Raw genomic sequence first — 57,671 nt, 5'->3', positions numbered from 1 at the left:
CTATAACCAACACCGACCACTGGTGGTGGTAATTTGCCGGCTTTACGCACCAAGACCAAACCTTTGCCAGTACGTTGAGCAAGTAAACTTGCCAAAACAAAACCACGTGCTTCAACCGCAATAAAGCTATCTACTTCTGCCAATTGCTCGGCTGGAATACTTGCAATTAGGGCATCAGTTAACGATTCGATGTTATTCATAAATAACGGCGTAAGGTCAAAGAAACAAATTCCTGGTTTTGGAAAATCTTGGACAGTACGAATGTTAGACCACAATGCCGCAGCAGTAGAATTACTCATAATAGGAGAAAATAAATTAAGGAAGGAATGTGTGAATTTTAACGCGATTTGTGAGAAAAGAACAGCTAAAGCACGTCCAAAATGCATATTTAAAATACAGCAAATTTACATAAGTTATTGATTAATAATACCGTATTTATTTAAAAAATATTAAATATATATTCCCCTGATCATAAAATAAAAGATTTTAGAGATTTTTTCTGCAAGACTTTAGTCTATGAGGATAGAAAAAGCGGTCATTAGAACCCAATTCACGGAAATGAATTCAAATATACCAATTTATACATGTAAATATTGTCAGACAATTTTTACCAGATCTGGAGTTTTTATGATATTTATTGTCCCTCACTGCCATTCTGCTTTTAATTTCACTCATTAAACTCTTAGCCACTTTACTTTATCGTTAGAACTGCGTAAAAATTTAACATAAGAGTCTACTGTATAAGGCTAATTAACCTTAAGGTATAAACTTATACAGTTATGAAGTATTTACTGACTTAATTTTGTGTCAGTTTTTGGAGAATGGAATGAAAAAGTATCAGTGCATCGTTTGTGGATGGATTTATGACGAAGCAGAAGGCTGGCCACAAGACGGTATCGTGGCAGGGACTAAATGGGAAGATATCCCAGATGATTGGACTTGCCCAGACTGTGGCGTCTCAAAAGTAGATTTTGAAATGGTTGAAATCTAATAAATAGAATCTAAGGCCATCATCGTTATGGTCTTTTTTTTGTCTTTAAAAAATATGAAATGTGTTTGGAGTTGAGTATGCACCCTATTGTCATTATTGGTTCTGGTATGGCGGGATATGCCGTTGCACGTGAATTTCGAAAGTTAAATACTGAACTAGAACTTATTATGATCTGTGCGGATGATGCCATTAACTACGCTAAACCGACATTATCCAATGCGCTCGTTGGTAATAAAGCTCCTGAGCAAATCCCTCTAGGGGATGCCGAAAAAATGTCGGCTCAACTCAATATGCAAATCATCAATAAGAGTTGGGTTAAATCCATTGACGCAGCAAAACATGAGCTCACTATTGAAAGTCAAAACGAAACTCAAACACAACTATATTCAAAACTCGTTTTAGCAGTCGGCGCAAATCCAATTCGCTTAGCTATTTCGGGTGATGGCAGTGAAGACATTCATGTCGTCAACAATTTAGATCACTATAAAGCATTCCGTAAACAGCTTGCAGCACGTGAAGATAAACGTGTGGTGATTTTAGGTGCAGGCTTGATTGGCTGTGAATTTGCCAATGACCTCCAAAATACTGGGGCAAAAGTATCGGTGGTCGATTTAGCTCCGCAACCTTTAGGTCGCCTCCTGCCGTCTCATGTGGCCGCTAAATTCCAAAGTAATTTAGAAGAAACGGGCATTCAATTCGTTTTAGGCACAACAGTCGAAAAAGTGTCACGCATTGAAAATGGTGACTATCAAGTAAGCCTTGCCAATGGTCAAAGCTTAGTGGCAGATGTTGTGTTGTCTGCGATTGGCTTACAACCTGAAATTAACTTGGCAAAACAAGCCGGTATTCACACCAGTCGCGGTGTATTAACCAATAAGGGCTTAGAAACCAACTTGGCAGATATCTATGCTGTCGGTGACTGTGCTGAAGTCAATGGTACCCTTCTGCCATACGTGATGCCGATCATGCAACAAGCACGTGCTTTGGCAAAAACCCTCAATGGTGAACATACCGCAGTGCATTATCCAGCCATGCCTGTAGCCGTTAAAACACCTGCTGCGCCATTAACTGTCCTTCCTGCACCTATTGATGTTGAAACCCAATGGGAAACAGAAGAGCTTGAAGATGGCATGATTGCCCGTGCGATCGATCAAGATGGCGTATTACGTGGATTTGTACTGCTCGGTGCAACTGCTGGGAAGCAACGCTTAACTTTGACTAAGCAGGTTCCGGACTTGATTCCTGCTTCAGTTTAGGGTTTAAATACAAGGACGTCCTGATAATAATAGACGTCCTTTTTAAAGGAAAATAAAAATGAATAGTGCCCTTCAGTTTAATATTTCACCTTATGCCTCTTTTATGCATGAAACTCGCGTAGAGTTAGGCAATGGCATTGAACTTCATGTCGAGGTGGGTGGTCATCCTGAAGATCCTGCAATCTTATTGATTATGGGACTCGGCGCACAAATGTTGTATTGGCCCGATTTCTTTTGTAAGTCCCTAATAGATCAAGGTTACCGAGTTATTCGCTTTGATAATCGTGATATTGGTCTGTCGAGTAAAATTCGTAACCCAGGCCCACGTCTTAACACCTTTAAATTGATGGGACGTTTTGCCTTAGGTCTAGAGAATCAGGGTGCGCCCTATGATCTATACGATATGGCAGACGATGTTGCACTATTAATTGATCGTATGGGACTCGATAAAGTCCATATTTTAGGCGCTTCAATGGGCGGCATGATCGCTCAAATCGTGGCAGCACGCTATCCAGACAAAGTGCACAACTTAAGCTTACTTTTTACCAGTAACATCCAACCCTTACTTCCACCGCCATTTCCAAAGCAATTATTTAGTCTAATTGAAAAACCTGAATATAACGATGAAGATGGCATTATTAACCATAGCCTGAAAGTTTTTAATATTATAGGCTCTCCAGGCTATATTAATCAGCTTGAAGTGATACAAACTGCACGTAAACTCTATAAGCGGAGTTATTACCCAGCGGGTGTACTTCAACAGTTTTTAGCAATATTATGTACAGGTTCCCTGCTGCAGTTAGATAAACAAATTCAGCATAAAACCATTGTGGTTCATGGAGCTCGTGACCGTTTGCTGCCGCCAAGCCATGGTAAGGCCGTTGCAAAGGCTATTTCAGGTGCTAAATTTGAATTAATTGATGGAATGGGGCATGATATCCCACCGCATTTTATTCCATATCTTAGCGGTTTGTTTGCTGATCACTTTAAATCATAAATTAGGACACTATGGCTGCATTACCATCCTTAAGACAGCTGTCATATCTAGTAACACTGTCAGAAACGCTACACTTTACTGAAGCTGCGCGTCGTTCTTTTGTCACCCAGTCTACTTTGTCTGGCGGGATCATGGAACTTGAGCGTTTACTAGGTGGCGTATTGGTAGAACGCGACCGTCAAAACGTGCGTTTAACTCCTCTTGGTGAACAAGTTGTCGGAAGAGCTCGAGTTCTATTGGCAGATGCGCAAGACCTAATGCGTTTAAGTCGTGAAATGAGCGAACCTCTAACGGGTGATTTACATCTAGGGGTCATTCCTACTATTGCGCCATTTTTACTTGCACCATTATTAGAAGAAGTGCATAAGCAACTACCAAAAATTCAATTGCATTTACATGAAGCACAAAGTGAAAAAATTGTTGAGAAACTCGAGCACGGTAATCTAGATATCGTATTACTTGCTCTTCCTTTCGATACACGTAGCTTGAAAGTTGCAGAAGTAAACAAAGAAAAATTGTTCTTGGTGTACAACAAAGCTGACCAAAATGCAACTCAAGCGAAATCTTTAGACGACCTAGATTTATCTCGTTTAATGTTGCTTGAAGAAGGCCATTGCTTACGTGATCATGCTTTGAGTGCTTGCCCGATTGGTGAACGTAAAAACGACCATCGTTTAAAAGCAAGCTCATTGCCAACTTTGGTTGAAATGGTTTCCGCAGATTTAGGCTTTACCTTATTGCCTGAAATTGCAGTTCATACCAATATGATCAAAGCCAATGAAGATTTGGCTGTGAAAGAAATTGAAGCAAGCCCTACACGCACATTAGCATTGGTGACGCGTAAAAGTACGCCGCTTCAAAGTGAATTTGATGTATTGCTTCAAATCTTGCAGAAAATCACTAACAATCTGCACTAACTAATCAGTGTGAAAATTAAAGAGAGCCCTGTGCTCTCTTTTTTATTTTGCAGAAATGAATAATCCAGAAATAATAATATTGAGATGAATTTAAAATTTAAAATAAAAATATAGTATCTAGAAAAAAGAAAAGGCTAACCCAAATAGGTAGCCTGATAAGGTAATATATGACTTGATGTATATCTCAATTCATCGCCTCGATAATATCTTCACACTAGCCAGATAAGTAAGAAGATTAATACATCTTAGTAAAATATAACTTTCGTTAAAATCACTAGTTTCAGGTATTTTAGATAAAGTACGTCTGATTCATTTTCAAAGGGCTTTTTTCATAATTATGTTTTGTGCTATAAAATAACCATAATGAGAAATAAATCACATTATTTTAAATAGTCACTAATATTCATGTTTAAAATAACTAAGCAATAGGTGAATATTAACTCACATCAGAAACAGTTCAATTTATTAGTTGTCAAAATACTGCTTTCACATTTCATTTATTATTTTCAATTCGAATCGAAATCTGATGATTATTTAATCAATATTCTAAAAATAAAAACGAAAAAACTATAAATCTTTGCATTCAACATAATGAAAAACACAAAAAACCATACATTAATTAAATTATATTATATCACAATAACTTAATTATACTTTGATGTATAAATCACTACTTCTAGGTATATTTTTCTAATTCACTTCCATGCACATTATGGAAATGCAATTTGATTAAAAATAATAAATGAGCGAAATGTATGATGAGTGAATTTTTATTACCAGTACCCGTTTTGATCATTGATCATCAATCAATGACTTCAAAAACAGTGCTGTTTAACATCTTAGGAGACCTCGGTTATCCTGAAGACCTCATTACATTTTCAGAAAATTTAGCAGATGCAGAACAACAAATTTTCAATCAATTGCCAAATTTAATCTTTTTAGTGGTCACGCAACAGTCTGATATCTCATTCATACATAAAATTAAGAAAATCTATCCTTCAAGTAATCTCATCATTTTAGTCAATGAACAATCTGCTGATTTAACCTTACATGCGATTCAGATCGGTGCAACCGCCTATATGCTGATTCAACAACCGATTGAAGACACTTATAACCAACTGAAAACCATTTTAAGAGGTGGGGCTGCCCTGCACCCAACTTTTGCTAAATTTTTATTGAGTGAAACTTTTAGTCCGCAAAATGCAGCGCCGAAACAACTCAGTCTAAATCCAGCTGAATATCAAATTTTGGATATGGTCAGCCATAGTGCGACTCAAGAGCAGATGGTCAATGAATTAAAACTTTCAACGTATCAAATTGATGGTTTTGTCAAAAATATCTATAGAAAAATTTGTAGCTACAGCTAAATTTAGCTGAGATAAAGTATTCAAAAATAAATCTATACTTAAAAAATACCAAAGGGAGCATCTGCTCCCTTTATTTATAACCCACATCTATTTAAATGTATCTAAAAGCACATGCTGTGAATTATGTGCCTCCTCTCCCTCTTGAACATGGGTACGAATCCAACGACCATCACTTTGGAGCAACCAAGCTTGCTGATTATCTTTTAGATAATTCACTAAACCTAATTGATAAATACGCTTTTTCAAGGCGGGATCCTCAATTGGGAAACAAGCTTCCACACGGTTAAATAAATTACGATCCATCCAGTCTGCACTTGAACAGTAAATCCGAGCATCGCCATTATTACTGAAATAATAAACTCGGGTATGTTCTAAGAAACGGCCAACAATAGAACGTACGCGAATATTTTCAGACAGCCCCGGTAAACCTGGACGCAAACAACAAATAGAACGAATAATTAAATCAATCTGCACACCCGCTTGTGACGCTTCATACAGTTTATTGATCAACTGAACTTCAGTTAATGCATTGACCTTGACAATGATTTGCGCAGGCTTACCTGCTTTAGCATTGGCAATTTCATTATCAATATAATTAATCAGTTGAGCATGTAAGGTAAATGGCGCATGCAGCAGTTTTTTCAACTTCGCCATTTTACCCATACCAGTCAGTTCTTGGAAAATGCGATGTACATCCTCACAGAGTTCTTTATCGGTGGTTAATAGGCCATAATCGGTGTAAATACGCGCATTGCCCGCGTGATAGTTCCCCGTACCTAAATGCACATAACGCACCAATTTATTATTTTCACGGCGTACCACCAAAATCATTTTGGCATGGGTCTTATAGCCCACGATGCCATACACCACCACTGCACCCGCTTCTTGTAATACATTGGCTACAGCAATATTTGATTCTTCATCAAATCGTGCACGAAGCTCAATTACTGCGGTAACCTCTTTACCATTACGTGCTGCTTCCGCTAAAACTTGCACAATTTCAGAGTCTGCGCCACTTCGATAAAGCGTTTGTTTAATGGCCAAAACTTGTGGATCACGTGCAGCTTCGCGCAGTAGGTTAATTACTGGTGCGAATGATTCAAAGGGATGGTGCAGCAAAATATCTTGTTTTTGCATCGCACTAAAAATGTTTTCAGATTTTTTGAGTACTTTCGGTATAACAGGAATATGTGCGTCATAACGTAGATGTGGACGTTTAAAGTTTGACAGTAAACGTGCAAGGTTAACTGGTCCATCTACTTTATAGAGTTGCTCTTCTTCTAAATCGAACTCATCAAGCAAATATTCATAAATATGCTGCGGACAATTTTCTGTCACTTCCAAGCGAACGGCGCGACCAAAACGACGTGAATTCAACTCACCTTTGAGGGCTTTAGCCAAATCTTCAACATCTTCATTTAAAGCCAAATCGGCATTACGCGTCACACGGAATTGGTAGCAACCCGTCGCCGTCATGCCGGGAAACAAATCAGAGACATGTTCATGAATAATTGCCGATAGCATCACATGATGCTCTTTGCCACCGGTTAATTCATCAGGAAGCCGAACGACACGTGGCAGCGAACGTGGTGCAGGTACAACGGCTAAGTCAATCTGACGGCCAAACGCATCCTTCCCTTCTAAAGTCACAATAAAATTCAACGACTTGTTGACCAAGCGAGGGAATGGATGTGCGGGATCTAAGCTAATTGGCGTTAAGACTGGAGCAACTTGCTCTTGAAAATATTTTTTCACCCATGCCGACTGTGCAGGGGTTAACTCACCACGACGTAAGAAGCAAATATCTTCTTCACGCAGTTTGGGTAAAATTTCTTGATTTAAAATACGATACTGGCGCTCAATTGCCGCATGCGCTGTCGCAGAAATTTCATCTAATACTTGTTTTGGTGTTAAGCCATCTGGACTGCGGCTTTCATTACCTAAGTCTAGCTGTTCCATCATTCCCGCAACACGAATTTCAAAAAATTCGTCTAAGTTACGTGAAAAGATCAGCAAGAAATTCATGCGTTCAAGTAATGGATGTATCGGATCAACCGCTTGTTCGAGCACACGCAGATGAAAGTCGAGAATCGATAACTCTCGATTAATATAACGATCATTATAAGTATATTCAGTAGGTACTTGCGCGACTTCAGCTGCGGTATTCATTTCAAACCCATATTAAAAAATGTGTGCTGTACTCAGTTTAGTATGCTTCAAATTTGTGACAATTTCATAAAAAAAGCCCATTAATATGAGCTTTTTGTTGTAATTCAAATCACTGCCATGCCATTTGACGAGTGTTTAGATCGTTCTTAATCTGGGATATGGCTATAACGCATATATTTTTGGATCATGCGCTTACGATAATTTAGCTTACGATCTTGTCGATTTTCATCATAATATTTTGGATTGGGTAAAATAGCCGCAATAAACGCTGCTTGCTCTCGACTCAAACTCCTTGAACTTTTACCAAAGTAGTGCTGTGTTGCAGCTTCTACGCCGTAAATGTTATCCCCAAACTCAACCGAGTTGAGATATACCTCTAAAATGCGTTGCTTCGTCCACATGCGCTCCATCATCCATGTTGCAACGGCTTCCTGCCCTTTTCGGATAAATGAACGCTTATTATATAAAAATAAGTTTTTTGCCAATTGCTGAGAAATGGTAGATCCACCTGCAACCACTTTGCCTTTATCTTTATTGCGTTCTAAAGCATTTTGCATGCCTTCCCAATCAAAACCTTTGTGTTGTAAAAACTTGCCATCTTCCGCGGCAACAACAGCATGTTTGACATAATCACTGATTTGGTCGTAATCACGCCATTCGTGTTTAATCGGTTTTGATGGCTCAGACCAATAATCTAAACGCATCATCATCGTCGATTCCACAGGATGTGTACGCCACCACACCAGACTACCAAAGATCCAAAGCTGTACCAAAAGCACAAGACTGACAAGAATTAACAATGTACGAACAATAAAGGCTTTCATGTCAGTGTGTTACTCCAGAAATTCTGTTTTTTCATGTTAAGCTTATTTTTAAATATTTTGACACAGTACAAGAATAGCATGTCTGAACTCAGCCCTCCTGCTGTATCAACCCGTAAGCTGCAAATCCAACTGTGGTGGATCACGGCACTCTTAATTACCATCAATGTTGGACTCTTTGGCTGGCAAGTGTTGCATGGAATGAACGTTAGCCAACCCGACACACTGGATGCTTTGCGTTGGGGTGCTGATTATGCACCTTTAACCTTTTTAGAGGAACCCATCCGCTTATTCAGCAGTATGTTTTTTCATTTTGGCCTGATTCACCTGATGTTGAATATGTGGGCTTTGTATATTTTTGGCAGTGTTGCCGAGCAAATGTTAGGTCGTTTCTACTTCCTCGGCCTGTATGTTTTAGCCGGACTCATGGGAAGTTTATTGAGTGGTTATTTAACCATTCAAGATAGCTATGCATTATTGGCCGAAGGTGCAGCCAATCAGCAACTTTTTCCGAGTATTGGTGCAGGCGCATCGGGTGCAGTGATGGGACTGGGTGCAGCGCTGACGATTATTTCGCTGCTCCCCATGTTACCTCAACAGCAATTTTATCTGGATAAAAAAACCTTATTGATGGTGATGGGGATTAACCTAGCGATGGGCTTTATGATTAGTGGGATTAACAATGCCGCGCATATTGGCGGCATGTTGATGGGCGCTGCCTTGGCTTTCATTTGGTATGTGGGACAAAAATTACATCAATCCCTAATCATTCAAATGATCGGTCTAATCACCGCAGCTGTCGGATGCTACCTGTTTTATCTGCATTGCCAACAATTAATCCAACCGATTTTACCGCTTTGGGAACACTTTATCCTGCTGATGAAGCAATCTCTCGCAGCACGTTAAACAGTGGAATGAACCCTGTGGCTATCAACACAGATATGTTGAAAACACATCAAATCATGTCTAAACCTGGACTGCGCACTGGGTTCCTGCTCCACTCTTAACTTGCTCGGCTGTTAACCATCTCCCCCCTTAACTATTTAGTTCACGTAAGCTTTCTAAGGGTGGGATGTCGCAAAGATAACTTAAGCGATAACGTCCGATCAATGTACAGACTAAGGTCATGACCAGTGGGAGGATCAACCAAATCTCTGCATGTAGCTGGATGGTCAGTTCCATTTTATAACTGACAATCGCACTGATCACTTCAGCAAAAATACATGCCACAACACCCGAAATTAGCCCCATCAAACCAACTTCCAAACTGAGCATCGACTTTAACTTTTGCTTGGAACTGCCGAAGGACCGCAGTAATGCCACTTCTTTTTTGCGTTCATCCATAAATAAGTTCAAACATGCGACCAAAACTAAAATGCCTGAAATACTGACCAACAGCGCCAAGATGGTAATAATCTGAACCAATACACTGACGATGCGTTTGATCTCATCCAAAATTAGACTGACATCAATAAACACGGTATTCGAAAACTGCTGAATTAGACCAATTAACTGATTTTTATCTTGCGGTGGAACATAGAAGCTCCCCAAGTAACTACCGGCATTTTCATCCATGGTTTGGGGAGAAAAAATAAAGAAAAAGTTTGGACTAAAGCTTTCCCACTCCACACTACGAAGGTTGATCACCTTGGCTTGTAAAATCCCTTCAGGAAGGCTAAAACTCAGTCGATCTCCAATTTGAATACCCAGCTCTTGTGCGGTTTTCACCTCTACCGATACTTCATTAACCTGTTGAAACTGCTGACTGCCCGCGATGATTTGATTATCTTTCGGAAAAGTTGCAGCCTGCGTAAGATTCAATTCACGGCGTAATGAATTATTGCTTTTAATTAAGGCATCCGAAAAAGGGAGATCATTTTTGGCAACTAATCGTCCACGAATATTCGGGTACATCGGCGTCCCTTGCCAGCCATGCTGCTTGAGTTGTTGATTAAAATCCTGCAACTCAAATGGCGGTAATCCATAGACAAATTGGTTAGGTGTCCCTTGTGGTAATTGTTGTTGCCAACGTTCCAGCAAATCTGTACGTAATACCGCTAAAACCGTAATCAGACTTAGACCCAATGCTAATGCGGTAATTTGAAATGCCGTTTGATACGGTGTGCGTATATACGCTGAGATTTTCGTCCCCCAACTTTTCAAAGCCTTTAAACTGAGCCAGACCATCATATATAGGCCAACACACAGGAAGATGATGGCGCAAATCAGCCACAGGGTGAGTTGTAAATTTTCAGTTAATACCCCACAAAACACCACCAAACTGAGTGTGCCGAAACTGAGCATCCAAAGTATGGAACGTACAGAACGCTCTTGTTGTCGTATCACCCGTGCTGGCGGTGTCCCTAATAATTGCCAAAGACTTGGAAGAACAAATCCTAATAGCACAATCGCACTGGTGAATATTGCAATTGGAAGCGGGCCAAGCAGCATAGACAGGGCTGAAAACTCTAATTGTAAATTTGGAATCAGCTGTAGCATCAGTTGCAATAAGCCAAACCCAAATCCCAGACCAATCAAACTTCCAAACAGGATTGAAAGCCCGAGTACAACCAACAGTAAAGCCAAATAAGCACTTAATATTTGCTGTTTGGTCGACCCAATACAGCGCATCAGTGCAATGGCATCCTGATTTTGTTGGACATAGCGCTGACTGGTTAATGCGATGGCGATACCACAAAGTAGAATGGTTAAAATATTCGCAAGTTGTAAAAACGTTTCTAGGTTGGCAATCGGCTTCATCAAGCGGGTATTGCCTTCACTGGCATTTCTCATTTTTAAACTGCTTTGAGCTGCATCCTGAACCTGCGCATGATCTGATTTAGCAGTACGGTTTTCGCTTTGATCACCAAATTTTTGCTTATACAGTTTTTCAAAGCGCTGGGTATTTTGTGCATCTCCAGCCATTAACAGGCGATATTCAATCCGACTCCCGACTTGGATGGCATTGGTTCTCGCCACCTCAGACTGCGCAATCATAACCGTCGGTGAAAAACCACTGAAGCCAAGCTCTTGATTGGTATCATGAATGATTTTGGCACTGACTTGAAAAGCAGCATCGGCAATATTGATCTGATCTCCAACCTTTACACCCAATAAATCCATGGCACGAGGACTTAACCAGACCTCACCTGCTTGTATGGAACGGTTTAGTTTCGGTTCTGTTTCGAGTTCACCTCTTAATGGAAATGCAGCATCAACGGCTTTGACATTGACCATGACAAATTGCTGATCAGTATGCGCCATGCTGCTAAATAGCGTGACATTGGATTGTTTTAATTGCTGTGTTTTGGCTTGTTGTTGCCACTCTTGTGGAATTGGTTCATTGGCTGTCAGCACCAAATCTGCTGCCAACATTTCAGCAGCTTGTAGCGCTACAGCATTTTGAATTTGTACATTACTAAACTTTAAAGCCGTGGTGGCACTGATCGCCAAGGTCAGTGTGATCAATAATAAATACACACCCGTGGTTTTAAAACTCAGTTGTAAGAGTGGTCGAAACAGTGCCAAAAGATTCATGTAGCATCTCCTGTTCGATGCTCAATCAATTGACCATTGACCAATTCAAAATGGCGCTGACATTGACGGGCCAAATCGGCATCATGCGTCACCAATACCAAAGTGGTTCCCATTTCACGATTTAACTGAAATAACAGTTGTTCAATTTCCTGTGCCGTTGCACTGTCTAAATTACCTGTTGGTTCATCTGCAAAGATCAGATCGGGTTCACTCACCAAAGCACGGGCAATCGCAACCCGTTGCTGCTCACCACCGGATAAAACTTTGGGAGCTTGATGCGCTTGTCGTTCTAGTCCGACCTTTGCTAACAGTTTTAATGCTTTTTCTTCTGCGGCTTTGACCTGAAAATTTGCTTGTAGCCGTAGCGGCAGCATGACATTTTCCAGAGCCGTTAAATGTGGCAACAACTGGAAAGACTGAAAGACAAATCCAATATGAGCCAAACGGACTTGAGCACGCTGTTCTTCATTTAATAAATGAATATCTTGACCACAGACCCGTAATTGTCCCGAACTGGCCTGATCTAGTGTTGCCAAAATACCCAACAAGGTGGATTTACCTGAACCAGAACGACCAGTAATCGCAACTTGTTCCCCTGCAAAGATTTCAAGATCGAGTTGTTCAAAGATCGATAACTGTTTTTGTGGAAGTTGTATCTTTTGTGTCAATTGCTGTGCAGAAATAATCGCCTGTGGCATGATGTCAACATCTGTCGTGAGTTGGGTCATATCTTCCCTATATGCAAAATCGCATTCAAAATAATCGTCTATTGAGTTACTTGCTGGCTATTGCACTGATGTTCTGCCCGATGCTGCTCTCTGCCAAAACCATTATGATTTTGGGCGATAGCTTAAGTGCGGGTTATGGTGTTTCAGTGCAGCAAGGCTGGGTTCACTTATTACAAAAACGTCTAGACCAACAGTATCCGAAACAACATAAAGTGGTCAATGCAAGTGTCAGCGGTGAAACCACCAGTGGTGCTTTGGCACGACTGCCTAAACTGTTGCAGACCCATCGTCCAGACCTTGTGGTGATTGAGTTAGGTGGTAATGACGGTTTACGCGGACAACCCCCTGCACAAATTCAAAAAAATTTAGCGCAGCTGATTCAAAAAAGCCAACAGGCCAAATCGAAAGTGATTTTATTTGGAATGAAAATTCCACCGAATTATGGCAAGGCATATAGCCAAGCTTTTGAAAATAACTATCAAGTGTTGAGCCAACAGTACAAAATCAAATTATTACCTTTCTTTATGCAAGGGGTGGCGGGACATAAAAACTTAATGCAACAAGATCAGATTCACCCTAATGCCAAAGCGCAACCAATTTTGCTGAACAATGCTTATCCATTAATTAAAGCAAACTTATAAATTTAGTGGGTGAAAATGGATTCGTTAAAAAAGGCGCTTCATTTGAGCGCCTTTTTTTAAATCTTGTATTTACTGTAGTTTGCTTAGAAATCGTAGAAGCTTACTTCACCCGTTTCGAGTGAATACTCAGCGCCCACCACTTTTAATTTGCCTTGCGCAATTAAGTTTTCAAGGACTGCTGAACCATGACGCAGTTGATTCACTGAGGCAAAAACATTTGAACGTACTGCATGCATTGAAAGTTTTTCGAGGTCATCTTTCAATTCAGTTTGCATGAGTATTTCTACAGATGGACGAACGCGGTTCACAATCGACATCAAGTTTGCTGATGGTGGTGTCGCAGGGTTAGTTAAAGCTTCAATCGTAGAATGAATTGCGCCACAGTGTGTATGACCCAATACAATGACCACAGGACATCCAAAGCTTTCTGCTGCAAATTCCACGCTACCGACTTGAGACGGTGCCACAATATTACCTGCAACACGAATCACGAATAAATCGCCTAAGCCTTGATCAAATACCATTTCAGCAGGAACACGTGAGTCTGAACACCCTAAAATAATTGCAAAAGGTTCTTGGCTTTCGGCCATTTCAGCACGTTGTTGATGCGTCAAAAGCTTTGGGTGATTCGTTTCACCGTTTACAAAACGTTGATTCCCTTTTTTTAAACGATCTAAAGCTTCTGCTGCTGCTAGCATGTTCTAATTACCCTTATCCGAAGTTGCAATATTTTAATCCCAGTCGAATCGATTGTCACTTGCAAAAACAATTGCTGTGAATTTTTTCTACGACGATGCAACTTGATAGAAAATGCTACTCTACATTCATCAAAAAAAATTATTTTTTCTGTAATGGTTCACATTATTAAAACGCAAGTTTAACCACGTCAAAAAAGCAATGGATGACAAAGGTCATTTTTAATTTACAATATATTTCATAAATATACGCTTTTGCTATTTCAGCCCATTCTGATAATAGTCATATAAATGATCTAAAAAATATATCGATTCGATTTAACTGGGGTAAACGTCAATGAAAGGACATCATTCACGCATTTTTGGCTTTTTCAAGCTAGCAACAATTTGCTGTATGACGTTTACTGCCAACAACACTTTGGCTGCAAATCCGTCTCCCATCAGCAAAAACTTTGCCGTACCCTCTATCGTGCAAAATTATTTGAGCCAAGAGCGTAAAGCGGCAGGTTTAGTCACACATAGTGTTCAAGTCGGCAATGTGAATTGGAGTTATAGCGAAGGCGGTCAACGCTCTAAACCGACCATCTTGCTCATTCATGGTTTAGGCGGCACACGTGATAATTGGAATCGTGTTGCGCATTATTTAACACCGAACTATCACGTGATCATCCCTGACCTTCCGGCCAATGGCGATACACATGTGCCGGTCGATTTTGATGTCTCAGTGCCGAATGTCACGGAACAACTACGCCAGTTTGTCCTTAAAATAGATATTGAAGATAAACTGAATGTTGCAGGTCACTCATTGGGTGGTTCCATTGCCACGGTATATGCCTCTCAATATCCTTTTGATACCCAAAGTTTATTTTTACTCAACAGCGCGGGCATTTATAAACAGGCCAATACCAGTTACACCCGCGACCCGTATAAACTTAAAAATTTAATCGTTTCAAAACCGGGGGATTTAGATGATGTCATGCATAAACTCATGCAAAATCCGCCCAATGTTCCGACACAGCTTAAAGAAGCGCAGGAGAATATCTTAATTGCGCGTGCGCCCTTCACCAGTAAAATGATCGATCAAGTCGTCACGCTCAATCGAATCTACACCCCTGAAACTTTTGCTCGTTTAACACGAACAGTAGAAGCCCCAACCCTGATCCTTTGGGGCAAACAAGATAAAATCTTTAATGTGGAAGTGGCTGGCGAACTCAAGTCTTTACTGAAACGTGCAGAAACCCCAGTGATTTTAAATAACGTCGGTCATATGCCAATCTTAGAAGCTGAACAACAAGTTGCAGAGCATTACTTGCCTTTCCTTGCGAAAAGTCAAAAGTTTAAAAACCCTTTGGTAGATAAACTGATTCAGTTAAACTGAGCATTCGCCATTTTTAGATACCCATGACTGGGACTTCAGGGAAAGTATGCAGAAAAATCCGATGATTGAGCAGTTGATTGACGCTCAACTGAACTTTTTAGATCAGAGCTTTTCACACAATGATACCGTAGCCACTGAATTCACCCACTTTTATCAATGGTTTCGTAAACAATCTTTGCAGCAGATTTGGAGTTTTGATCAAATCAATGCTTTGTTGCAAAAACAAATTTTAAATACCCCTGCAAGTCAATTTCTGATTGAGCAAATTGCTGAACATATCAAATTTGCACTGATTCATCCTGCAAATGACAGCACCACGATTGCCGAAATCATTCCTGTGTTGACCATCGATAAAATTGCACAGTATGTGGCCAGTAAACAAGGACATCGTCAGCGTTTAATTCATACCATGGTCAACAATCCTGCATTTTCAGCCATGATCAGTCAATTGATTCAACATGCGATACAAGATTATTTAGATAATTCGGTGATTGCAAAATCGGTACCCGGTGTTTCACGATTTATGAAAATGGGGAAATCGGTACTGGAAAATGTCACAGATACCAATTTAGATAATGCGGTCAGCAAATACTTGCAAAAGAATATTTTAAAACTCAGTCAAATGAGTGAAACCGTGTTAAATCAGCACTTTGATGATCATAAGCTGTACCATTTTCAAGCCAATTTGTGGCATAAAATTAAAGCGCTGCCAGTTTCGGTATTAAAGAACTATGTTGAAGTTCAGGACTTGCCGCAAACGGTTGCCATGGGTCATGAAATTTGGGACTTTATGCGACAGTCCGAGTATATGAAACAGCAAGTGCATGATGGCGTATACGCTTGGTACGTGCGTAATGCAGAACGCCCTTTTGATTTATTGCTACGTGATTTAAATATTGATGAAGCGTTAATTCAGCATGAACTTCAAAACTTACTCAATCCAATCGTTCAACAAATGATTGAGTCGGGTTATTTGCGTGAGCGTTCACGTCTCTATTTAGAACAATTCTACTACTCAAGTGAAGCACTGAAAATTTTAAATATCCCAACATAAAAAAAGCCGCGTTAAGCGGCTTTTTTTTGGACATACTTAGAACTGGTATTTCAAACTTGCATAATAAGCTCGACCCGGCTCGTTATATGTTTGGTTGACCGTTTTATCACGCAGTTTTTGCTCATCAAATAGGTTATTCACACCGATACGAGCACTTAAAGCCGCATTAAATTTATAACCAAAGTTAATGCCTGCAATGCCATAACTTTTCACGCTATCCATCGCCAAGCCATCTTTGCTTTCAAGACTGGTTTCTGCATATTGACGTGGTTTTTGACGTCCATATTGGGTATAGACAAAGTTACTGTCTAATCGATCCGTGATGTTGTAGTTCAAAATAGAGTTTAGTGTGTAATTCGGAATCACTGAAAGCGGGTTGCCTGTACGTTTATCTTCAGAGTTGATCATATAGGTGACGTTATTGGTCCACGTGATATCACCCCAATCCAAAGAAATACTTCCTTCAACACCTTCTACCAAGGCTTCAGGCGTATTCATCCAACGCAGTACATTATATGTTGTTCCATTTACTTCTAGTTCTTCTAGACGTGTATCCCCTGCAACGATCTTATTTTTATAATCATTACGGAACCATGCAAAGCTTGCATTTACGATGTCTTTTTCAAACTGTACACCTAATTCTTTATTCACTGAAGTTTCAGGTTTGAGATCGCCATTACCTTGTAATAGACATTGGCTCAGCCCAATCGGACAGCCATTACCGCGAGTGCTTAACAGATAACCTTCCGCATTTTGGTACATATTAGGTGCTTTATACGCCTTAGCTACACCACCTTTTAGTGTCCAATAGTCACCAAGTTTTTGCGTAATATTGAGACTTGGACTCCAGCTATCTCCCGATTTACTATGATTATCATAACGCAGTGCCAAAACAACATCGGTGCTTTCGCCCAAATTCATATTATTTTCAATATAGGCCGACGCAATCCGTGAATCCATTTGTGAACGGTCACCTGAAGTCAGCGCATCACCAAAACCGCCTGCGCCAGCTTGTGTATTAACCGTATCGGTAAAGTCATCTTCGACCCACTCAGCGCCTAAAGTTAATACTTGTGGGACATACCATTGGAACGGCAGATTGGCTTCTGCATTAAAGCGAATGGTTTCTAGATGTGACGTTTGTTTATTCTCGAGATTATTAATCTGACCCTCTGTACTACCGCCTGTACCTTCAGGTAAGCGCTTATTTTTGGTTTTGTCATATTGCGCTATGAGTTTACTGTCACCCCAACCCCAAGTACCTTCATGAGTTAATGCAAAACTATCACGATAAATGGTATTGGTTTCTTCACCGATTAAAGCCGATAAAATTGGTGCTTTGTTTGGATCGGCTGGATCAAATACACTGTTTTGACTGTCGCCTGCAAAACGGTTGCCTTGGCGGCCAACACTTGCATCAAACATCAAGACTTGTTGATCATTCAACTGCCAAGCCAAGCGCCCAGCAATATCTTTATTCTCTACGCCTTCTCGACCCGCCATACGCGCGCCATTGTCCATTAAGGCATTAATATCCGCAGCATCTGAATCGGTTTTGTTATAACTACCGTATAACCGATATGAAAGGACATCTTTGAGAATTGGGCCGCTTAAGTTAAAGCTTTCACGGTGACTTGCGCCCTCTTTAGCATCTTCAGGCTGATTGGTAAAAACCTCCACAGAGCCATGCACGTCGTTGGTCACTTTCTTGGTTTTAATATTGACCACACCACCCATCGCACCTGAACCATAACGCGCTGCAGCTGGACCACGCAGCACTTCAATTGATTCAATAGCATCTGCAGGTACCCAGTTCGAATCACCACGTGTATCACGCTCACCGCGCCAGCCATAACGTACTGAGTTTCTCGAATTTACTGGCTTGCCATCAATTAAGATCAACGTGTTTTCAGGCCCCATACCACGGATATCAATCTGACGGTTATTACCACGTTGGCCTGTGGCACTGTTACCAGTCAAATTCACACCCGGCATACGGCGCACATACTCTGAAATATCATTCACAACCGGCATTTTTTCTAAATCTTCTGCCGTAATTTTTGAAGCACCTAATGATTGTTTAACTTGTTCTGCTGCAGTAACAACAATAGTTTCCATTTTAACTGCAGATTCATCGACTGCTTCTGCTGCTTCATTCGCATGGCTGAGGCTTACCATTGCGCTAAGAACTGAAAGTGTAAGCGTTGATTTTAATAGTTGTTTGGTCATTGAGTGCTTCCAAATAAACGTATTTATGGAGAAATCTAGAATAATGTGTTGCACATTGTAACCACCACAAACAATATTGCAATTAATTTTAATAATCATTCTCATTTATATTTGTGATATAGCTTATCATTTTGATGTAGAAACCCTAGAAATATCTGAAAATCTTCGTTTTTTTGATTTAGACAATAAAAAAGCCGCAACGTTGCGGCTTTTTATAAAAATACTGAACTTATTTGAAATAAGCACCTTCAGTATTACTGTGATCCGTTTGGTCAACAACACGCATTAACTCAGGTACATGCTGCTTCAATGTTGTTTCAACACCTTGTTTCAAGGTTAAATCGATTGAAGAACAACCTTGACAACCACCACCGAATTTAAGCACTGCAGTTAAACCATGTTCTGCATCTTCAACCACTTCTACCAGTGCACAGTTACCACCATGACCTGCAAGGCCAGGGTTAATTTCTGACTGTAGAACATAAGTGATACGCTCTTCTACAGAAGCATCTGGACCCACACGTGGCACTTTTGAGTTTGGTGCACGGAATGTTAACTGACCACCAAAACGGTCTTTGTTATAGTCAATCACCGCATCCAAAAGATATGGAATAGACGGTGTGTCAATAAATGCAGGGAAATCTGGATAGTCTTGTTTATAGTCTGTAGGCACAACTTCTTCTGGTGCACTGTAAGCCATACAACATTCAGCACGTGGCGTACCCGGATTTTCCACAAAAACACGTACACCAATGCCCGGTGTATTTTGTTTATCCAAAAGATCTTTCAAATACTCTTGGGCATTTGGAGTGATCAATAGGTTTGGAATTTCTTCAGCAACTGCTGTGCTGTTGTTCTCAGTCGACATTACAATATTTCCTCAAGCTGAAGTCGCTATTTTAACTTAAGATGCGGGGCATTAGAAAAAAATCAACTAAAATTGTCGGAATTATTCTGAAAGTTCACGCTTTAGGCAGATTTAATGGCATTATTGAGCATAAATTTTAACAAGTAGAATAGTCATATATGTTGGGCCTACCCTTTAACCACACCGTGACCATTATCCTGATTACGGTGGTGATTTCACTGATTGCATTTTCAAATCAGAAAGTGATGAATCGTTTGTTATTTTGGCCGCCAGCCCTCAGTCGTGGCGAATATGACCGATTTATTAGCCATGGTTTTATTCATGCAGATGGCGCGCACCTATTGTTCAACATGATTACCTTATTTTTCTTTGGTAGCGTGATTGAAAGTTTTTATCGCCAATATTTCTTCGACATGGGCTTTGTATTGTTTTATTTAGGCGGTTTGATCGCTGCGATTATTCCGAGTTATTTAAAACATAAGCATGATACCCATTGGGCAAGTTTAGGGGCTTCTGGGGCAGTATCTGCAGTACTCTTTGCTTATATCTTGTTTGAACCGTGGAAACTGATTTTTGTATTCTTTATTCCTGTTCCTGCGATTATTTTTGCCGTGCTGTATGTGGCTTATAGTATTTGGTCAGGTAAACGTGGCAACAGCAATATTAACCACAGCGCACACCTTTGGGGCGCAGCATATGGTGTAATCATAACGATTATTCTTGAACCGAAGCTCATTCCACATTTCTTAAGTCAGTTATTAAACGTTCCTTTCTAACATTAAGTTTAAAAAATCAGCCTGATGTAACCAGTAAAATGACAGCCTAAACCGTTTCAGTTTAGGCTTTTTTATTGTGCTGCGTTAAACCGAAATGTCCTTTAATTTTTTCTTTAGCCAATTTCCCACATCTACAACACTGCACTTTAAATATCGAGCTAAACAATTTCACAGCAGATTGAAACGCTATCTATCCTTGCCCTGATTTAAACTGAAATGACACAGAATAAAAAAGGGAAAATTCCAATGAAAATAGTCCTGATGTTCTCAAGTTTGCTGTTGACCTGCGTGTTGAGTGCTTGTGCCGTTCACACCCGTGAAGGCAGTATCGTGGTCGACCCAGATCGTAATCACTACCCTTATAAGTACCCAGATCGCCATGGCGACTTTTGCCCGCCCGGACAGGCTAAAAAAGGCCGTTGTTGATTTGCCGTTGCTGATTTCATACCCTCTTCTTTTAAGCCTTCAAAACGAAGGCTTTTTCAATTCCGACAATAAAAATTGACGCTGTATATTCTACGAAAGTTCACAAAAGCACATGACAAATCATATAAATCTGGCACTTTATGCCACCCTATTTTTTAATTTGGCATAGATAATGTATACATCTGTATATTAATGACAAAATTAGCTGAGATATTTTGCATGTCGAGTTCAACTGAAGGTCTTCAATTTCCCATTTCGGCTTCAAACCAAAAGCCGAGTACATCTAAAACTGGTCGTGAAATTATCGCTGAAGCCTTAGCTGCAGTTGACCATCACTCTTCTGTACGTGCAAAACAAGAAAAAAACTGGCGTAAAAAATATCCTGAATATTTTAAAGCCTTGGTTGAACAAGGGATTCAATCATCTGAAGCAGCGATCAACATTGCTGAGCAAGGTTTAAATAAAGCGCATCACGTCTTTGAGTTTTATCGTGATCAAGAAAAGCATACGCTCAAAGATGCAGTAGCTTTGACTGCACATCCGCTGCATACCGTGAAGTTAAAAGGTGAAAGTGACGCAGCGCCTGAGTGGTATGTGCCCTATCATGGCCAAAAACTGCAAGGTGAGGCTTTACTGGCTCAGATTCAAAAATGGCAAGATGCTGGCATTATTGAAGCAAGTCATGCCGACGCATTACGTGAAGCCATTGCACACCCAGAATGGTTCGATTTGTCAGATCGGACTATGGTGCTTTTTGGTGCTGCCTCCGAAGCTGGCCCTCTGACGTGGTTAGCAAAATGGAAAGCCAATATTGTGGCAATCGACCTCAATAATGAACGTGTTTGGGATCGAATCTTAAGCACGGTTCAGGCCGGTAATGCCACTTTATATGCACCAAGTCTCGACGCTGTGCATGAAGACACATCCATTCAAGAACTAAAACACAAATTGGGCGCCAATTTACTGACACACATTCCTGAAATTGCACAGTGGCTTGCACAAAGTGAACATCAACTTGATCTGGCTGCAATTGCCTATTTAGATGGTGAAAAGCATGTTCGTGTTGCAATGGCGATGGACAGCATCATGGCTTATGTCAGCCAGCAAAAAGCCGACACCAGCTTGATGTTTATGTGTACTCCGACCGATGTCTATGCGGTGCCAGAAGAGATTGTTACGGCAGCGCAAGCCAAATTCCAAAACCGTGCTTCTGCACAAAAGCTTTTGACGCAAAGCATTGCCAAAGTCACAGGTCAGCATTTCTTTAAGCAAAATAATGAGCAAACCACCACAGCAGACAATGGAAAATCCTATGGTATCGCTGACTGTTTGGTGGTGGAACAAGGTCCTAACTACGCACTTGCAAAACGTATTCAACAATGGCGCGCAACTGTCGCACGTCAAAATGGTCAGCGGGTTAGTATCAATATTGCGCCATCCACCACGACCCGCTCAGTAACGAAGAATCCATTATTAAAGGCAGCATTTAATGGTGCGAGTTTATTTGATGTGGAATCCTTCCAACCTGAAACCACCAATGCACTCATGGCAGCTTTATGGATTCACGACTTGAGAAACCCTCAATCGGTTGCTAACCCTGAAACAGCGCTAGACCATCCATTAGAACTCTTGATGCATGGTGCCAACCATGGTGGCTTATGGCGTGTGGCTTATTTGGCGCGTACCGCCTTACCTTTTGCAGCGCTGTATGGTTTCGCTGAAGAAAAACTGCCCGTGAAAAAAGTATTGGGGCTGTTTAAAAAAGCGTAACGGCATTGGTTCAAATAAGTGTTGAACTTTGCAAAGTTTCAACTCGCTAGTTTGATTGTTCTAATTCAGCTCAGTCACCCCATTCAAATCGGTGATGACTGAGATAAAGCCATAAAAAAACGCTGCCGAAGCAGCGTTTTTTTTATACCTAAAATTTGAGTTGCTTAGAACACTTTCAAGAATAACCAGTACAAGCAGCCTGATAGACAGATCGTTGCAGGTAAAGTAAAGACCCAAGCCGATAGAATGGTTTTCACTGTTGCAAAGTTCAGACCCGATTTATTCGCGACCATGGTACCTGCAACCGCAGAGTTAAGTACGTGTGTAGTCGATACTGGCATACCAAAACCATCCGCAGCAGCAATCGTTGACATAGCAACAAGCTCGGCAGACATACCCTGACCATAGGTCATGTGGTTTTTACCAATACGCTCACCTACAGTCACGACAATACGTTTCCAACCCACCATGGTTCCAAGACCCAGTGCCAATGCAACAGCGACTTTCACCCATGTTGGAATGTACTGTAAGAACGAGTCTAGGTGACTACGATATTCTTTCACAGTCTTTTGTTCAGCTTCTGCCATTGCTGGTAGTTGGTCAGCTTTATCTAGACGTTTAAAAGCAGTAGTACTTAAGTACATGTCATTACGAATCGAAGATACTTCTTGTTCAGGAATATCTTTTAAGTCGCCATACTGTGCAACACGCTCACCTAAATGATCGGTCAAACTTGCCAAAGCTGGCACAACTTCTGGGCTGACTTCTTTGGTTTGAATGTATTTGGTGAGTACATCACGTGCTTGTGCATCAGGAATATCCTTATGCTCTGCGTAGATCGCAGTCGCAGTTTGAGCAGATAACTGATGGAAAGATTGAATATGTTGATTATCTAAGTTCTTATTCAATGAATAAGCCAATGGCACACATCCGATCAAAATCAGCATGATCAGACCCATACCTTTTTGACCATCATTTGAACCGTGCGCAAAACTTACACCTGTACAGGTAAAGATCAAAATTGCACGAATTAGTGGTGGTGGCGGCTTGTTGCCTTCTGGTGGCTGAAACAATTCTAGCTGTTTGCGGAAAATACGCTTCACCAACAAGAAAACGAGAGCCGCAAATGCAAAACCAATCAGTGGAGAGAACAATAACGCCTTACCCACTTTAAGCACCTGCTCCATATCTACACCGCTCGCACCACCACCTGCATTTAACAGGTAATTCATGATGCCAACGCCAAGAATAGAACCAATCAAAGTATGCGAACTAGACGCTGGGATGCCCAAGAACCAAGTCCCTAAATTCCACAAAATCGCTGCGATCAACATAGCGAAAACCATGGCAAAGCCAGCACCTGAACCGACATTCATAATCAATTCAACAGGTAACAAGGCAATAATGCCGTAAGCGACTGCACCACTGGCAACCATTACGCCTAGGAAGTTACAGAAACCCGCCCACATTACCGCAACCGGTGCTGACAAGGCGTTGGTATAAATCACTGTTGCTACTGCATTTGCAGTGTCATGGAAACCATTTACAAATTCAAAGCCAAGTGCGATGAATAAGGCTGTGCCCAATAAAATCATTGAATAAAGACTTAAAGGCGGAACATGCGCTAAATCGGCAGTCACCTGAAAACCAATATAAATCAACGTTGAAATAATCACCGTTAAAAATACCGGCATAAAGAATTTCGGTGTAGGCACATGAACATTCGTGGACTTTTGAGGAGTCGACGTGTGCGCTGAATCTACGGGAGTTTGTTTAGAATTCATGCAGGCAGGAATAGAGGATTTTAAAATCCCCATATTGTTCAATTTAATTATGACAATTATATGACAAAGCGGTGTCATATAAAGCAATTTTTCATGCTTTATTTGTTTTTTTTAGGTGTTTAAAACCGACTCCTACACTCTACTTTCATAAAGTAAATCAGTTATTTAATCTACGTATTTAAACTTTATTTTCTTTGAAACCCAATGTTTCAGCTTTTATTTCATCTGTCATGTTTTTTTGTCATATTGCATAGCCCTGCTGGATGTTTTTTAATCTTGCCTGAGCAATATGACAAATTCATGAAGCTTTCCATACATTTATATGAAATTGGAATATGAAATTATCAAGTTGCAATATTGCTCATTAATTCAACAAGCTAATAATTGCGCGCTGTGAAGATGATTGAATATCAATAAAACTGCAATGAATTCTGTTAATATATTTGCCGATTTTATATTCCATCGGATTGGGGTTATTTATGTCCACGCTTGCCACCCTAAAAGAGCTGCTCGCTCAACGGATTCTGATTATCGACGGTGCAATGGGCACCATGATTCAGCGTCATAAACTCGAAGAAGCTGACTACCGTGGTGAGCGTTTTGCAGATTGGGCATCTGACCTCAAAGGCAATAATGACCTATTGGTGTTGACACAGCCTCAAATTATTCAAGGCATTCATGAAGCCTACCTCGATGCCGGCGCAGACATCATTGAAACCAACAGCTTTAACGGCACAAAAGTTTCAATGTCTGACTACCATATGGAAGATTTGGTATCAGAGATCAACCGTGAAGCAGCGCGTATTGCCAAAGCAGCTTGTGAAAAATACTCAACGCCTGAAAAACCGCGTTTTGTTGCAGGTGTGCTTGGCCCGACTTCACGTACTTGCTCGATCTCGCCAAATGTAAATGACCCAGCATTTCGTAATATTACTTTTGATGAGTTAAAAGAAAACTATATTGAAGCTGCGCATGCCCTGATTGAAGGCGGTGCGGATATTCTACTCATTGAAACTGTATTCGATACCTTAAACTGTAAAGCTGCCATTTTTGCAGTGAAAGAAGTCTTCAACCAAATTGGCTACGAATTGCCATTGATGATTTCAGGCACGATTACCGATGCCTCTGGCCGAACTTTAACTGGCCAAACTGCTGAAGCGTTCTGGAACTCTGTGCGTCATGGTGATTTATTGTCGATTGGCTTTAACTGTGCCCTAGGTGCAGATGCCATGCGTCCGCATGTAAAAACCATTGCTGACGTTGCCGATACTTTTGTTTCGGCGCATCCGAACGCTGGCTTACCAAATGCCTTCGGCGGTTATGATGAAACCCCTGAACAAACCGCTGCCTTTATTAAAGAATTTGCAGAAAGTGGCCTGATTAACATCACGGGCGGTTGCTGCGGTACAACGCCGGATCACATCCGTGCTATTGCCAATGCCGTAAAAGACATTGCGCCGCGCCAAGTGCCAGAAACCAAACCCGCTTGCCGTCTCAGCGGTTTAGAGCCGTTCAACATTACAGAAGATTCGCTGTTTGTAAACGTCGGTGAACGTACCAACGTGACAGGTTCTAAAAAATTCCTACGTTTAATCCGTGAAGAAAACTTTGCCGAAGCTTTAGAAGTTGCACAGCAGCAAGTTGAAGCCGGTGCTCAGATTATCGACATCAACATGGATGAAGGCATGCTGGATTCAGAAGGCGCAATGGTGCACTTCCTGAATCTTGTAGCCTCTGAGCCTGAAATTTCACGTGTGCCTATCATGATTGACTCATCAAAATGGGAAATCATTGAGGCAGGCTTAAAATGTGTACAAGGTAAAGCGGTTGTAAACTCGATCTCCCTCAAAGAAGGCTATGACGAGTTTGTGCATAAAGCGCGTTTGTGCCGTCAGTATGGCGCTGCCGTGATTGTGATGGCCTTTGATGAACAAGGTCAGGCAGATACTGCTGCACGTAAAAAAGAAATCTGTAAACGCTCTTATGATGTATTGGTGAATGAAGTGGGCTTCCCTGCTGAAGACATCATTTTTGACCCGAACGTGTTTGCAGTGGCAACAGGTATCGAAGAACACAACAACTATGCTGTGGACTTTATTGAAGCAACAGGCTGGATCAAGCAAAACTTACCACATGCGATGATTTCAGGCGGTGTGTCTAACGTATCGTTCTCCTTCCGTGGTAATGAACCTGTACGTGAAGCGATTCACTCTGTGTTCTTGTACCATGCCATCAAGCAAGGCATGACCATGGGTATTGTCAACGCTGGTCAAATGGCGATTTATGATGATATTGATGCTGAACTGAAAGCTGCGGTTGAAGATGTGATCTTGAACCAAAACCAAGGTGAAAGCCATCAAGAAGCTACAGAAAAGCTGCTTGAAGTTGCTGAAAAATACCGTGGTCAAGGTGCTGCGCAAAAACAAGTGGAAAACTTGGAATGGCGTGAGCTTCCCGTAGAAAAGCGCCTTGAGCATGCTTTAGTGAAAGGTATCACCACCTTTATTGATGAAGATACTGAAGAAGCACGTCTGAAAGCTAAACGTCCACTCGATGTGATTGAAGGTCCGCTGATGGACGGCATGAATGTGGTAGGTGATTTGTTCGGTTCAGGCAAAATGTTCCTGCCGCAAGTGGTGAAATCTGCACGTGTCATGAAACAGGCTGTAGCTTGGCTGAATCCGTTCATTGAAGCGGAAAAAACAGCTGGCCAATCTAAGGGTAAAGTCCTGATGGCGACTGTTAAGGGCGATGTGCATGACATCGGTAAAAATATCGTAGGTGTGGTGTTAGGCTGTAACGGCTATGACATCATCGACCTTGGCGTGATGGTGCCTTGCGAGAAGATTTTACAAACTGCGATTGATGAGAAAGTCGACATTATTGGTCTATCTGGCCTGATTACGCCGTCACTGGATGAAATGGTTTTTGTTGCGAAAGAAATGCAGCGCAAAGGCTTTAATGTTCCATTGATGATTGGCGGTGCAACCACTTCTAAAGCACATACGGCAGTGAAAATTGATCCGCAATATTCAAATGATGCAGTCATTTATGTTGCCGATGCTTCACGAGCTGTGGGTGTAGCAACAACTTTACTTTCTAAAGAAATGAAGCCTAAATTTGTTGAAGACACACGTGCTGAATATGAAAAAGTCCGTGAGCGTATTGCCAATAAACAGCCGAAAGCAGCGAAACTGACGTATGCTGAATCGGTTGAAAATGGCTTAAAAATTGACTTTGCAGCCAATGCACCTGTGAAGCCAAACTTTATTGGTACGCAAACGCTGACCAATTATCCATTGGAAACATTAGTTGAATACTTTGACTGGACACCGTTCTTCATTTCTTGGAGTTTGGCAGGTAAATTCCCTGCTATCTTAACTGATGAAGTTGTAGGTGAAGCAGCAACTGACTTGTATGAACAAGCACAGACCATGCTAAAAGACATCATCGACAACAAACGTTTTGATGCTCGTGCTGTGTTTGGTATTTACCCTGCAAACCGTTCAGCAGCGGATTCGGTTGAAGTGTATAGCGAAGATGGTCAATCGGTTACGCATACCTTCCATCACATTCGTCAACAGTCTGATAAAGTGACAGGTAAACCAAACTTGTCATTAGCGGACTTTATTGCGCCTAAAGGTGTCGCAGAAGACTACTTGGGCGGTTTCACTGTATCGATCTTTGGTGCAGAAGAAATGGCCAATGAGTACAAAGCTAAAGGCGATGACTACTCTGCAATTCTTGCGCAATCTTTAGGTGACCGTTTTGCGGAAGCGTTTGCGGAGCATTTGCATGAGCGCATTCGTAAAGAGTTCTGGGGCAACCAAGCTTCTGAAACCTTAAGCAATGAAGAATTGATTAAAGAGAAGTATATAGGCATCCGTCCTGCGCCGGGCTACCCTGCTTGCCCTGAGCATTCTGAAAAAGCGCCATTGTTTGATTGGTTAGGTTCTACCGATAAAATTGGTACGCAATTGACTTCTAGCTTTGCAATGTGGCCGCCTTCATCTGTCAGCGGTTTTTACTATGCAAACCCTGAAAGCCAATACTTTAACGTGGGTAAAATCGCAGGCGATCAGCTTGAGGATTATGCAAAGCGTAAAGGCTGGACTTTGGATGAAGCGAAGCGTTGGTTAGCACCGAATTTGGATGATTCGGTTCAATAATTTGCATTAATAAAAGCTCTCACAGTGAGGGCTTTTATTTTTTAATCCCCCTAAATCCCCCTTTTTCAAAGGGGGACTTTCGCGTATCAATTTAATTACGTGACAGCTCCTCCCTTTTTAAAGGGAGGCTGGGAGGGATTTTTTAGCCAATTTACAAGAAATATTAGTAACTCTTATTTTCATTTTAAATAACCATAAACCTTTATGTTTTAATGGTTCGGGATATTTTAGTCTAGCAACTATTTCTATCTTTTCGATAGTGCTCAACTGTGAATATTTTTTATGTTCTCTTCTTAAATATTTATCTATTCCATTCAATCCTGAACCCAAAAATGCAATTTTAAGATAGGCAGTTGCTATGTGTTTATGACTATATTTTCTACAAATTAAAATAGACAATAATTGTTCACGAAATTTTCTAATCCATGTTCGCTCATACCTTTCAGTAATTACTCTGACATATTGTTGAGCCACTGTACTTGCTCCTTGAAATTCATTTTTAAACTTTGTGCAGTAAATAGCACGAAGCATTGCATAATGATCTATTCCAAAATGCATTGAAAATCTATGGTCTTCAGCAAGGAATAAAATATTGAGTGTTTCATCATCTACGAACTGATAAATACTATCTAAATGAACTTCACATTTCTTGAAATCAGAATTTATTTCATCAAAGTTTAGAATTTGAAATAACTTAGCTACAAAATAAAATGGAATGGTTGCTAAGAAATAAAGTGCCCTCATACTTTACCTTTGATTTCAGCAATAGATTGGGGAAATGGTTCTTTAGATAACCAAACTTTTCCTTTTTGATCAGCAACCATTGAATAAAAATCACCTTCAAACTTAGTTGCTTTACGATCACTAAAAAAGATGAAATTTTTCCTTAATTCAAATCTGCAATAAATTGTTGATTGTCTCCGCTCTCCATATTCAGTTGCATGTAAAGTTAATATATCTGGACCAAAAATATTTTTTTGAATTGACCCTTCTATTTGTGCTCTAGCACGATGTTTACCAGTATATTTAAGGACATGTCGGCTATGCGTAAAACGTTTTCCATAAGTAGAATCTTCATAAATTTTTTCAGAGGCTCCTCGAATATTATTCCCCTCTAATCTCAAAAATAAATTATGTTGTAATTCCATATTTTCATAGGGTCTATATGCTGTTTTCTCAGTTTTAGATCTCAAATACCATTTTCCTGAAAAGTCTGGTATTCCTAAAACCCGTTCTCTAACCCAGAAGAAAAGACCAGCAATAATGATTGCTGCAAAAACTGCTTCTAATACATCCCCACATGCAAAATCCTTAATTAATACATCCAAAAGTTCAATTTCACTCATTTTTAAGATTTTTATAAAGAAATTGATTCATTTTATATAAAACATAAAGTCTTTTAAAGGAAAAACTCTATAAAAAACAATCAACTTATCTAGAAAACCATGAGATTAATTACCTTTATATTTCTATTTTTTCTTATAATCCCTCCTAATCTCCCTTTGAAAAAGGGAGGAACTACGCGAATCCACAATGGCAATCAAATTCGTGTGAAGTCCCTCTTTCTTAAAGAGGGATTTAGGGAGATTCTTTCAGACAATACCGATAAATCACTTCCACCACATCATCAATCTGCGCCATTACCTGCCCATTATCAAACCTCGGCACTTTTAGCCCAAGCTGAGCCAAAGCTTCATCTCGAATTCGATCTGCCTCTAATTCTTCAGGCGAAAAGTGCTGACTACCATCGCACTAAAGCCTACATTCAAGCCCTCACCCCAGCCCTCTCCCAAAGGGAGAGGGAGCACCATCTAATTTAATAATCAGGTTAATTCAATAGTGAAAGTTCCCTCTCCTCTCAGGAGAGGGTTAGGGAGAGGTAAATCAGTCATGTTATTGCGTAAATCACGCGAGGCTTGTTTTAAATTTTTATTGTAGGGTTTCATTTTATTCTTCTATTTTAATATTTTTAATCCCTCCTAACCTCCCTTTAAAAAAGGGAGGGACTATCACGTAATTCATTTAATCACATGAAAAAGTCCCCCTTTGTAAAAGGTGAGAAGCGTAGCTTCGCAAGAGAGGGATTCTATCGAAGAATATATACAACTGAGACGTCAATTTTCCACCACACTCATCGATCAACTGCCCTTTTTTACACTTTTATGTCAGACACCACGCCAATTTCCTTATAATAATCACTTTAGATCTCCCCAAATTCATAACCCATTGGTGCATTAATGAAAAAACTCATGAACGGTGCAGAAAACATCGTAATTGAAATGTGCAAAGGCTTTGTTCTTGCGCATCCTGAACTCGCATTTAACGAGTCACACAAAATCATTTCACGCAAAGAAAAGCACAACAACGTGGCATTGATCAGTGGTGGTGGTAGCGGTCATGAACCTGCCCATGCAGGCTTTGTCGGCACAGGCATGTTAGACGCTGCTGTGTGCGGAGACGTATTTGCATCTCCGTCGCAAATTCAGGTTTATAAAGCCTTACAGCAAGTCGCAACTGACAAAGGCGTGCTGATGATCATCAAAAACTATTCTGGCGATATGATGAATTTCCAGAATGGCGCAGCCCTTGCGACTGAAGACGGCATTAAAGTTGACTATGTAAAAGTGGCAGATGACATTGCGGTTAAAGACAGCCTATATACAGTCGGTCGTCGTGGTGTTGCAGGCACAGTATTTGTACATAAGATTGCAGGCGCAGCAGCATCAAAAGGCTTAGAACTTGCAGACGTAAAAGCGATTGCTCAAAAAGCTGCAGACAACGTCATTAGCCTTGGTTTTGCTTATAGCTCATGTACTGTTCCAGCCAAAGGCACGCCAACGTTTACTTTGACTGATGACGAAATGGAATATGGCGTCGGCATTCACGGTGAACCCGGCATCCGTCGTGAAAAAATATTGCCTTCTAAAAAAATGGCACAGCGCATCGTGGATGATTTATTCCTCGACCGTCCAGACATGAAAGAAGTTGCAGTCTTGGTCAATGGCTTTGGTAGCACACCGCTGCAAGAGTTGTATGTCTTTAACCATGATGTATGCGAACACCTTGCACGTAAAGGCATCAAAATTTACCGCACATTTGTCGGCAACTACATGACCAGTATCGACATGAATGGTGCATCTGTGTCCTTGCTTGCTGTCGATGATGAATTGAAAACCTACCTCGATGCAGCAGCCAATACCCCTGCATTTAAAATGGATGGTTCAGCAGCACAGCCTTTAACTTTTGTGTCCAAAGATTCTTCAGCCGAAGCTGTAGTAAACACCCAAGTTGAAACACAGCCTGAACATGCGGTGATTAGCAATGAGCAATTCACCATCGAAAACATGCGCTATGTGGTGGATGTGATGTCTGCCTGTATCATTAGAAATGAAGTGCCATTCTGTGAGCTGGACGCGCATGCTGGTGACGGCGACTTCGGTATGAGCGTGGCGAAAGGCTTTAAGCAATTAAAACGTGAATGGCAAAGTCTGATTCAAGCGCAGCAGATGGATGAATTCATGCTGAACTGCTCAATGATCATTATGGAACATTGTGGTGGCGCGTCTGGCCCAATCTGGGGTTCAGCATTCCGTGCGGCAGCGAAATCAATTCAAGGCAAATCAGTTTTAACTGTCGCTGATTTTGCCGAGATGCTGCAAGCAGCGGTCAAAGGCATTCAAACTACAGGTGAGCGTTCATTTGGACGCGGCGCAGTGGTGGGTGATAAAACCCTGATTGATGCACTTGTACCATGCGCAGATTCTTGGTCTGCCCATACCGATAAATCCTTTAAAGAAAACTTTGTACTTGGTGCAAAAGCGGCGGTTCAAGGCGCTGAAAAGACCAAAGAAATCGTAGCGCGTATGGGACGTGCGGGAACTGTAGGCGACCGTAGTCTTGGCTATCCAGATGCTGGCGCACATGGTTTAGGTGTAATCTTTACGGATATTGCAGAACATATTAAATAACTGAGCATCTTTAAAAATTGCCAGACCACATCAAAAGCATCGATTCGTCGGTGCTTTTTTATGACTATTTTAAAGCACTTTTTTTATCAAATATCTCATGCATACAATACCCTTAGCATGAAATCCATTTTCAAATAATGCTTAAAAATTAACACAATTGAGCTGCTTTATCGCCCAGCGCTTTGCTAAGTTAAAACACATAACGATTAAAAAGGATGAGACATGGATATCACTCAAATTTTCATCCATGACACGACATGGAGCTTTGCTGCTGAAGTTATCTTACGCAGCATCATTATGTTCGTTTTAATTATCGTTTTTTTACGCCTTACAGGGAAACGTGGCGTTCGTCAGTTGTCTATTTTTGAGGTCGCGATCTTACTCGCTTTAGGCTCAATTGCTGGCGATCCGATGTTTGATGAGGAACTCCCCATCTTACAAGCTCTCATCGTGATGACGGTGGTGATTGGTTTATACCGCGTAATCACTTGGCTAATGATGAAATACCAACCCTTTGAAGATTTAATTGAAGGCAAAGCCCTCTACATTGTGGAAGATGGTGAATTGGTTTTAGAAAAGATTAAACAAGGTAAAATGTCACATGATGAATTCTTCTCTGAAATGCGTCAGCAAAATGTTGAGCATCTAGGACAAGTTCGAGTTGGTTTATTAGAAAGTGATGGCAAGTTTAGTATTCTGTTTTACCCACCTGAACAAGTGCGTTATGGACTGCCACTATTTCCGAAACCCTATAAAGCGGTTCGAGATATCAAAATGCATCAGCTGTATGCCTGTACGCACTGTGGCAAAACCATGTACATTCACGGTGCTCAGGATACCTGCCCGCGCTGCGGATGTTGTGGCTGGGCTGAAGCGATTAATACACAGCGTTTAGCTTAAGCATTCAAGGCTTAAACTTAAAATTCTGTGCCTCTTCAATTAAACACGTCATCAAATACAGTCAGACCCAACGACCATCACCTCAAACCCACCCTTCAATGTTTTATTCGCCATCTAAAAGTGCAGCAGCAGAGATTTCATGGGTTAATATCTGTGCATCATTTCAATTCAGGCAAGACATCAAGCTTTCATCTTTTAAAGACCCCAAGATGCTCAGACAGACTCCCAAAAATGTATCATTCGTCAATTTTCAGTTTCATTCTCGCGCTAACATCTATCAATCAGATAAAAATACAAAATAATGAATTGCCCTGAATTAACTCAGAAATGGCGCTATTTGTTTTTCATTTTTTAAACAGATTCAAAAAACATAGTTTTTCACTTAATAATCATTCATTTAATTTTGTCATTGCAAATCACCATTGCACTATTTTAGTGCATTGTTGTCATACTCATGCAAGTCTTTGCTTTATATCGAGTCTTCTACATTTTTTAGTTTTTTTAATCAAAATTTCCCTCTCTCACTCCTCTTTTCGAAATTATTCCGCTCGATATACTGAACTTCTTTTCGTGAACTAGCGCACTAAACTGGAACACCTTATGCAAAATATAGATCTCCTCTTTCTCCTTCTTGGTGCAGTCTTGGTTCTTGCCATGCATGCTGGCTTTGCATTTTTAGAATTAGGTACAGTACGACATAAAAATCAGGTCAATGCGCTGAGTAAAATTTTGACTGACTTTTCTATTTCCGCAATTGCATACTTTTTTGTGGGTTATTACATCTCTTATGGTCAGCATTTTTTCCATATTGGGGACACTTTAGCAGCCGATCATGGCTACAACTTAATGCGTTGTTTCTTCCTGCTGACTTTTGCCGCAGCCATTCCAGCGATTATTTCTGGTGGTATTGCTGAACGTGCAAAAATGCGGACTCAAGCGATTGCCACATTATTATTGGTCGCTTTGGTCTATCCATTTTTTGAAGGCATGGCATGGAATGGTAATTTTGGATTACAAGCTTGGTTAGAACGTACATTTGGCGCAGCCTTTCATGACTTTGCAGGTTCGGTCGTGGTACATGCGATGGGTGGTTGGATCGCTTTGGCTGCGGTGCTTTTACTTGGCGCACGTCATGGACGCTATAAAAAAGACGGTCGTATCAGCGCTCACCCGCCTTCAAGTATTCCATTCCTTGCCTTAGGTTCTTGGATTTTAATCGTTGGTTGGTTTGGCTTTAATGTGATGAGTGCGCAACGTTTGGATGCCATTTCAGGACTGGTTGCGATTAACTCTCTCATGGCAATGGTAGGCGGTACGCTTGCAGCAAACTTTATGGGTAAAAATGACCCCGGTTTCTTACATAATGGTCCCTTAGCAGGTTTGGTTGCAATCTGCGCAGGCTCAGATGTGGTTCATCCTGTTGGTGCGTTGATTATTGGGGCTATCGCAGGTCTGATCTTTGTCAAACTATTTACATACACTCAAAACAAACTCAAAGTTGATGATGTACTCGGCGTTTGGCCACTACATGGTGTCTGTGGTGCTTTCGGTGGCATTGCAGTGGGTGTATTTGGACAAAAATGGTTGGGCGGTTTAGGCGATATTTCAATGATCTCCCAATGTATCGGTACGCTGCTGGCGATCGTGATTGCATTGGCAGGTGGTTTCATCGTTTATGGTCTACTCAAAGTCACAATGGGCATTCGCTTAGATCAAGAAGAAGAATTCCGTGGTGCAGACTTAAGTATTCACCGTATTTCGGCAAACTCTGAAGAAAACATGTTCTAAACAGCACAATCTAAAGCGGCATTTATGCCGCTTTTTTTACCCTGAACTTCGCTTAAAGCTTGAGTTTAAATCACCTTATTTTAGAAAATCTAAGACCTGATCCAAATGCTGAATTTTATTCGGAATGCTGTGCTGTTGTTCTGCACTTAAAGCATGAAAGCCTTCAAGCAATACAGCAGACATCCCTGCTTGGCTCGCACCATAAATATCATTGACAGGATGATCACCAATAAATAAACACTCGGTTTCCGTCACGCCCAACTCACGACAACTATGCTGAAATATTTCAACTTTGGGCTTACTGATCCCTGCACTTTCCGAGCTAATGATCTGATCAAAATACGATGCAAATCCCAGTCCATTTAATATGTTCAGGCGTGTGGCATGTCCTCCATTTGACACCACAGCCAATTTATACTGCTGTTGTTTTAGTTGCTGCAGCAAGGTCAAAGCCCCAGGCATCGCCACGGCAAACTGACCAAAGTGCTGAAACCAAAATTGTGTGAGCTCATCAAAATCGGGTTGATGTATCCAATCCAGCTCCGTTTGTAGACCATAAGCGACAGATGCCCCAATACTCGGATGAGTAAGGAATTCTTTTTTCGGATATCCCCCATTATCTATACGATTAATAATACGTTTAATCTGTACAAGGTCTACCTCCACCAGCGTCGACTGATAAGACTCGGCTAAATACTGCGTATACGCCTGAACGCTGTGATCTCGATGAGTCAAAGTATTATCTAAATCAAAAAGGACTGCACGTATGCTCATAAATCTTTATTACTGAGTTTTCAAAAACTTTAACACAATGCCCGTTTTGCTTTATGCACCTTCTTCACTATCGATATCAATACAGTTCAAATAGCCGATTAAGTCTGATTTAAGTTTTGTGGTTTCAAATAGCAGCATTCAAACAAAATAATTTCAGCACATCACACAACTTATGCTCTCGAACCGTTCCTTTTTATTACGACAAGCGCTGCTGCTCACACTCAGTTTGGTTGGCCTCCTTTATGTTTTCCCCGTCGGTGGTTCGCTCGACCAAGCTTTTATTCAGCCTTGGGTCGACCTACATGGTAGTTTTCCTCATCGTAATGATTGGGCACTTGCTGTGCTGAACCATCGCTATATCAAGAATATCGTCATAGGCGTTTATGTTCTCTATATCGCAGCATGGATATGCAGTTTTAAATATCCTCATCTGAAAGCACGCAAGTTTGAATTCGGTTATTTTATCGTAGTGGCTCTACTCAGCACGGCAATTATTGGTTTGCTCAAATCACAATCTGCGCATGCCTGCCCTTGGAATATGACCGTCGCCACAGCCCAAGGCTTTTCTTGGGATTTTTCAGCACGCCAAGGACACTGCTTCCCCGGTGGCCATGCTGCGACTGGTTTTGCCCTAATTACGGGATATTTTGTTTATCGAATACATCGACCTGCCCGTGCTTACTTCTTTTTATCTGCTGGGCTGATTTTAGGATTTGCTTTTGGCTGGGCGCAAATGATGCGGGGTGCGCATTTTCTGAGTCATAACCTTTGGACAGCATGGATCATTTGGGCATTTAATTGTGTCATGTATGTGTTGTTTTCTCGCCATCTCACTACATCAACTACGCAGCAAAACAGCAAAGCATTTACATGGATCTAATCTTTAAGTATCTAAATTGAGCTTGATCCGAAAATGATTGAGTCACTCATGATTCACTGAATGGGATCTGTAAACTCACTTTCAGACCACCTAGTGTTTCACTTTGAGAAAACTCCAATTCCGCACCGATATGTTTTGCGGCTTTATCCACGATCGCTAGCCCTAAACCACTTCCAATTTCTTCATGATTATAAATTCGATAAAAGCGTTTTCGAATTTGCTCATATAAAGCTGGGTCGATGCCAGGCCCACTATCTTCAACCTTTACAACCGCCTGCCCCGCATGTTCAAAGACGGAGACATTAATCATGCCCTGTGCAGGGGTATATTTAATGGCATTATCAATCAAATTAAAAATGATTGAATGTACCGTTGGCTCAAGACTATATAAGGCAATGCTTTGTTGTTGCTCCATGCCAAGGTCAATATCTTTTTGCATGGCCAAATGCACCAGTTGCTCCACGCAATTGGTTGCGACTTGCTTAAGATCAAAATGTTGTTTGCGCTCAAGTTCAAAGACCGAGGCATCTTGTTTTGCCAAACTCAATAATTGACTGACCAAATGCTGAATACGAATTAAACCTTTACTCAAATTTTGTAGAGCGTCATCTTGTGGAAATTTTTGTAGCAAAATCTGCATTTGCAAATTCAGTGCGGTAATTGGGGTCCGTAACTCATGCGCTGCGTCGGCAATAAACTGGCGTTGTTCCTGCTGTGACAATGAAATTCGTTCAAACAACTGGTTCATTTCAATGATAGTCGGTGCAATTTCCTCTGGATACGGCATTTGAGAGATTGGAGAAAGTTCAAAGGCATCCCGTTTTGCCAGTTCTTTTTTAAATTTTTCCAGTGGGTTTAAACTGCGTTGAATCAACCATCCCAAAGCGATTAATGCAAAAGGTATAAAAACCAAATAGGGAATAAACATGCTACTAGCCAATTCTGCTGCAAGATGCTGCCGAACCGACTCTTGCTGACTGACCTGAATTTGCCGATCTGCGAGTGGCAAAATATAGGTATGCCACTCATCCTGTTGGGTACTGTGTGTATAAAAACCGGCTTTGGGCTGAGGCGCGACCAATAATTTTAATTGATGAGTTTGATGTGCATTGGACTGATAAGTCCACACATCAACAAATAAATCTTCTTCGTGATAACGCTTATGTTGATCAAATTCACTGCGAATGGGCTGCGGATCATGCTCTGCAACACGTTCCGCCAAATTTTGCATTTGCGCATCTAAAATTTCATTAATTTCTTCAAGTGCAATTCGATAAGCTGAAAACACCAAAAGACAGCCCAAAAGCATACTGAAAACAGACACATAAATAATTAGTCTCTTTTTCAGAGAATAAGGCTGCTGCATGGTCGATAATTCCTTTGCCTTAACCGAGTCGATAACCTAAACCACGAATGGTGCGAATAAAATCTTTGTCTAATTTTGTTCTGAGATGATGCACATACACTTCAATAGTATTACTGCTGATATCACTATCAAAATCATAAAGCTGATCTTCTAAATTGGCTTTCGAAAAAATCTTATTCGGATGTGTCACTAGTGGAATCAATATGGCCCATTCACGGTTAGATAAATCAACATATTGCCCCTTATAGCGTGCAAGATGCTGCTCAATATCTAAAATCAATTCACCATGTTTTAAAATTTTCTGTGGTGCTTCGACTGAACTCAGTCCTGTGCGTCGAAGGAGCGCATGAATCCGTGCAAGTAATTCATCAAACTCATAAGGCTTAATCAGATAGTCGTCTGCCCCATGGTTTAATCCATCTACACGATTTTGTAATTGATCACGTGCCGAGATGATTAATACCGGCAATTTGGGCTGTATTTGACGAATTTGTTTCAGGACTTGCATACCATCCATCATCGGCAAACCTAGATCTAGCAAGACGATATCAATCCCCCCTTGCATTATGAGCTTTAAGCCATCGATGCCATTATTCACCCACTCGACTTCAAACTGTTGATAATTCAACAAGGTTTTAGTCGATTCGGCAATCATGAAATCATCTTCAATAATAAGTATTTTGTGCATGGCTTAAGTCCTGCGCTGTACTGAAGTACATTGTTGCAACATATTGTTTTTTTCATCAATCACTTGAGTCTGCACATCGAGCAAACTCAATAGCGATGGAAATAGATTATCCTGACTTAATTTTTGGCTTTTTTGGGCCATTAAACAAGTATATTGCGCTGAATTATTTTTTTGCCAAGCCGGTGAAAACCACATCAACATCGGCACATGCGTTTGCTGTGACGGTGCAATTGCATATGGAGAACCGTGTAAATACAAACCATGCTCACCTGTCGACTCGCCATGATCGGACAAATACCACAGTCCTGTTTGATAGTTGTCAGCCACTTTTAAAGTGTTAATCAATTTACTCAGTACATGGTCGGTATAGACAATACTGTTGTCATAACTATTTATTAATTCTGTCGAGCTACATCCCTGTATGGCATTGCTATTACAGGTTGGCTTAAATTTTTGAAACGCTGCGGTACTTCGTTTGAAATAAGCAGGGCCATGACTGCCCATTTGGTGTAATACAATTAAACGAGGTGTCTGATCTGCTTTGGGAATCGAAGCCAAATATGCCTTCAAACCATCCACTAAGATTTCATCATGACATTCGCCATCGGCATCACACCACTTTTTCTTCAATGCTTCAGGAAATTCATATTTTTCAACACGTGTGCATGTACCCTTACAGCCTGAATTATTATCTAGCCACGTCACCTTATAGCCTGCACGCTGTGCAATATCGAGTAAACCTTCGCGATGACTTGCAAGCTGTTCGTCATATTCGGTTCTCGGCATGCCCGAGAACATACAAGGAACAGACACAGCGGTTGCGGTGCCACATGAACTGACTTGGCTAAAATTGATAATATTTTGCTGACTGAGTTCAGGATTGGTATTTTTAGCATAGCCATTGAGTGAAAAACTTTCCGCGCGCGCAGTTTCACCAACCACTAAGACCATCAATTTTGGTAAGCTTTTGGCGCTTACGTTTTCAACCATATGTGCATCTTCACCATAGATCAACAATGGCAAATTCTGTTTCGGTGCTTTTTTGTGATAATAGGAAAATGTCGAAGCGATACTGTTTTGTGGTGAGAGCATGCCTTTTAAGTCACGATGCTCACGAAAGATCGCTGCATAATCAACAAAATAAACAAACAGCAAAGCACCCATGAGGATGAGCGACAGCACTATATGTAGACCCTTTTTGGTTACCACCGTGCTTAGGGCTTCTTTATGCAGTGGCAAAAGCCAGATCAATAGCACTGGCAAAATAACCAGTCCAAAGACCCAGATAAAAAATTGTGGCGAGATTAAATCCTGCACTTCCTTTACATCTGTTTGCATCATGTTCTGCACTTGGTCAGATGTAATGGTCACGCCTAAACTATTGACAAAATAAGCACTCAAGCCACCAATGATCAGCAAAACACTCGCCAAAAGTTTTGAGTTCCATCGCCATTGCAGGAGTTGCATCAGCACATTATAAAGTGCCACTACCACCAGTACGGTTGCCGCTAAAAATAGTCCGGCCTTCAGCCCCGTATAAGGCGTGAGCTGCTGGATTTGCTGATAAAACGTAAGGTTCAAAACCACCCCAAGCCATAAGGCAAGCACGAGGTTAAATTGACTTAAACTAAGTCTTGGAATTTTTTGCTGTATTTTAGCTATGACCTGAAGCATATTGGCATCAATTATTGATCTTTGATGCCCTAATCTAAAAATTCAAACTTAAAAATCACTTAAAACTGATCAAAACCATGCAAGAAAAATAAAAAAAGGCGATGTAAAACATCGCCTTTTGAACAACTTAAATCAAGGTCTTAGAATTTAAATTCTAGGCCTGTACCCAATACAGGTTGTTCGCTTTCATCTGGACCTTGTTCAAGTGCCAAGTAACCTGCATAACCATAAGCTTTCACTTGTTTGCTAAATGCATAATCTGCACCTGCAATGAATTGCTGAGCTTCGTAATCATCACCCACTTTATAGGTCGTGGTATTTTGACTATATTGTGCTTTTACTGTCCAAGCTTTTGCAGATGGTAGATTGTATTCTGCACCAACTAACCAACCTTGAGCATCATCAATATTTTCTGCTGCAGCATCATTACCTTTAGCAGCCTCAACCTCTGATGTTTGATACAGTGCTTTGAGCGCCAAACCACCCTCAAGATTTACACGACCGATCGCACGAATTGTATTTGCTGCTGCAAATACTTTAGTTCCAGTTATTTCAGAATTAGAAACAACTTTATCATTCACGGTATATGAACCACTATTTAGCATCCCTACACCACCAAAGTTCGATGGAATGGCTTTGTCATAGGCTAAACCTGCGACAACAACGGGGCTGTCATAGACAACAGACGCCGACCAAGCATCGCCAAGACCACGACCTGCAGTTTTTACTACACCTTTGTCGCTCTTGATTCCTGAAGATTCACCTGTTGCAAGCAATGCATTAACTTTAATTGCACCTTCAGCAATTTTAAATGCTGGTGATTCATAGACAACAACGTTATCTACACGGTTTTCACCCGTCATGATGCCTGTAACATCAGCACGGTTACCCACGTAGTTATTGAATGTATCAACCGGACTAGACAATTGTTTTAATGGTGTATCGTGTGCACCGACTTTCAATGTACCAAGTTTCGCATCTTTCAAACCAACGAAGCGGTTACGCTTAGACCAGTCATCGCCTTCGCCGTCTGAGTTAAATGCCCATTCAATTGCATAAACTGCGCTTAAACGGTCAGTCAGTTTTTCATCGCCCTTTAAACCCAAGAAAGAACTGTTTGAACTGATTTCAACGACATCTTTGTCTGAAACACCCGTTTTATTATCTTCAGGTAAATAATCAACAGACGCATCAATTTCACCGTAGAAGGTTGGTGCTGCAAAGGTTGACCCAGCCAAAAGGCTCAATGCGATTGCCGCTGCTAACTTAGTTTTCATCAAAAATTTTCCTTAAATTATTTTGTAACAGATATTACACACGCGAAACATATTACAAAATTATTAAAATAATATTTGCATTGCTCTTTTAGTGCTTTAGCTGATAAAAAACAACCAAAATCATGATTTAGAAGTGATTTTGGTCATTTTTTGATGCTTTCCCCCAAAATAGAATCGGGACTAAGCTCAATGCAGCCAAACCTGTGATCCAAAATAAATAAGTGCTATAACCCAACTGATCGGCCACTATGCCACTGATGCTATACAGCCCCCCACTCACCGTCGCCATAATGGCAACCTGAAATGTAAAGTCCGTTGCTGCAAATGCTTTACGACTATATTGCATCACCAAAGTCAGCATGATCACAAGCAGCATGGCTGAAATCATGTCTTCGGCAGCATTGATCCCATAGATCAGCCATTCATGGACGGGCCGTTTTGCCTCGAACTGCAAAGCCAACCATGCATAGGCTAATAAGCTGAATATTTTCAATACTGAATAGAAAACCAAGGCCTGTGCCCGAGAAATATACTTCAAGCTAAGACCAGCAAGCCCTGCCCCAATTAAAGCAGCCACTGCACCTAGCATGGTGACATACAGACCAATTTGACTAAAACTCAATCCTAAATCGACCATCAGTGGCTTAAGTAAGGGTCCTGCTAGACCATCTGCAAGCTTAAAACTCAATAAAATCATCAGCCACAGTGTGAGAGTTTTAGTTTGAGTAAAATAAGTCAAATATTGGCGAATAGCGTAGAACAAGCCTGAAGTATGTTTATGGTTGTTATCATGCTCTTGAGAGGATTTTATATTGAGCTGTGGCTTTGAAGGTTCTCGATAGAGAAAAATAGGAATCGTATTCATGAACACCAATGCCGCTAAAAACAGAAAGGTGGCTTGCCAATCCAACCAATCCAAGGCCCAAAGTACAGCACCACCGCCCACGATAAAGCCGAGTCTTGAACCAATCACCTGAAAGGTATTGCCCCAGTGCTGTTGGTCAGTTTTTAAAATATTGACGGCCAAGCCATCGGTTGCGACATCTTGAGTCGCACCAACCAAATTCATACTGAGTAAAGCCACAAAAAATAGCAGCAAATACATCGGTTCATTCAAGCTTTGGATCGGCAAAAATGATAGGAAGACCAAGACCACCACGGACAACAACTGCATTGGAATAATCCAACTCCGATAGTGCCCTTTGGACCTTGAACCATGTCGATCAATCCACGGTGCCCAAAAAACTTTGATCGACCATGGCAGCATGAGTAATCCAAAGCCACCAATATGCGCCAAAGACACACCTTGCGCTCTTAAAATCACCGGTAAAGCATGTGTCATAAAACCGACAGGTAACCCTTGCGCCCAATATAAGGAAAACAGTAAAAGATAGAGCTGACGAAGCTGGATCATAAGTTCCTAAATGTTGAATGCGCTGAAGTTACATTTAGAGTAGTCAAAATACGGCTATTTTGCCAATGATCTAAAAAAATCATCGACCTAAGATAAGGTCAATGCTGATGCCATACTTTTAAATGTGCATCACATCAAAAATGGATTTCACCTATATAAGAATATGCAATGAATCAAAAGACTCAATTATTTCCAGTTTTGCCCGATCAAGTTCCATCACGTGGTTCCACTCTGAGCCGCGCAATTTTTAAAAAACTTTTTTTGGCACAAGGTTGGAAATTTGACGGCGAATTTCCCAACCTTGCCAAAGCTGTGGCGATCATTTCTCCGCATACTTCTAATATAGATGCATGGCATGGTTTTCTCGCCTTGCTTGGAATCGGGATAAAAATAACCATTTTTGGTAAAAACACCCTTTTTGATACTCCCTTAAAACCACTTTTGGATTGGGTCGGCGTGATCCCAGTACAGCGTGAAAATCCACATGGACTGACACGTGAAATTGCTGAGATTGTCCAAGCGACAGATCAAATTTGGATTGGAATGACACCAGAGGGAACACGAAAAAAAGCCGATAAAATCAGGAGTGGCTTTTACTATATTGCTTATGAAGCACAGATACCTATTGTGATGTTTAGCTTTGATTATGCAAAGAAAACCATTCATTGCTTAGGTGTTTTTGAACCCAGTGGAGATTTTGAAACTGATCTCAAAAAAATTTTGAAGATTTATGATGGCAAATTTTCCCCGAAAAATCCCGAATGGTTGGCATTGCCGTTACAAAAGCACTTGAAAAAGCCCTAGTCAAATGGCTATTTTTTTGATGTGATGTGCACTTTGTATATTTAAACATCAGATTTCACCCATGAAACTTTTGCATTACCTGATTCCTAGCCTCTTTGTATTGGCACTCACTGGCTGTGACTCTGCAACCAAAACGCCTGCGACCACGACACCTACACCAGCCAAAGCACGTGAACCGGTGATCGCGATTGCGCTCGGTGGCGGCGGTGCCAAAGGTTTTGCACATATTGGTGTGCTTAAAGTGCTCGAATCGCACGGTATTAAACCTAAAATTGTGACTGGGACTAGTGCGGGTAGTTTTGTCGGCAGCTTGTATGCTAGTGGAAAAACGCCTTATCAAATGCAGCAATTGGCCCTGAACTTTAAAGAGTCTGATATTCGTGATTTAACCTTAAATAGCCAAGGCATTATTCAAGGGCAAAAACTGCAAGACTTTGTTAATAAAAACGTCGGCAATAAATCAATTGAACAATTTCCAAAGCGCTTTGCTGCTGTAGCCACCCGTTTAGATAATGGCAGCAAAACTGAATTTAACCGTGGTAATGCAGGCCAAGCGGTACGTGCATCGTGCAGCATTCCAAATGTATTTGTACCTGCAACCATTGCAGGGGTGAAATATGTCGATGGTGGCTTAGTCAGCCCGATTCCGGTGAAAACGGCACGTGATATGGGTGCAGATATCGTGATTGCGGTTGATATTTCTGCGCGTCCTGACGGTAGCAAAGCCGTAAGCATGTTTGGTTTACTCGATCAAACCATTAACATAATGGGACAACAAAGTATTAATGAAGAACTAAAAAATGCCAATTTCGTGATTCAACCTAAAGTGGGACATATTGGCACACTCGATTTAAAGTCGAGCAATGCGACGATTTTAGAAGGTGAAAAAGCCGCACAGCTCAAAGTGAATAGCATTATTAAGGCGATCGATAACTTTAAACAGTCCCCTGCGGCCTTTAAACCAGCACCAAAAGCGAAAATATAATTCAACGATTTTTTTTATATTCATTGAGTTATACATCTGCTACATTGATATAGATACTGGTTCATCTATATCAATTCACCCTTATATAAGAGTAGATGTATGGAATTTATTTTAGAACCTTGGCACTGGTTTGTATTGGGCGTCGCTTTGATGCTTTTTGAACTAATTTTGCCGTCTTTTGCTGCGCTATGGTTTGGCGTTTCCGCAATTTTGGTTGGGATCTTATATTGGATCTTTCCATCCATGGACTTTAATGTCCAAATTGTGGTTTGGATTATTTTTGCCGTGCTCTGCACATTTTTGTGGTTCAAATTTATTAAGCCTTTATCCATTGATAAAACCAAAGCAGGTCTGTCGCGTGAAGCGACGATTGGCCAAGTGGGTATGGTGATTCAAACCCAGCTAAATCATGGCAGCGTTAAAGTTCGCTTCCCGATGCCTGTTTTAGGTTCAGACGAATGGCATTGCCGTACCCAAGATGCACTTCAAGTCGGTGACCGTGTTCGCGTGACTGATATTTTAGGCAATGATTTAGTCGTCCAACTGCACAGCAGCAACCACCCCACTGACAATCCATAAATAAGTGAGAAATGACATGTCTGGTGTTTCTATTGTTTTTTTAGCGCTCTTAGTTTTTGTAGCCGTCACCATTTTTAAAGGTGTCCGTATTGTTCCCCAAGGTTATAAATGGATTGTTCAGCGTTTAGGTAAATACCATACAACGCTCAATCCGGGACTGAACTTTGTGATTCCGTATGTCGATGAAGTGGCTTATAAAGTCACAACCAAAGATATCGTCTTAGATATTCCCTCTCAGGAAGTGATCACACGTGACAACGCGGTACTGCTGATGAATGCTGTGGCTTATATCAATTTAACCACACCTGAAAAAGCAGTTTATGGTATTGAAAAAGAGGTGGTCCCACTTGTTTGAACAACTAAAAGCGTATTTATAAGTGATATTCCGCTCTAGTTAAGCCACCTTGTTTTGTTGGGGTAGCTGATCATAGTAAAACTCATTTGGTGTCATTTTGTCTAGACTCGAATGAGGTCGTTTCAAATTATAAAACTCAAAATATGCACTTAATTGCTTTTTCGCATCTGTGACACTGCTATAAGCTTTGAGATACACCTCTTCATATTTAACGCTCCGCCATAATCGTTCAACCATCACATTATCTACCCATCGACCTTTACCATCCATACTGATTTGAATGCCATTTGATTTCAATACATCAATAAATGCATCACTGGTAAACTGGCTGCCTTGGTCTGTATTAAATATTTCAGGTCGACCATATTTTTCAATCGCTTCATTTAAAGCCGAAATACAAAAATCCACCTCCATACTAATCGATACCCTATGCGCAAGTACCTTGCGGCTATGCCAATCAATCACAGCACATAAATAAACAAAGCCTTTTGCCATAGGGATATACGTTATATCCGTAGACCACACTTGATTACTGCGCTGAATAGCCAACCCTTTGAGCAGATATGGATATTTACGGTGAGCTTGATTAGCCTGGCTTAAATTTGGTTTGCAATATAACGCCTGAATACCCATTTTCTTCATTAAAGTACGTGTATGACGTCGTCCTATATGATGTCCTTGACGATTCAACAAATCACGCATCATACGACTGCCTGCAAAAGGATATTGCATATGTAATTCATCAATACATCGCATCAGCTTCAGATCTGATGCACTCACAGGTTTTGGGCGATAGTAATAACAACCACGGGAGACTTTCAGCAGCTTAGCTTGCTTAGATACTGAAATCTGAAGTGAGTCGTCGATTAACTTTTGTGGTTGAAGCGGCCCAGTTTCTTCAACACACCTTCTAAAAAATCAATTTCTAATGCCTGCTCACCGATTTTTGCATGTAGTTTTTTTAGATCGATGGGTGGTTCTGTTGGAGCTTTTGATTGATCGAAAGCTTGCGAGGAAGCTGAGATCAATTGATTTTTCCAGTCAATAATTTGGTTTTGATGAACATCAAACTCAGCACTCAATTCAGCAAGTGTTTTTTCTGCTTTAATCGCAGCAAGTGCTACCTTAGCTTTAAAATCATTTGAATGATTTCTTCTTGGTCTACGTGCCATAAAATACTCCATATATTGATGTTTATAACATCATTTGAGGAGCAGAATATCACTTATAGGAGTTGTTCAAATTTACGGATCCATCTCTAAAACTACACATGGGCGATTCAAAACTTAGTTCAAACCTCTTTACGTTCAATTGTCGGTGAAATGGACCTCGATGATGCACTTTCATCGCGTGATCATATTAAGGCTAAACTTAAAGCTGCTATTTCTGACGATATCTCTGACTGGGGAATTACGCTTAAAACTGTAGAAATTCAAGATATTAAACCTTCTCATACCATGCAAGCTGCGATGGAAGAGCAAGCGGCCGCTGAACGTCAACGTCGTGCGACAGTGACCAAGGCAGACGGTGAAAAACAAGCGGCTATTTTGGAAGCAGATGGTCGTTTAGAAGCCTCTCGTCGTGATGCAGAAGCTCAAGTTGTACTGGCAGAGTCTTCTCAACGTGCAATTGAAATGGTGAGTTCAGCCGTCGGCGATAAAGAAATTCCAGTTGCTTACTTACTGGGTGAACAATACGTTAAAGCCATGCAAGATATGGCTAAATCTAATAATGCCAAAACTGTGGTTTTACCTGCGGATGTACTGAATACGATTCGTGGTGTGATGGGACGTAATAACTAAATCTTCGCATTAATTAAAATGGGTCGTGATATACGGCCCATTTTTATGCCCAAAACAAAAAAGAAGGCAAAGTTTGTCAATTTATGTTTAAATTTCACGTTATTTTTTTGACGTTTTAGGACTTATCGTTCGATTTCACCTACTTGGCTTAGGCAAATCCCATTGAGTCCCCTAATTAAACGCAATTGTCCAACGCCAAAGCGGATACCGTATGAGCTCCCTGAATCCCACCCTAATTACCTTTCTCTTTTATATTGTCGCCATGGTCGTGATCGGTTTACTTGCATACCGTGCGACCAGTAACTTTTCTGACTACATTTTAGGTGGCCGCCGATTAGGGAGCTTTGTCACTGCCCTTTCTGCAGGTGCATCGGATATGAGTGGTTGGTTGCTCATGGGTCTTCCGGGGGCGATTTACCTTTCAGGTTTATCTGAAATGTGGATTGCAATTGGTCTGATCATTGGTGCTTGGCTCAACTGGTTACTTGTGGCAGGTCGTCTCCGTGTACATACCGAAGTTCAAAATAATGCCCTGACCCTACCTGACTATTTCTCAAATCGTTTTAACGATCAAAAGAAAATCTTACGTATCGTGTCTGCTGTGATTATTTTGATTTTCTTCGCAATTTACTGTGCTTCAGGCATGGTTGCAGGCGCTCGATTATTTGAAAGTATGTTTGGTATGTCGTATAGCACTGCGCTTTGGATCAGTGCCATTGCAACGGTGAGCTATGTGTTTATTGGTGGCTTCCTTGCTGTCAGTTGGACCGATACCATTCAAGCGGGCTTTATGATTTTTGCCTTGCTACTTACCCCTATCGTGGTCATGTTGTCATTCTCTGATTTAAGCCAGTTCACTCTGGCACTAGAAGCGGCACGCCCTCAAGCCATGGATGTATTTGCTGACTTAAGTTTTGTCGCAATCATGTCTTTATTGGCATGGGGCTTAGGCTATTTTGGTCAACCGCATATCTTAGTGCGCTTCATGGCAGCTGATTCTGTTAAATCGATTCCCAATGCACGCCGTATTGGTATGACATGGATGACGCTCTGCCTCGGTGGCGCAGTTGCAGCAGGCTTCTTCGGTATTGCTTATTTCCAACAGCATCCAGAACTGGCAGGTGTCGTTACAGCAAACCCTGAAACGGTCTTTATGGAATTGACTAAAATTCTATTTAACCCATGGGTGGCAGGTATCGTATTGGCTGCGATTTTAGCTGCGATCATGAGTACCTTAAGCTGTCAGCTTTTAGTCTGTTCAAGTACCTTAACTGAAGACTTTTATAAATCATTCTTACGTAAAAATGCTTCACAAAAAGAATTGGTTTGGGTCGGCCGTATCATGGTGTTAATGATTGCGTTGCTAGCGATCTATATGGCGGCTAATCCTGACTCTAAAGTCCTTGGTCTCGTCGCATATGCATGGGCAGGCTTCGGTGCTGCATTTGGCCCACTGATTATCATGTCATTGTTCTGGAAACGCATGACACTCAATGGTGCTTTAGCAGGTATGGTGGTTGGTGCTGTTATGGTTATTCTATGGAAAAACCTCTGGGGCGATACAGGCGTTTATGAAATTATTCCTGGCTTCATTTGCTCACTACTTGCAATCATCATTGTAAGCTTAATGGGCAAAGCACCATCTGCTGAAGTCACTGAAAAATTTGAAGAAGCAGATCGTATCTATAAAGAAAGTATTTAAGACCAATAGCACTTAAATTTAAGCTCTAATTTTTAATATCTGCAAAAAAGGACGCCTAGCGTCCTTTTTTGTTTTTTATCATGTCATCCATTTAGCTATTCCGTATATGGTTTATTGACTTCTGTTCCAAATATACAAAATATAAAAAAGCCCACAACATGTTACATGTGTGGGCTGAGGTCTTTTACTGCGTTATATTAACTTTGACGTTTTAATAAAAACTGCGTGATCTTGTGTAATTCTGCCGCATCTTCTGCAAAATAATCCAAAGCTTGAAGCGCTTGTGCATGTAATTCTTCTGCATAAGCTTGGGCTTGATCAAGACCCATTAGCGCAGGATATGTCGATTTATCCACTTGTTGATCTTTACCCGCTGTTTTACCCAATGCCTCAGTATCAGCAATAATATCTAAAATATCATCTTGCACCTGAAAGGCTAAACCAATCGCAAGACCAAATTCGCGGAGTTTAGGAATAGCTTGATCTGTGCCATTAAATATTGTCACTGCCGCCATCATGATTGCTGCAGAAATTAAAGCGCCGGTTTTATTTCGATGAATGTTTTCTAGTTCATCCTGACTGACGTGTTTGCCTTCCGCTTGTAAGTCTAGGACTTGTCCATTGACCATTTTTGAAGTTGCAGTCGCTAAAATTTGCATTTGCTTTAAGATAATCGGCGCTTCAACGGCTGGGCCTTGATCAAAGAGACGACTGCCTAAAACTTCAAAAGCCATCGATTGTAAAATATCGCCAGCAAGTAAGGCCGTATCTTCACCAAAAGCCACATGACAAGTTGGTTGACCACGACGAAGTAAATCATTGTCCATACACGGCAAATCATCGTGTGCCAATGAATAGCAATGAATAAATTCAATTGCCACCGCAGCACGGCGTACTGCTGCAAAATTGGTATTGGGTTTTAATGCTGCTGTTGCATAACAAAGTGCCGGTCGAACACGTTTTCCACCCAACATCACAGCATGATACACCGCCCCTTTTAAGGGTTCTGGAATTGAAAATGCATCAAGCGCTGTCAGTAAATCCTGCTGAATACGCTGCTGCGCTTCTGTCAGGGCATGTGTGGAAACGTCTGTTAAAGAAGACACATTCACCTCAAATACTTTAAATATTTAACTGCTTCGTTCATTAGCAAATCGACTGCCAATGTTTTCTGTCAATTTTGACCTGTTGCATCATACTGCTTTCTCAGATCTTTCTCTATGTTACGACCTAAATCTATGTGTTTTTCCCACAGTCTGATGGTTTTTTAAATGTCGTTTCCTCAAATAGCGCCACATTTTGTCCATCATTAAAACAAGTACAATTTTTCGAGCCTTTCTTGGCTTGATACAAAGCCTGATCGGCACGTGCCAATGTTTCAAAAAATGACTCTGTACCATCCCACAAGGCCACTCCGCATGAGATACTCAGTTGTAAAGCCTTATCCGCATAATTCATCGAAGAAGCATAGATTTGCTCACAACATTGTTGTGCAATCGAACATGCAGTCGATATAGCCGTGCGTGGCAAAATCATTGCAAACTCTTCCCCACCCATGCGATATATTTGTGCATCTGCGTGTTGACTAATTTGCACCCTTAAAAGCTGCGCACTTTTTCTTAAAACCTCATCGCCAAACGCATGACCGTAGATATCATTGATTTGCTTAAAATTGTCTAAGTCGAGCATCATCAAACAAATTTCATCGGCTTGTTCAACCGCGAAGCTTTTTTGCCACTGAGAAAGGTCTAAATCAAAACCTCGTCGATTTTTTATCCCTGTCAGATAATCAAAATAAACTTGTTGTTCGAGTTGTTGGTTATGTTTCAACAGCGATAATTCGAATTGCTTTAAATTTGTAATATCCGCACAGCACAACAACACATGTTCCAAATCGCCACTTTGTTGAAACTTTGGTTTGAGCGTGAACCAATAATGCCGTTCATTTTCACTATACATAAAGGGTTCAATGCTATCGTTCTCTAAACAGCGTAAATCAAACTCAGAACTTGTGGCTTTGGTTTTTTGCTGCATCACAGACACATGATTTAATACGATCTCTTGTAAGTCTGACTGAAACCGATGTTTAAATATTTGATTGGCGCATATCAGCTCAGCTGTCGCAGAAAATAATGCAGCAGGCATTGGCAACGCTTCTAATACAGCCAATTGTTCAGTAGGTAGATCCGATTTTATTAAGTCTTTTTTAAGCATGGTTTCGCTACTTTTTTTCAGGGTAAAGCTACGCAAAATGCTAACAAAATTAATCTGGCATAAATCACAGAAACTTTCTAATATTAAATGCAGTTCATATTATATAAAAAGATATACCAATTCATGATTTGCTTATTCATATAAAAGATAAAGGCAAAAAAAAGCCCCTGCAAAGCAGAGGCTGATTTCAAATGAGATGTTAAATGCTTAATCCAAACTATCCGCAGGAATACGCACCCAACCTTCCATTAAGACACGCGCACTTCGGCTCATTACGGCTTTTTTAACGACCCACTGACCATTTTCATAAATTGCTTGCGCACCTACACGTAACGTCCCAGATGGATGTCCGAAACGCACGGCTTCTCGCTCCCCACCACCCGCGGCTAAGTTCACAAGTGTCCCCGGTATCGCAGCTGCTGTACCAATGGCAACTGCCGCTGTGCCCATCATGGCATGATGCAGTTTCCCCATCGACAAGGCACGAACCAATAAGTCCGTATCGTGTTCTGAAATTTGTTTAGAACTCGAAGATGTATAAGCTTTCGGTTTTGAAACAAATGCAATCTTTGGTGTATGTTGACGTTGCTCTGCTTCAGCAATATCTGAAATCAAACCCATTTGCTGCGCACCATAAGCACGGATTTTTTCAAAACGGGCCAATGCCTTAGCATCACCGTTGATCGCATCTTGCAGTTCAGTGCCGACATAACCAATATCTTCTGCATTTAAGAAAATCGTTGGAATACCTGCATTAATGAATGTTGCAGGGAAACTGCCTTCATCGGGTACGGTTAAGGTATCGACCAAATTCCCTGTAGGGAACATAGCGCCGCCATCTTCACCATCATCTGCGGGGTCTAAAAATTCAATTTGAACTTCGGCTGCTGGGAAGGTTACACCATCTAGTTCAAAATCACCGGTTTCTTGTACTGCACCATCAGTAATAGGTATATGGGCAATAATGGTTTTTTGAATATTGGCTTGCCAAATACGAACCGTACATAAACCATTTTCAGGAATACGTGATGCCTCAACCAAACCATTTGAAATGGCAAATGCACCAACCGCTGCTGTTAGGTTTCCGCAGTTACCACTCCAGTCGACAAATGCTTTATCAATCGACACTTGTCCAAATAGATAGTCTACATCATGCTCAGGCTGTGAACTTTTTGCCAAAATCACGGTTTTACTGGTACTTGATGTCGCTCCACCCATCCCATCAATTTGTTTGCCATAAGGATCTGGACTGCCAATCACACGTAATAAAAGTTGGTCGCGAACTTTTCCAGCTTGTTGTGCTGCAAGGGGCAAATCATCTAGCTTGAAAAATACACCTTTACTTGTACCACCACGCATATAAGTCGCTGCAATTTTAATTTGGGGAGCAAAACTCATTTTTATTGAATCCTTAATCTTTATCATTGTGTTTTGGCAGAGCGTTCTTTTCTGCGCTTTTGCATCATACAATGTTTAATTGAAGTTTTAACAATCACATGACTTAAGTATAAAAAAACAACATTCGATACCTTTTCCATATAAAGCCAAGCATCAGAATTTCAATTAAAATAAAATTAATCTATTGATTCATAAATTTTTAATTCAGCATTTAAAACGAAAAATAGGTTATTAAACCTATAAATATTTTTCATAAATTTTGAGCTACTAGGCTATTCATTCTCTATACATTACAATTACCAAAATTAAACCATTCTCGGGAAGAGTAACTTGACTACCAATTCCTCCGAACTCAAGCGTGGCTTAAAGAATCGTCATATTCAATTGATTGCCATGGGTGGTGCAATTGGTACAGGCTTATTCTTGGGCTCAGCGCATGTGATTCAATCTGCTGGACCATCCATTATTCTTGGCTACGCCATTGGCGGTTTGATCGCCTTTCTAATTATGCGTCAGTTGGGTGAAATGATCGTCCATGAACCTGTAGCGGGTTCATTTAGCCATTTTGCATATAAATATTGGGGGAAATTTCCAGGTTTCTTAACAGGTTGGAACTACTGGATTCTCTATATTTTAGTGGCAATGACAGAACTCACCGCTGTTGCGAAATACATCAATTACTGGTGGCCTCATATTCCAGCATGGGCATCTGTACTGTTCTTCTTCGTGATCATTACTTTAGTAAACTTAGGTAATGTGAAGTTTTATGGTGAATCTGAGTTTTGGCTGTCGATTATTAAAGTCACTGCAGTTATTTCGATGATCGTATTTGGTTTGTATTTGCTACTGACTGCAGATGCCAACTCAACAGCATCATTTACCAACTTATGGAGTCAGGGCGGTTTCTTCCCAAATGGTTTTGAAGGCTTATTCTTCATGCTGGCTTTCTTGATGTTCGCCTTCGGTGGTATTGAACTGATTGGTATGGCAGCAGCGGAAGCTGAAAATCCAAAAGAAACTATTCCTAAAGCGATTAACCAAGTTGTTTTCCGTATTTTGATTTTCTACGTGGGTTCTTTGACTATTCTATTGTCACTTGTGCCATGGAATCAGCTTGAACTAGGTGGTTTAGACAAAAGTCCATTTGTGATGATCTTTAGCCAACTGGGTATTGATTGGGCTGCACATTTACTGAACTTCATTATTTTAACTGCAGCACTGTCTGTTTATAACAGCGGTATGTATGCCAATAGCCGTATGCTTTACAGCTTGGCGAAGCAAGGTAATGCTCCAAAAGTTTTCGCTAAAACCAACAAAAGTGGCGTGCCAATTCCAGCGGTATTACTTTCTGCAGTCCTGATTTTCGGTTGCGTACTCTTAAACTACTTCGTACCTGAAGATGCGCTTGGTCACTTAATGTATGTGGTGGTTGGTGCACTTGTCCTTAACTGGGCGATGATTACCATGACTCACTTACAGTTCCGTCGTGCAAAACGTATTTTGAATTTTACAACGTCTTATCCTGCACTTTGGGCACCAGTCAGCAACTACATCGTTCTGATCTTTATTGCTTTAGTTCTCTTTATTATGTGGACTCAGGGCTTTATGGAATCTGTTCTAATGATCCCTGTTTGGATTACAGTCATGTTATTAATGTTTAACTATCTTAATCCTAAAGATTTGAGCGACATTGACCCCAATGAAGTTCATAAAGACTAAGTAATTTAAAAAGTTATTGTTTCGGCAATAACTTTTTTTTTAGCTAAAATAGGAGTACATTAGCCTCCGTCTTGCGCTCTTAGCTTAACTGGATAGAGCAGTTGCCTCCTAAGCGACCGACGTGGGTTCGAGTCCCGCAGAGCGCACAATTTCTGAGATATCCCTCCTCCCTGTATTTGTAATCCCCCATATACCAATAAATATAAAGAAAGAACCTTTCACACTAAAAACCCATCAATTACAGTTTTTAACTTAATTATTGTTTTTACAAAGATTACTGTTCAAAGACTATTTTTAAGAACAGTTAAATAGCGCTTTAAAATGTGCTAACCACCTACCTCTCAATGCAAAAAACGACACATAGTATGGTCCATAAGGCCAAAAAATCAATTTATGACTGCTCATATCAAAATTTTTTCAATTTTTTTCTAGGTTTAGAAAATAATGCGCTAAATGAAAATATTAAATAATAATCAAAATGTTATATATACTAATTAGTACTTTTACTCTAAAAATAGCAACTTTTAGCCATATTTTTCAATCTAGAGCATTTACTCTTATTTTAATTGTGCTATTTTTGTCACATGGAGTAACAATTAAGCCTAAGAGTATTAAGAAGTTTTCCATAACGAATATATGCAGTAACCATAAAAATCAAATTCGTATCTCAAGGAATGACGAAGAATGAAATTAAAAACTTTAGCTACAGCCATGATTCTTGCTTCAGTTCCAATGACAGGTGCTTTTGCAGCAGCACTAGATCGTTCAGGACAATCTATTTCTGCATTTTTACAACCAGGGAACTATTTTGAAGCAGGTATTTCGGTTTTAGATCCGAATGTTTCAGGGAAGATGAACAGCACTGCACCTGCTAGCAACCCAACATTAGGAGCTCTTGCTAATACATCACTAGATGACATGGCGGGTGATTACTATTTTCCACAAGCAGCATTAAAATTACAGCTAACTGATAATTTTTCTTTTGGTTTACTATATGATCAACCTTTTGGTGCAGAAGCTAAATATAGTGCAACAGATCAAACACTACCAGTTGCAGGTAACCCTGGCGCATTCCAATTAATGGGCGAAACAACTGAAGTCGACGTTCACACCCAAAATATTTCGATGATATTTGGTTTTCAACCGACTGAAAATTTCAACATTTATGGCGGTGGTGTATATCAAACAGTAAAAGGCGATGTTCAACTACGTGGTATTGCATATGGAGCAAACCAAGCTCTCGGTTTATATAATGCAAATATGAAAGAAGATAGCGCCGTTGGTTGGTTAGCAGGATTAGCTTACCAAATCCCAGAAATTGCTTTAAAAGCATCTATTACTTACCGTTCTGAAATTGATCACGAAGCTGCAACCACAGAAACTGGAAACAGTGCTCTACTTGGCGGTGCTTTTTCAACACGTGCTGACACCAAGATCACTACACCTCAGTCTGTTAACCTAGATTTTCAAACTGGTATCATGGCCGACACTGTCGCATTTGCGAATGTCCGTTGGGTAGATTGGTCAAATTTCGCAATTCGTCCAACTGCTTTTGGTGCAGCATCTGAAACACTAGGTGCCATTGGTCGTGGCCCAGTGGGTGGGTTTGATCTTGTTGCTTATACTGATGATCAAATCAATGCTACAGTCGGTGTAGGTCGTAAATTTAGTGAACAATGGGCTGGTAACGTCTCTGTAGGCTGGGATTCAGGCGCAGGTAACCCTGTATCAACACTTGGTCCTACTGAAGGCTACTGGAACGTAGGCTTAGGTTTACAATTCAGCCCAGCGCCTAACTACTTTATCGCAGGTGGTGTTAAATACTTCATGTTAGGTGATGCTGAAGCACAACCTGCATCAATGTTTGGTACAAATGAATCAGTAGCATCATTTGAAGATAACGATGCTTGGGCATACGGTTTAAAAATCGGTTACCGCTTCTAATTTAAATATGATTCGGGCCATAGTTCGCTATGGCCCTAACTTTTTATTCTTTCCCTATCTTGTTTGATCAAACAATAAACATTTAAATTTACTAAAACATTTATCAAAAACTAAGCTTTTTACTCTAATTTTTCATTTAAAAATCATAAAGATAATTATCAATCACTAGAATAAATACTCTAGTCATGCTCATTTTTTAACTTCCCTAGTTCAATTTTAGAGTAGCAACTCTTATTTACTGTTTTTCTATTTATGTTACTTTCCACACATTGAAATAACATCAAAAGTTACAAACAGGGAAAAGTATGCGCTTAAATCACCTTAGCTACGCAATTTTACTTACCGCTTTACCAACAGCATCATTATTTGCAGCGGGTCTAGATCGTTCAGGTCAGTCTATTTCAGCATTCTTACAACCTGGTAACTATGCAGAAGCAGGTATCACTGTTCTAGATGCAGAAGTAAAGTCAAATGAACTTAATGTCGATGACATGGCGAAGTCATATTACTTCCCTTCCGCTGCTGTCAAAGTACAAGCGACTGACAAAATTTCACTAGGTTTAATTTACGACCAACCATACGGTGCAGAAGCTGAATATGATGCTGCATCGCAAGTATTTGGTAATGGTGCTCAAGGTACATCTGTAGATGTTAAAACTGAAAGCTTAACTGCCCTAATTGGTTACCAACCAAACGAAAATTGGAACTTTTATGCAGGTCCAGTTTGGCAAACTGTAGAAGCCAATATCAAACTACGTGGTGCTGCTTATGGTGGTAATGCCAAACTTGGTACTTATAACATCGAAATGGAACGTGAAGAAGCTTATGGCTGGTTAGCAGGTGTTGCTTATTCGATTCCTGAAATTG

The 57,671-nt window shown here is 40.7% G+C and carries 45 protein-coding genes, 1 tRNA gene and 3 pseudogenes (2 of these 49 cut by a window edge); 27 read left to right on the top strand and 22 right to left on the bottom strand.

Features of this window, described 5'->3' with window-relative positions; genetic code table 11:
* Positions 1 to 299, bottom strand: partial view of an adenine phosphoribosyltransferase gene (locus FTV11_RS00785; RefSeq protein WP_078189930.1) — the 5' portion only. Its footprint begins 247 nt before the window's first position; only the first 299 of its 546 coding nucleotides appear in the window; its start codon is at positions 297 to 299; its stop codon lies off the left edge, out of view.
* A gap of 527 nt (positions 300 to 826) precedes the next feature.
* Between FTV11_RS00785 and rubA the strand changes: the two genes are divergently transcribed.
* The 5 genes from rubA (at position 827) to FTV11_RS00760 (ending at position 5,528) form a co-directional block, all read left to right on the top strand.
* Positions 827 to 991 (top strand): rubredoxin RubA, encoded by a 165-nt coding sequence (gene rubA, locus FTV11_RS00780; protein ID WP_005179369.1) that lies wholly within the window; start codon positions 827 to 829, stop codon positions 989 to 991.
* 77 nt (positions 992 to 1,068) lie between these two features.
* A complete protein-coding gene (locus FTV11_RS00775) occupies positions 1,069 to 2,247 on the top strand; it encodes an NAD(P)/FAD-dependent oxidoreductase (RefSeq protein WP_180073224.1) in 1,179 nt (392 codons plus the stop codon).
* Between the two features lie 58 nt (positions 2,248 to 2,305).
* Positions 2,306 to 3,244 (top strand): alpha/beta fold hydrolase, encoded by a 939-nt coding sequence (locus FTV11_RS00770; RefSeq protein ID WP_218945492.1) that lies wholly within the window; start codon positions 2,306 to 2,308, stop codon positions 3,242 to 3,244.
* Between the two features lie 11 nt (positions 3,245 to 3,255).
* Positions 3,256 to 4,161 (top strand): LysR family transcriptional regulator OxyR, encoded by a 906-nt coding sequence (oxyR, locus tag FTV11_RS00765; RefSeq protein ID WP_180073223.1) that lies wholly within the window; start codon positions 3,256 to 3,258, stop codon positions 4,159 to 4,161.
* Between the two features lie 755 nt (positions 4,162 to 4,916).
* Complete coding sequence (locus FTV11_RS00760; RefSeq protein WP_180026475.1) at positions 4,917 to 5,528, top strand: response regulator transcription factor; 612 nt, start codon at positions 4,917 to 4,919, stop codon at positions 5,526 to 5,528.
* 87 nt (positions 5,529 to 5,615) lie between these two features.
* Here the strand turns inward: FTV11_RS00760 and ppk1 are convergent, their stop codons facing one another.
* Positions 5,616 to 7,697, bottom strand: coding sequence for a polyphosphate kinase 1 (gene ppk1 / locus FTV11_RS00755; protein WP_180073222.1), 2,082 nt, complete (start codon positions 7,695 to 7,697; stop codon positions 5,616 to 5,618).
* 146 nt (positions 7,698 to 7,843) lie between these two features.
* A complete protein-coding gene (mtgA, locus tag FTV11_RS00750; RefSeq protein WP_078193019.1) occupies positions 7,844 to 8,521 on the bottom strand; it encodes a monofunctional biosynthetic peptidoglycan transglycosylase in 678 nt (225 codons plus the stop codon).
* A gap of 78 nt (positions 8,522 to 8,599) precedes the next feature.
* On the opposite strand from mtgA, the gene FTV11_RS00745 reads away from it, so the two are divergent.
* Positions 8,600 to 9,424, top strand: a complete 825-nt coding sequence (locus tag FTV11_RS00745; protein WP_180026476.1) for a rhomboid family intramembrane serine protease — start codon at positions 8,600 to 8,602, stop codon at positions 9,422 to 9,424.
* A 129-nt stretch (positions 9,425 to 9,553) separates the two neighbouring features.
* On the opposite strand, the gene FTV11_RS00740 is transcribed toward FTV11_RS00745, so the two are convergent.
* Positions 9,554 to 12,055, bottom strand: coding sequence for an ABC transporter permease (locus FTV11_RS00740; RefSeq protein WP_180073221.1), 2,502 nt, complete (start codon positions 12,053 to 12,055; stop codon positions 9,554 to 9,556).
* Complete coding sequence (locus FTV11_RS00735) at positions 12,052 to 12,783, bottom strand: ABC transporter ATP-binding protein (protein WP_180055372.1); 732 nt, start codon at positions 12,781 to 12,783, stop codon at positions 12,052 to 12,054. Before FTV11_RS00735 ends, FTV11_RS00740 begins: the two co-directional genes overlap by 4 nt.
* An 11-nt stretch (positions 12,784 to 12,794) precedes the next feature.
* On the opposite strand from FTV11_RS00735, the gene FTV11_RS00730 reads away from it, so the two are divergent.
* Positions 12,795 to 13,424: an arylesterase gene (locus FTV11_RS00730; protein WP_180026478.1), complete on the top strand. Its 630-nt coding sequence runs from the start codon at positions 12,795 to 12,797 to the stop codon at positions 13,422 to 13,424.
* 83 nt (positions 13,425 to 13,507) lie between these two features.
* Here FTV11_RS00730 and FTV11_RS00725 read toward each other — a convergent pair whose 3' ends face one another.
* Positions 13,508 to 14,122, bottom strand: a complete 615-nt coding sequence (locus tag FTV11_RS00725; RefSeq protein WP_078189941.1) for a carbonic anhydrase — start codon at positions 14,120 to 14,122, stop codon at positions 13,508 to 13,510.
* A gap of 334 nt (positions 14,123 to 14,456) precedes the next feature.
* On the opposite strand from FTV11_RS00725, the gene FTV11_RS00720 reads away from it, so the two are divergent.
* Both FTV11_RS00720 and FTV11_RS00715 read left to right on the top strand, forming a co-directional pair.
* Positions 14,457 to 15,497 carry an alpha/beta fold hydrolase gene (locus FTV11_RS00720; protein WP_373685388.1) on the top strand — a complete coding sequence of 347 codons (1,041 nt, stop codon included), beginning with the start codon at positions 14,457 to 14,459 and terminating at the stop codon, positions 15,495 to 15,497.
* A gap of 46 nt (positions 15,498 to 15,543) precedes the next feature.
* Positions 15,544 to 16,551, top strand: coding sequence for a hypothetical protein (locus FTV11_RS00715; protein WP_180024089.1), 1,008 nt, complete (start codon positions 15,544 to 15,546; stop codon positions 16,549 to 16,551).
* Positions 16,552 to 16,587: 36 nt separating this feature from the next.
* Here the strand turns inward: FTV11_RS00715 and FTV11_RS00710 are convergent, their stop codons facing one another.
* Both FTV11_RS00710 and nfuA read right to left on the bottom strand, forming a co-directional pair.
* The gene (locus FTV11_RS00710) at positions 16,588 to 18,780 is read right to left on the bottom strand and encodes a TonB-dependent siderophore receptor (RefSeq protein WP_180073220.1); all 2,193 of its coding nucleotides are present in this window, start codon (positions 18,778 to 18,780) and stop codon (positions 16,588 to 16,590) included.
* A gap of 229 nt (positions 18,781 to 19,009) precedes the next feature.
* Complete coding sequence (gene nfuA / locus FTV11_RS00705; protein ID WP_078189947.1) at positions 19,010 to 19,648, bottom strand: Fe-S biogenesis protein NfuA; 639 nt, start codon at positions 19,646 to 19,648, stop codon at positions 19,010 to 19,012.
* A gap of 158 nt (positions 19,649 to 19,806) precedes the next feature.
* On the opposite strand from nfuA, the gene FTV11_RS00700 reads away from it, so the two are divergent.
* The 3 genes from FTV11_RS00700 to FTV11_RS00695 all read left to right on the top strand — a co-directional run bounded on the left by FTV11_RS00700 (position 19,807) and on the right by FTV11_RS00695 (position 22,620).
* Entirely contained in the window at positions 19,807 to 20,424 is a 618-nt protein-coding gene (locus FTV11_RS00700; protein WP_180026481.1) for a rhomboid family intramembrane serine protease, read from the top strand.
* A gap of 246 nt (positions 20,425 to 20,670) precedes the next feature.
* Entirely contained in the window at positions 20,671 to 20,850 is a 180-nt protein-coding gene (locus tag FTV11_RS16985; RefSeq protein ID WP_078193028.1) for a hypothetical protein, read from the top strand.
* Between the two features lie 219 nt (positions 20,851 to 21,069).
* On the top strand, positions 21,070 to 22,620 hold the full coding sequence (locus FTV11_RS00695) for a hypothetical protein (RefSeq protein WP_180073219.1): 1,551 nt from the start codon (positions 21,070 to 21,072) through the stop codon (positions 22,618 to 22,620).
* A 164-nt stretch (positions 22,621 to 22,784) separates the two neighbouring features.
* Here FTV11_RS00695 and FTV11_RS00690 read toward each other — a convergent pair whose 3' ends face one another.
* Positions 22,785 to 24,404: an inorganic phosphate transporter gene (locus tag FTV11_RS00690; RefSeq protein ID WP_180024086.1), complete on the bottom strand. Its 1,620-nt coding sequence runs from the start codon at positions 24,402 to 24,404 to the stop codon at positions 22,785 to 22,787.
* 479 nt (positions 24,405 to 24,883) lie between these two features.
* On the opposite strand from FTV11_RS00690, the gene metH reads away from it, so the two are divergent.
* Positions 24,884 to 28,573, top strand: a complete 3,690-nt coding sequence (gene metH / locus FTV11_RS00685) for a methionine synthase (protein WP_180073218.1) — start codon at positions 24,884 to 24,886, stop codon at positions 28,571 to 28,573.
* 117 nt (positions 28,574 to 28,690) lie between these two features.
* Here the strand turns inward: metH and FTV11_RS00680 are convergent, their stop codons facing one another.
* The 3 genes and pseudogenes from FTV11_RS00680 to FTV11_RS17285 form a co-directional block, all read right to left on the bottom strand.
* Positions 28,691 to 29,317 carry a transglycosylase domain-containing protein gene (locus tag FTV11_RS00680; protein WP_180026484.1) on the bottom strand — a complete coding sequence of 209 codons (627 nt, stop codon included), beginning with the start codon at positions 29,315 to 29,317 and terminating at the stop codon, positions 28,691 to 28,693.
* On the bottom strand, positions 29,314 to 29,919 hold the full coding sequence (locus FTV11_RS00675) for a hypothetical protein (RefSeq protein WP_180026485.1): 606 nt from the start codon (positions 29,917 to 29,919) through the stop codon (positions 29,314 to 29,316). Before FTV11_RS00675 ends, FTV11_RS00680 begins: the two co-directional genes overlap by 4 nt.
* A gap of 232 nt (positions 29,920 to 30,151) precedes the next feature.
* Positions 30,152 to 30,519, bottom strand: a pseudogene (locus FTV11_RS17285) (endonuclease domain-containing protein).
* A 291-nt stretch (positions 30,520 to 30,810) separates the two neighbouring features.
* Between FTV11_RS17285 and dhaK the strand changes: the two are divergent.
* The 3 genes from dhaK (at position 30,811) to FTV11_RS00655 (ending at position 35,229) form a co-directional block, all read left to right on the top strand.
* Positions 30,811 to 32,541 (top strand): dihydroxyacetone kinase subunit DhaK, encoded by a 1,731-nt coding sequence (dhaK, locus tag FTV11_RS00665; RefSeq protein WP_180026486.1) that lies wholly within the window; start codon positions 30,811 to 30,813, stop codon positions 32,539 to 32,541.
* A 222-nt stretch (positions 32,542 to 32,763) separates the two neighbouring features.
* On the top strand, positions 32,764 to 33,441 hold the full coding sequence (locus FTV11_RS00660; protein WP_180026487.1) for a DUF421 domain-containing protein: 678 nt from the start codon (positions 32,764 to 32,766) through the stop codon (positions 33,439 to 33,441).
* Between the two features lie 600 nt (positions 33,442 to 34,041).
* On the top strand, positions 34,042 to 35,229 hold the full coding sequence (locus FTV11_RS00655; RefSeq protein WP_180073217.1) for an ammonium transporter: 1,188 nt from the start codon (positions 34,042 to 34,044) through the stop codon (positions 35,227 to 35,229).
* A gap of 75 nt (positions 35,230 to 35,304) precedes the next feature.
* On the opposite strand, the gene FTV11_RS00650 is transcribed toward FTV11_RS00655, so the two are convergent.
* Positions 35,305 to 36,003: an HAD family hydrolase gene (locus tag FTV11_RS00650; RefSeq protein ID WP_180073216.1), complete on the bottom strand. Its 699-nt coding sequence runs from the start codon at positions 36,001 to 36,003 to the stop codon at positions 35,305 to 35,307.
* Positions 36,004 to 36,175: 172 nt separating this feature from the next.
* On the opposite strand from FTV11_RS00650, the gene FTV11_RS00645 reads away from it, so the two are divergent.
* Positions 36,176 to 36,883 carry a phosphatase PAP2 family protein gene (locus tag FTV11_RS00645; RefSeq protein WP_180055360.1) on the top strand — a complete coding sequence of 236 codons (708 nt, stop codon included), beginning with the start codon at positions 36,176 to 36,178 and terminating at the stop codon, positions 36,881 to 36,883.
* 46 nt (positions 36,884 to 36,929) lie between these two features.
* Here the strand turns inward: FTV11_RS00645 and FTV11_RS00640 are convergent, their stop codons facing one another.
* The 5 genes from FTV11_RS00640 to FTV11_RS00620 form a co-directional block, all read right to left on the bottom strand.
* Positions 36,930 to 38,249, bottom strand: coding sequence for an ATP-binding protein (locus tag FTV11_RS00640; RefSeq protein WP_180055359.1), 1,320 nt, complete (start codon positions 38,247 to 38,249; stop codon positions 36,930 to 36,932).
* Between the two features lie 19 nt (positions 38,250 to 38,268).
* Positions 38,269 to 38,937, bottom strand: a complete 669-nt coding sequence (locus FTV11_RS00635; RefSeq protein WP_180073215.1) for a response regulator transcription factor — start codon at positions 38,935 to 38,937, stop codon at positions 38,269 to 38,271.
* Between the two features lie 3 nt (positions 38,938 to 38,940).
* Positions 38,941 to 40,611, bottom strand: coding sequence for a phosphoethanolamine transferase (locus FTV11_RS00630; RefSeq protein ID WP_180073214.1), 1,671 nt, complete (start codon positions 40,609 to 40,611; stop codon positions 38,941 to 38,943).
* A gap of 140 nt (positions 40,612 to 40,751) precedes the next feature.
* On the bottom strand, positions 40,752 to 41,888 hold the full coding sequence (locus FTV11_RS00625; protein WP_180073213.1) for a porin: 1,137 nt from the start codon (positions 41,886 to 41,888) through the stop codon (positions 40,752 to 40,754).
* A gap of 127 nt (positions 41,889 to 42,015) precedes the next feature.
* Complete coding sequence (locus tag FTV11_RS00620; RefSeq protein ID WP_180026491.1) at positions 42,016 to 43,302, bottom strand: MFS transporter; 1,287 nt, start codon at positions 43,300 to 43,302, stop codon at positions 42,016 to 42,018.
* A gap of 168 nt (positions 43,303 to 43,470) precedes the next feature.
* Here FTV11_RS00620 and FTV11_RS00615 point away from each other — a divergent pair, with 168 nt between their 5' ends.
* The 4 genes and pseudogenes from FTV11_RS00615 to FTV11_RS00600 all read left to right on the top strand — a co-directional run.
* Complete coding sequence (locus FTV11_RS00615) at positions 43,471 to 44,106, top strand: 1-acyl-sn-glycerol-3-phosphate acyltransferase (protein ID WP_180026492.1); 636 nt, start codon at positions 43,471 to 43,473, stop codon at positions 44,104 to 44,106.
* A gap of 61 nt (positions 44,107 to 44,167) precedes the next feature.
* A complete protein-coding gene (locus tag FTV11_RS00610) occupies positions 44,168 to 45,091 on the top strand; it encodes a patatin-like phospholipase family protein (RefSeq protein WP_078189967.1) in 924 nt (307 codons plus the stop codon).
* A gap of 99 nt (positions 45,092 to 45,190) precedes the next feature.
* On the top strand, positions 45,191 to 45,670 hold the full coding sequence (locus FTV11_RS00605; RefSeq protein ID WP_078189968.1) for an NfeD family protein: 480 nt from the start codon (positions 45,191 to 45,193) through the stop codon (positions 45,668 to 45,670).
* Positions 45,671 to 45,686: 16 nt separating this feature from the next.
* Positions 45,687 to 46,001, top strand: a pseudogene (locus FTV11_RS00600) (SPFH domain-containing protein); the annotation flags it as partial.
* 63 nt (positions 46,002 to 46,064) lie between these two features.
* On the opposite strand, the gene FTV11_RS00595 reads toward FTV11_RS00600, so the two are convergent.
* Positions 46,065 to 47,197 (bottom strand): IS3-like element ISAba14 family transposase gene (locus FTV11_RS00595; protein ID WP_223155595.1). Its coding sequence is split into 2 segments (ribosomal slippage): positions 46,065 to 46,945 and positions 46,945 to 47,197, totalling 1,134 coding nucleotides; the frame shifts between segments, so codons are not numbered across the junction.
* 90 nt (positions 47,198 to 47,287) lie between these two features.
* Between FTV11_RS00595 and FTV11_RS00590 the strand changes: the two are divergent.
* Together FTV11_RS00590 and putP are read left to right on the top strand one after the other, a co-directional pair.
* Positions 47,288 to 47,827 (top strand): annotated as a pseudogene (locus FTV11_RS00590) (SPFH domain-containing protein); the annotation flags it as partial.
* A gap of 211 nt (positions 47,828 to 48,038) precedes the next feature.
* On the top strand, positions 48,039 to 49,529 hold the full coding sequence (putP, locus tag FTV11_RS00585; protein ID WP_180026493.1) for a sodium/proline symporter PutP: 1,491 nt from the start codon (positions 48,039 to 48,041) through the stop codon (positions 49,527 to 49,529).
* A 197-nt stretch (positions 49,530 to 49,726) separates the two neighbouring features.
* Here the strand turns inward: putP and FTV11_RS00580 are convergent, their stop codons facing one another.
* From FTV11_RS00580 to prpF, 3 genes are all read right to left on the bottom strand, one after another.
* Complete coding sequence (locus tag FTV11_RS00580) at positions 49,727 to 50,635, bottom strand: polyprenyl synthetase family protein (RefSeq protein ID WP_180004317.1); 909 nt, start codon at positions 50,633 to 50,635, stop codon at positions 49,727 to 49,729.
* Between the two features lie 130 nt (positions 50,636 to 50,765).
* On the bottom strand, positions 50,766 to 51,743 hold the full coding sequence (locus tag FTV11_RS00575) for a GGDEF domain-containing protein (RefSeq protein WP_180073212.1): 978 nt from the start codon (positions 51,741 to 51,743) through the stop codon (positions 50,766 to 50,768).
* Between the two features lie 207 nt (positions 51,744 to 51,950).
* A complete protein-coding gene (gene prpF, locus FTV11_RS00570) occupies positions 51,951 to 53,141 on the bottom strand; it encodes a 2-methylaconitate cis-trans isomerase PrpF (RefSeq protein ID WP_180073211.1) in 1,191 nt (396 codons plus the stop codon).
* 330 nt (positions 53,142 to 53,471) lie between these two features.
* Between prpF and FTV11_RS00565 the strand changes: the two genes are divergently transcribed.
* The 4 genes from FTV11_RS00565 to FTV11_RS00550 all read left to right on the top strand — a co-directional run.
* Positions 53,472 to 54,860, top strand: a complete 1,389-nt coding sequence (locus FTV11_RS00565; protein WP_078189974.1) for an amino acid permease — start codon at positions 53,472 to 53,474, stop codon at positions 54,858 to 54,860.
* Positions 54,861 to 54,933: 73 nt separating this feature from the next.
* A tRNA-Arg gene (locus FTV11_RS00560) sits at positions 54,934 to 55,006 on the top strand.
* 538 nt (positions 55,007 to 55,544) lie between these two features.
* Entirely contained in the window at positions 55,545 to 56,804 is a 1,260-nt protein-coding gene (locus FTV11_RS00555) for an OmpP1/FadL family transporter (RefSeq protein WP_180026496.1), read from the top strand.
* Positions 56,805 to 57,109: 305 nt separating this feature from the next.
* Positions 57,110 to 57,671, top strand: partial view of an OmpP1/FadL family transporter gene (locus FTV11_RS00550; protein ID WP_180064049.1) — the 5' end (the start) only. It continues 590 nt past the right edge of the window; the window shows 562 of its 1,152 coding nt (coding positions 1-562); it begins with the start codon at positions 57,110 to 57,112; its stop codon lies beyond the right edge, outside the window.

It is taken from the genome of Acinetobacter sp. YH12231 (assembly GCF_013417755.1).
Taxonomy (GTDB): Bacteria; Pseudomonadota; Gammaproteobacteria; order Pseudomonadales; family Moraxellaceae; genus Acinetobacter; species Acinetobacter amyesii.
This window is presented reverse-complemented; position numbering and strand designations above follow the sequence as displayed.

What these genes read in the sequence shown, in the direction of transcription:
- FTV11_RS16985 (WP_078193028.1), top strand. Translation starts at nt 20,671, where the DNA reads ATGAAAATAGTCCTGATGTTCTCAAGTTTGCTGTTGACCTGCGTGTTG.
- FTV11_RS00760 (WP_180026475.1), top strand. Translation starts at nt 4,917, where the DNA reads ATGATGAGTGAATTTTTATTACCAGTACCCGTTTTGATCATTGATCAT.
- ppk1 (WP_180073222.1), bottom strand. Translation starts at nt 7,697, where the DNA reads ATGAATACCGCAGCTGAAGTCGCGCAAGTACCTACTGAATATACTTAT.
- FTV11_RS00725 (WP_078189941.1), bottom strand. Translation starts at nt 14,122, where the DNA reads ATGCTAGCAGCAGCAGAAGCTTTAGATCGTTTAAAAAAAGGGAATCAA.
- FTV11_RS00625 (WP_180073213.1), bottom strand. Translation starts at nt 41,888, where the DNA reads ATGAAAACTAAGTTAGCAGCGGCAATCGCATTGAGCCTTTTGGCTGGG.
- oxyR (WP_180073223.1), top strand. Translation starts at nt 3,256, where the DNA reads ATGGCTGCATTACCATCCTTAAGACAGCTGTCATATCTAGTAACACTG.
- FTV11_RS00655 (WP_180073217.1), top strand. Translation starts at nt 34,042, where the DNA reads ATGCAAAATATAGATCTCCTCTTTCTCCTTCTTGGTGCAGTCTTGGTT.
- FTV11_RS00745 (WP_180026476.1), top strand. Translation starts at nt 8,600, where the DNA reads ATGTCTGAACTCAGCCCTCCTGCTGTATCAACCCGTAAGCTGCAAATC.
- FTV11_RS00695 (WP_180073219.1), top strand. Translation starts at nt 21,070, where the DNA reads ATGTCGAGTTCAACTGAAGGTCTTCAATTTCCCATTTCGGCTTCAAAC.
- FTV11_RS00640 (WP_180055359.1), bottom strand. Translation starts at nt 38,249, where the DNA reads ATGCAGCAGCCTTATTCTCTGAAAAAGAGACTAATTATTTATGTGTCT.
- FTV11_RS00720 (WP_373685388.1), top strand. Translation starts at nt 14,457, where the DNA reads ATGAAAGGACATCATTCACGCATTTTTGGCTTTTTCAAGCTAGCAACA.
- mtgA (WP_078193019.1), bottom strand. Translation starts at nt 8,521, where the DNA reads ATGAAAGCCTTTATTGTTCGTACATTGTTAATTCTTGTCAGTCTTGTG.
- FTV11_RS00630 (WP_180073214.1), bottom strand. Translation starts at nt 40,611, where the DNA reads ATGCTTCAGGTCATAGCTAAAATACAGCAAAAAATTCCAAGACTTAGT.
- FTV11_RS00615 (WP_180026492.1), top strand. Translation starts at nt 43,471, where the DNA reads ATGAATCAAAAGACTCAATTATTTCCAGTTTTGCCCGATCAAGTTCCA.
- FTV11_RS00605 (WP_078189968.1), top strand. Translation starts at nt 45,191, where the DNA reads ATGGAATTTATTTTAGAACCTTGGCACTGGTTTGTATTGGGCGTCGCT.
- FTV11_RS00660 (WP_180026487.1), top strand. Translation starts at nt 32,764, where the DNA reads ATGGATATCACTCAAATTTTCATCCATGACACGACATGGAGCTTTGCT.
- putP (WP_180026493.1), top strand. Translation starts at nt 48,039, where the DNA reads ATGAGCTCCCTGAATCCCACCCTAATTACCTTTCTCTTTTATATTGTC.
- FTV11_RS00770 (WP_218945492.1), top strand. Translation starts at nt 2,306, where the DNA reads ATGAATAGTGCCCTTCAGTTTAATATTTCACCTTATGCCTCTTTTATG.
- FTV11_RS00650 (WP_180073216.1), bottom strand. Translation starts at nt 36,003, where the DNA reads ATGAGCATACGTGCAGTCCTTTTTGATTTAGATAATACTTTGACTCAT.
- FTV11_RS00555 (WP_180026496.1), top strand. Translation starts at nt 55,545, where the DNA reads ATGAAATTAAAAACTTTAGCTACAGCCATGATTCTTGCTTCAGTTCCA.
- dhaK (WP_180026486.1), top strand. Translation starts at nt 30,811, where the DNA reads ATGAAAAAACTCATGAACGGTGCAGAAAACATCGTAATTGAAATGTGC.
- metH (WP_180073218.1), top strand. Translation starts at nt 24,884, where the DNA reads ATGTCCACGCTTGCCACCCTAAAAGAGCTGCTCGCTCAACGGATTCTG.
- nfuA (WP_078189947.1), bottom strand. Translation starts at nt 19,648, where the DNA reads ATGTCGACTGAGAACAACAGCACAGCAGTTGCTGAAGAAATTCCAAAC.
- FTV11_RS00730 (WP_180026478.1), top strand. Translation starts at nt 12,795, where the DNA reads ATGCAAAATCGCATTCAAAATAATCGTCTATTGAGTTACTTGCTGGCT.
- FTV11_RS00715 (WP_180024089.1), top strand. Translation starts at nt 15,544, where the DNA reads ATGCAGAAAAATCCGATGATTGAGCAGTTGATTGACGCTCAACTGAAC.
- prpF (WP_180073211.1), bottom strand. Translation starts at nt 53,141, where the DNA reads ATGAGTTTTGCTCCCCAAATTAAAATTGCAGCGACTTATATGCGTGGT.
- FTV11_RS00675 (WP_180026485.1), bottom strand. Translation starts at nt 29,919, where the DNA reads ATGAGTGAAATTGAACTTTTGGATGTATTAATTAAGGATTTTGCATGT.
- FTV11_RS00775 (WP_180073224.1), top strand. Translation starts at nt 1,069, where the DNA reads ATGCACCCTATTGTCATTATTGGTTCTGGTATGGCGGGATATGCCGTT.
- FTV11_RS00575 (WP_180073212.1), bottom strand. Translation starts at nt 51,743, where the DNA reads ATGCTTAAAAAAGACTTAATAAAATCGGATCTACCTACTGAACAATTG.
- FTV11_RS00680 (WP_180026484.1), bottom strand. Translation starts at nt 29,317, where the DNA reads ATGAGGGCACTTTATTTCTTAGCAACCATTCCATTTTATTTTGTAGCT.
- FTV11_RS00645 (WP_180055360.1), top strand. Translation starts at nt 36,176, where the DNA reads ATGCTCTCGAACCGTTCCTTTTTATTACGACAAGCGCTGCTGCTCACA.
- FTV11_RS00735 (WP_180055372.1), bottom strand. Translation starts at nt 12,783, where the DNA reads ATGACCCAACTCACGACAGATGTTGACATCATGCCACAGGCGATTATT.
- rubA (WP_005179369.1), top strand. Translation starts at nt 827, where the DNA reads ATGAAAAAGTATCAGTGCATCGTTTGTGGATGGATTTATGACGAAGCA.
- FTV11_RS00690 (WP_180024086.1), bottom strand. Translation starts at nt 24,404, where the DNA reads ATGAATTCTAAACAAACTCCCGTAGATTCAGCGCACACGTCGACTCCT.
- FTV11_RS00740 (WP_180073221.1), bottom strand. Translation starts at nt 12,055, where the DNA reads ATGAATCTTTTGGCACTGTTTCGACCACTCTTACAACTGAGTTTTAAA.
- FTV11_RS00700 (WP_180026481.1), top strand. Translation starts at nt 19,807, where the DNA reads ATGTTGGGCCTACCCTTTAACCACACCGTGACCATTATCCTGATTACG.
- FTV11_RS00620 (WP_180026491.1), bottom strand. Translation starts at nt 43,302, where the DNA reads ATGATCCAGCTTCGTCAGCTCTATCTTTTACTGTTTTCCTTATATTGG.
- FTV11_RS00635 (WP_180073215.1), bottom strand. Translation starts at nt 38,937, where the DNA reads ATGCACAAAATACTTATTATTGAAGATGATTTCATGATTGCCGAATCG.
- FTV11_RS00610 (WP_078189967.1), top strand. Translation starts at nt 44,168, where the DNA reads ATGAAACTTTTGCATTACCTGATTCCTAGCCTCTTTGTATTGGCACTC.
- FTV11_RS00710 (WP_180073220.1), bottom strand. Translation starts at nt 18,780, where the DNA reads ATGACCAAACAACTATTAAAATCAACGCTTACACTTTCAGTTCTTAGC.